This window comes from Synechococcus sp. BS55D, assembly GCF_004332415.1.
Lineage (GTDB): Bacteria > Cyanobacteriota > Cyanobacteriia > PCC-6307 > Cyanobiaceae > Synechococcus_C.
Map to the genome: position 1 here is coordinate 1 of NZ_PHQT01000001.1, position 55,552 is coordinate 55,552.

General features: G+C 60.2%; 60 protein-coding genes and 1 tRNA gene (1 of these 61 cut by a window edge). 30 read left to right on the plus strand and 31 right to left on the minus strand.

All coding sequences use genetic code 11. The features are described 5' to 3' along the window. Positions 1-208: 208 nt before the first annotated feature. From CWE16_RS00005 to CWE16_RS00020, 4 genes are all read left to right on the plus strand, one after another. A complete protein-coding gene (locus tag CWE16_RS00005) occupies positions 209-472 on the plus strand; it encodes a hypothetical protein (protein ID WP_131454871.1) in 264 nt (87 codons plus the stop codon). Then, complete coding sequence (locus tag CWE16_RS00010; RefSeq protein ID WP_131591981.1) at positions 465-1,148, plus strand: ABC transporter ATP-binding protein; 684 nt, start codon at positions 465-467, stop codon at positions 1,146-1,148. The genes CWE16_RS00005 and CWE16_RS00010 overlap by 8 nt, the downstream gene beginning before the upstream one ends. Positions 1,149-1,171: 23 nt before the next feature. Beyond that, positions 1,172-1,243, plus strand: a tRNA-Asn gene (locus CWE16_RS00015). A 297-nt stretch (positions 1,244-1,540) separates the two neighbouring features. Further along, on the plus strand, positions 1,541-2,335 hold the full coding sequence (locus CWE16_RS00020) for a response regulator transcription factor (RefSeq protein ID WP_131454873.1): 795 nt from the start codon (positions 1,541-1,543) through the stop codon (positions 2,333-2,335). Between the two features lie 5 nt (positions 2,336-2,340). Here the strand turns inward: CWE16_RS00020 and CWE16_RS00025 are convergent, their stop codons facing one another. Genes CWE16_RS00025 through CWE16_RS00035 form a run of 3 tightly spaced genes read right to left on the minus strand, consistent with a single transcriptional unit; the run spans position 2,341 to position 6,304 of the window. Then, entirely contained in the window at positions 2,341-3,324 is a 984-nt protein-coding gene (locus CWE16_RS00025; protein ID WP_131592914.1) for a DNA polymerase III subunit delta', read from the minus strand. After that, positions 3,324-3,971: a dTMP kinase gene (gene tmk, locus CWE16_RS00030; protein ID WP_131591983.1), complete on the minus strand. Its 648-nt coding sequence runs from the start codon at positions 3,969-3,971 to the stop codon at positions 3,324-3,326. Before tmk ends, CWE16_RS00025 begins: the two co-directional genes overlap by 1 nt. Beyond that, positions 3,968-6,304, minus strand: coding sequence for a heavy metal translocating P-type ATPase (locus CWE16_RS00035; protein ID WP_269088325.1), 2,337 nt, complete (start codon positions 6,302-6,304; stop codon positions 3,968-3,970). The genes tmk and CWE16_RS00035 overlap by 4 nt, the downstream gene beginning before the upstream one ends. Positions 6,305-6,376: 72 nt before the next feature. Here CWE16_RS00035 and CWE16_RS00040 point away from each other — a divergent pair, with 72 nt between their 5' ends. Next, positions 6,377-6,898, plus strand: a complete 522-nt coding sequence (locus CWE16_RS00040) for a photosystem I assembly protein Ycf3 (RefSeq protein WP_131454875.1) — start codon at positions 6,377-6,379, stop codon at positions 6,896-6,898. A 23-nt stretch (positions 6,899-6,921) separates the two neighbouring features. On the opposite strand, the gene radA is transcribed toward CWE16_RS00040, so the two are convergent. Next, positions 6,922-8,349 (minus strand): DNA repair protein RadA, encoded by a 1,428-nt coding sequence (gene radA / locus CWE16_RS00045; protein WP_131591985.1) that lies wholly within the window; start codon positions 8,347-8,349, stop codon positions 6,922-6,924. 90 nt (positions 8,350-8,439) lie between these two features. Between radA and rpaB the strand changes: the two genes are divergently transcribed. Genes rpaB through CWE16_RS00070 form a run of 5 tightly spaced genes read left to right on the plus strand, consistent with a single transcriptional unit; the run spans position 8,440 to position 13,192 of the window. Continuing rightward, positions 8,440-9,186: a response regulator transcription factor RpaB gene (gene rpaB, locus CWE16_RS00050; RefSeq protein ID WP_131591987.1), complete on the plus strand. Its 747-nt coding sequence runs from the start codon at positions 8,440-8,442 to the stop codon at positions 9,184-9,186. Next, complete coding sequence (gene plsX, locus CWE16_RS00055) at positions 9,167-10,492, plus strand: phosphate acyltransferase PlsX (protein WP_131591989.1); 1,326 nt, start codon at positions 9,167-9,169, stop codon at positions 10,490-10,492. Before rpaB ends, plsX begins: the two co-directional genes overlap by 20 nt. 47 nt (positions 10,493-10,539) lie before the next feature. Then, the gene (locus CWE16_RS00060) at positions 10,540-11,568 is read left to right on the plus strand and encodes a beta-ketoacyl-ACP synthase III (RefSeq protein ID WP_131591991.1); all 1,029 of its coding nucleotides are present in this window, start codon (positions 10,540-10,542) and stop codon (positions 11,566-11,568) included. A gap of 26 nt (positions 11,569-11,594) precedes the next feature. Then, on the plus strand, positions 11,595-12,491 hold the full coding sequence (fabD, locus tag CWE16_RS00065) for an ACP S-malonyltransferase (RefSeq protein WP_131591993.1): 897 nt from the start codon (positions 11,595-11,597) through the stop codon (positions 12,489-12,491). Positions 12,492-12,520: 29 nt separating this feature from the next. After that, complete coding sequence (locus CWE16_RS00070; RefSeq protein WP_131591995.1) at positions 12,521-13,192, plus strand: lysophospholipid acyltransferase family protein; 672 nt, start codon at positions 12,521-12,523, stop codon at positions 13,190-13,192. Here CWE16_RS00070 and CWE16_RS00075 read toward each other — a convergent pair. The 3 genes from CWE16_RS00075 to CWE16_RS00085 are packed head-to-tail and all read right to left on the minus strand — an operon-like array spanning position 13,164 to position 14,637. Beyond that, complete coding sequence (locus tag CWE16_RS00075) at positions 13,164-13,721, minus strand: YdcF family protein (protein ID WP_131592918.1); 558 nt, start codon at positions 13,719-13,721, stop codon at positions 13,164-13,166. The genes CWE16_RS00070 and CWE16_RS00075 overlap by 29 nt on opposite strands. A 44-nt stretch (positions 13,722-13,765) precedes the next feature. Further along, a complete protein-coding gene (gene tsaB, locus CWE16_RS00080) occupies positions 13,766-14,389 on the minus strand; it encodes a tRNA (adenosine(37)-N6)-threonylcarbamoyltransferase complex dimerization subunit type 1 TsaB (RefSeq protein ID WP_131591997.1) in 624 nt (207 codons plus the stop codon). Continuing rightward, positions 14,386-14,637 (minus strand): Ycf34 family protein, encoded by a 252-nt coding sequence (locus CWE16_RS00085; protein WP_131591999.1) that lies wholly within the window; start codon positions 14,635-14,637, stop codon positions 14,386-14,388. The genes tsaB and CWE16_RS00085 overlap by 4 nt, the downstream gene beginning before the upstream one ends. On the opposite strand from CWE16_RS00085, the gene CWE16_RS00090 reads away from it, so the two are divergent. Then, positions 14,636-15,880, plus strand: a complete 1,245-nt coding sequence (locus tag CWE16_RS00090; protein WP_131592000.1) for a CCA tRNA nucleotidyltransferase — start codon at positions 14,636-14,638, stop codon at positions 15,878-15,880. The genes CWE16_RS00085 and CWE16_RS00090 overlap by 2 nt on opposite strands. A gap of 61 nt (positions 15,881-15,941) precedes the next feature. Continuing rightward, a complete protein-coding gene (locus CWE16_RS00095) occupies positions 15,942-16,379 on the plus strand; it encodes an RNA recognition motif domain-containing protein (protein WP_131592002.1) in 438 nt (145 codons plus the stop codon). A gap of 71 nt (positions 16,380-16,450) precedes the next feature. Here CWE16_RS00095 and CWE16_RS12065 read toward each other — a convergent pair whose 3' ends face one another. Together CWE16_RS12065 and CWE16_RS00100 are read right to left on the minus strand one after the other, a co-directional pair. Next, positions 16,451-16,627 carry a hypothetical protein gene (locus CWE16_RS12065; protein ID WP_164498737.1) on the minus strand — a complete coding sequence of 59 codons (177 nt, stop codon included), beginning with the start codon at positions 16,625-16,627 and terminating at the stop codon, positions 16,451-16,453. Positions 16,628-16,648: 21 nt separating this feature from the next. Further along, positions 16,649-17,167 carry a cyclic nucleotide-binding domain-containing protein gene (locus tag CWE16_RS00100; RefSeq protein ID WP_131454886.1) on the minus strand — a complete coding sequence of 173 codons (519 nt, stop codon included), beginning with the start codon at positions 17,165-17,167 and terminating at the stop codon, positions 16,649-16,651. An 85-nt stretch (positions 17,168-17,252) separates the two neighbouring features. Here CWE16_RS00100 and CWE16_RS00105 point away from each other — a divergent pair, with 85 nt between their 5' ends. The 5 genes from CWE16_RS00105 to CWE16_RS00125 are packed head-to-tail and all read left to right on the plus strand — an operon-like array spanning position 17,253 to position 22,272. Beyond that, positions 17,253-18,155 carry an HlyD family efflux transporter periplasmic adaptor subunit gene (locus CWE16_RS00105; RefSeq protein ID WP_131592004.1) on the plus strand — a complete coding sequence of 301 codons (903 nt, stop codon included), beginning with the start codon at positions 17,253-17,255 and terminating at the stop codon, positions 18,153-18,155. A gap of 56 nt (positions 18,156-18,211) precedes the next feature. Next, positions 18,212-19,351, plus strand: coding sequence for an ABC transporter permease DevC (gene devC / locus CWE16_RS00110; protein WP_236629480.1), 1,140 nt, complete (start codon positions 18,212-18,214; stop codon positions 19,349-19,351). A gap of 10 nt (positions 19,352-19,361) precedes the next feature. Then, the gene (locus tag CWE16_RS00115) at positions 19,362-20,084 is read left to right on the plus strand and encodes an ATP-binding cassette domain-containing protein (RefSeq protein WP_131454889.1); all 723 of its coding nucleotides are present in this window, start codon (positions 19,362-19,364) and stop codon (positions 20,082-20,084) included. Positions 20,085-20,089: 5 nt separating this feature from the next. Further along, complete coding sequence (locus CWE16_RS00120; protein ID WP_131592008.1) at positions 20,090-21,076, plus strand: alpha/beta fold hydrolase; 987 nt, start codon at positions 20,090-20,092, stop codon at positions 21,074-21,076. Further along, a complete protein-coding gene (locus CWE16_RS00125; protein WP_131592010.1) occupies positions 21,073-22,272 on the plus strand; it encodes an MFS transporter in 1,200 nt (399 codons plus the stop codon). Before CWE16_RS00120 ends, CWE16_RS00125 begins: the two co-directional genes overlap by 4 nt. On the opposite strand, the gene CWE16_RS00130 is transcribed toward CWE16_RS00125, so the two are convergent. From CWE16_RS00130 to pds, 9 genes are all read right to left on the minus strand, one after another. Further along, positions 22,245-22,673: a VOC family protein gene (locus CWE16_RS00130; RefSeq protein WP_131592012.1), complete on the minus strand. Its 429-nt coding sequence runs from the start codon at positions 22,671-22,673 to the stop codon at positions 22,245-22,247. The two genes, CWE16_RS00125 and CWE16_RS00130, sit on opposite strands and share 28 nt — an antisense overlap. Positions 22,674-22,704: 31 nt before the next feature. Next, positions 22,705-23,757, minus strand: coding sequence for an aromatic ring-hydroxylating oxygenase subunit alpha (locus CWE16_RS00135; RefSeq protein ID WP_131592014.1), 1,053 nt, complete (start codon positions 23,755-23,757; stop codon positions 22,705-22,707). Between the two features lie 292 nt (positions 23,758-24,049). Then, positions 24,050-24,817, minus strand: a complete 768-nt coding sequence (locus tag CWE16_RS00140) for a MinD/ParA family ATP-binding protein (protein WP_131592016.1) — start codon at positions 24,815-24,817, stop codon at positions 24,050-24,052. Between the two features lie 43 nt (positions 24,818-24,860). Next, complete coding sequence (locus CWE16_RS00145; RefSeq protein ID WP_161567547.1) at positions 24,861-26,480, minus strand: TolC family protein; 1,620 nt, start codon at positions 26,478-26,480, stop codon at positions 24,861-24,863. Further along, a complete protein-coding gene (locus CWE16_RS00150) occupies positions 26,480-27,427 on the minus strand; it encodes a phytoene synthase (RefSeq protein ID WP_236629481.1) in 948 nt (315 codons plus the stop codon). The genes CWE16_RS00145 and CWE16_RS00150 overlap by 1 nt, the downstream gene beginning before the upstream one ends. Beyond that, positions 27,427-28,464 carry a response regulator gene (locus CWE16_RS00155; protein ID WP_161567548.1) on the minus strand — a complete coding sequence of 346 codons (1,038 nt, stop codon included), beginning with the start codon at positions 28,462-28,464 and terminating at the stop codon, positions 27,427-27,429. Before CWE16_RS00155 ends, CWE16_RS00150 begins: the two co-directional genes overlap by 1 nt. 1 nt (position 28,465) lies before the next feature. After that, on the minus strand, positions 28,466-28,837 hold the full coding sequence (locus tag CWE16_RS00160) for a response regulator (RefSeq protein ID WP_131592022.1): 372 nt from the start codon (positions 28,835-28,837) through the stop codon (positions 28,466-28,468). After that, the gene (locus CWE16_RS00165) at positions 28,834-31,476 is read right to left on the minus strand and encodes a Cache 3/Cache 2 fusion domain-containing protein (protein ID WP_131592024.1); all 2,643 of its coding nucleotides are present in this window, start codon (positions 31,474-31,476) and stop codon (positions 28,834-28,836) included. The genes CWE16_RS00160 and CWE16_RS00165 overlap by 4 nt, the downstream gene beginning before the upstream one ends. Beyond that, positions 31,476-32,843: a 15-cis-phytoene desaturase gene (pds, locus tag CWE16_RS00170; protein WP_131592026.1), complete on the minus strand. Its 1,368-nt coding sequence runs from the start codon at positions 32,841-32,843 to the stop codon at positions 31,476-31,478. Before pds ends, CWE16_RS00165 begins: the two co-directional genes overlap by 1 nt. Before the next feature lie 106 nt (positions 32,844-32,949). On the opposite strand from pds, the gene CWE16_RS00175 reads away from it, so the two are divergent. Further along, positions 32,950-33,297, plus strand: coding sequence for an NAD(P)H-quinone oxidoreductase subunit M (locus tag CWE16_RS00175; RefSeq protein ID WP_131592920.1), 348 nt, complete (start codon positions 32,950-32,952; stop codon positions 33,295-33,297). Beyond that, a complete protein-coding gene (locus CWE16_RS00180) occupies positions 33,294-33,902 on the plus strand; it encodes a DUF3172 domain-containing protein (RefSeq protein ID WP_131592028.1) in 609 nt (202 codons plus the stop codon). The genes CWE16_RS00175 and CWE16_RS00180 overlap by 4 nt, the downstream gene beginning before the upstream one ends. A gap of 10 nt (positions 33,903-33,912) precedes the next feature. Here CWE16_RS00180 and CWE16_RS00185 read toward each other — a convergent pair whose 3' ends face one another. Continuing rightward, positions 33,913-34,941: a LysR family transcriptional regulator gene (locus CWE16_RS00185; protein WP_236629482.1), complete on the minus strand. Its 1,029-nt coding sequence runs from the start codon at positions 34,939-34,941 to the stop codon at positions 33,913-33,915. Positions 34,942-35,072: 131 nt separating this feature from the next. Between CWE16_RS00185 and CWE16_RS00190 the strand changes: the two genes are divergently transcribed. The 6 genes from CWE16_RS00190 to CWE16_RS00215 all read left to right on the plus strand — a co-directional run bounded on the left by CWE16_RS00190 (position 35,073) and on the right by CWE16_RS00215 (position 42,233). Beyond that, a complete protein-coding gene (locus CWE16_RS00190) occupies positions 35,073-35,774 on the plus strand; it encodes an NnrU family protein (RefSeq protein ID WP_131592922.1) in 702 nt (233 codons plus the stop codon). A gap of 35 nt (positions 35,775-35,809) precedes the next feature. Then, a complete protein-coding gene (locus tag CWE16_RS00195; protein WP_131592030.1) occupies positions 35,810-37,822 on the plus strand; it encodes an NAD(P)H-quinone oxidoreductase subunit 5 in 2,013 nt (670 codons plus the stop codon). A 99-nt stretch (positions 37,823-37,921) separates the two neighbouring features. After that, positions 37,922-39,583, plus strand: a complete 1,662-nt coding sequence (locus CWE16_RS00200; protein ID WP_131592032.1) for an NAD(P)H-quinone oxidoreductase subunit 4 — start codon at positions 37,922-37,924, stop codon at positions 39,581-39,583. A 78-nt stretch (positions 39,584-39,661) separates the two neighbouring features. Beyond that, positions 39,662-40,051 (plus strand): LapA family protein, encoded by a 390-nt coding sequence (locus CWE16_RS00205; RefSeq protein ID WP_131454906.1) that lies wholly within the window; start codon positions 39,662-39,664, stop codon positions 40,049-40,051. A 54-nt stretch (positions 40,052-40,105) separates the two neighbouring features. Continuing rightward, a complete protein-coding gene (locus CWE16_RS00210; RefSeq protein ID WP_131592034.1) occupies positions 40,106-41,008 on the plus strand; it encodes a segregation/condensation protein A in 903 nt (300 codons plus the stop codon). Between the two features lie 46 nt (positions 41,009-41,054). Further along, positions 41,055-42,233, plus strand: coding sequence for a nucleotidyltransferase family protein (locus CWE16_RS00215; protein ID WP_131592036.1), 1,179 nt, complete (start codon positions 41,055-41,057; stop codon positions 42,231-42,233). Here the strand turns inward: CWE16_RS00215 and CWE16_RS00220 are convergent. Continuing rightward, complete coding sequence (locus tag CWE16_RS00220) at positions 42,214-43,110, minus strand: methylenetetrahydrofolate reductase (RefSeq protein WP_131592038.1); 897 nt, start codon at positions 43,108-43,110, stop codon at positions 42,214-42,216. The two genes, CWE16_RS00215 and CWE16_RS00220, sit on opposite strands and share 20 nt — an antisense overlap. Before the next feature lie 88 nt (positions 43,111-43,198). On the opposite strand from CWE16_RS00220, the gene CWE16_RS00225 reads away from it, so the two are divergent. Continuing rightward, positions 43,199-43,477 (plus strand): helix-turn-helix domain-containing protein, encoded by a 279-nt coding sequence (locus tag CWE16_RS00225; RefSeq protein ID WP_131592040.1) that lies wholly within the window; start codon positions 43,199-43,201, stop codon positions 43,475-43,477. A 206-nt stretch (positions 43,478-43,683) separates the two neighbouring features. On the opposite strand, the gene CWE16_RS00235 is transcribed toward CWE16_RS00225, so the two are convergent. From CWE16_RS00235 to CWE16_RS00275, 9 genes are all read right to left on the minus strand, one after another. Further along, positions 43,684-44,199 carry a CYTH domain-containing protein gene (locus CWE16_RS00235; RefSeq protein ID WP_131592044.1) on the minus strand — a complete coding sequence of 172 codons (516 nt, stop codon included), beginning with the start codon at positions 44,197-44,199 and terminating at the stop codon, positions 43,684-43,686. 24 nt (positions 44,200-44,223) lie between these two features. Continuing rightward, entirely contained in the window at positions 44,224-45,177 is a 954-nt protein-coding gene (locus tag CWE16_RS00240) for an NAD(+) kinase (protein ID WP_131592046.1), read from the minus strand. A gap of 18 nt (positions 45,178-45,195) precedes the next feature. Then, entirely contained in the window at positions 45,196-45,525 is a 330-nt protein-coding gene (gene nuoK / locus CWE16_RS00245) for an NADH-quinone oxidoreductase subunit NuoK (protein WP_131454914.1), read from the minus strand. A gap of 48 nt (positions 45,526-45,573) precedes the next feature. Beyond that, the gene (locus tag CWE16_RS00250) at positions 45,574-46,176 is read right to left on the minus strand and encodes an NADH-quinone oxidoreductase subunit J (RefSeq protein ID WP_131454915.1); all 603 of its coding nucleotides are present in this window, start codon (positions 46,174-46,176) and stop codon (positions 45,574-45,576) included. Continuing rightward, positions 46,173-46,829: an NAD(P)H-quinone oxidoreductase subunit I gene (gene ndhI, locus CWE16_RS00255; protein ID WP_131592048.1), complete on the minus strand. Its 657-nt coding sequence runs from the start codon at positions 46,827-46,829 to the stop codon at positions 46,173-46,175. Before ndhI ends, CWE16_RS00250 begins: the two co-directional genes overlap by 4 nt. 68 nt (positions 46,830-46,897) lie before the next feature. Then, a complete protein-coding gene (gene nuoH, locus CWE16_RS00260; protein ID WP_201737950.1) occupies positions 46,898-48,016 on the minus strand; it encodes an NADH-quinone oxidoreductase subunit NuoH in 1,119 nt (372 codons plus the stop codon). A gap of 60 nt (positions 48,017-48,076) precedes the next feature. Continuing rightward, positions 48,077-49,267: a citrate synthase gene (locus tag CWE16_RS00265; protein WP_131592052.1), complete on the minus strand. Its 1,191-nt coding sequence runs from the start codon at positions 49,265-49,267 to the stop codon at positions 48,077-48,079. A gap of 24 nt (positions 49,268-49,291) precedes the next feature. After that, positions 49,292-49,792, minus strand: a complete 501-nt coding sequence (locus CWE16_RS00270) for a SixA phosphatase family protein (RefSeq protein WP_131592054.1) — start codon at positions 49,790-49,792, stop codon at positions 49,292-49,294. Further along, positions 49,770-51,461 carry a DUF3352 domain-containing protein gene (locus CWE16_RS00275; RefSeq protein WP_131592056.1) on the minus strand — a complete coding sequence of 564 codons (1,692 nt, stop codon included), beginning with the start codon at positions 51,459-51,461 and terminating at the stop codon, positions 49,770-49,772. The genes CWE16_RS00270 and CWE16_RS00275 overlap by 23 nt, the downstream gene beginning before the upstream one ends. A 74-nt stretch (positions 51,462-51,535) precedes the next feature. Between CWE16_RS00275 and CWE16_RS00280 the strand changes: the two genes are divergently transcribed. Both CWE16_RS00280 and CWE16_RS00285 read left to right on the plus strand, forming a co-directional pair. Then, the gene (locus CWE16_RS00280; protein ID WP_131454921.1) at positions 51,536-51,898 is read left to right on the plus strand and encodes a rhodanese-like domain-containing protein; all 363 of its coding nucleotides are present in this window, start codon (positions 51,536-51,538) and stop codon (positions 51,896-51,898) included. A gap of 96 nt (positions 51,899-51,994) precedes the next feature. After that, positions 51,995-52,993 (plus strand): HrcA family transcriptional regulator, encoded by a 999-nt coding sequence (locus CWE16_RS00285; RefSeq protein ID WP_131592058.1) that lies wholly within the window; start codon positions 51,995-51,997, stop codon positions 52,991-52,993. 11 nt (positions 52,994-53,004) lie between these two features. On the opposite strand, the gene trpB is transcribed toward CWE16_RS00285, so the two are convergent. Continuing rightward, entirely contained in the window at positions 53,005-54,261 is a 1,257-nt protein-coding gene (gene trpB, locus CWE16_RS00290; protein WP_131454923.1) for a tryptophan synthase subunit beta, read from the minus strand. Between the two features lie 149 nt (positions 54,262-54,410). Here trpB and CWE16_RS00295 point away from each other — a divergent pair, with 149 nt between their 5' ends. After that, a complete protein-coding gene (locus CWE16_RS00295) occupies positions 54,411-54,737 on the plus strand; it encodes a translation initiation factor (protein ID WP_131592060.1) in 327 nt (108 codons plus the stop codon). A 65-nt stretch (positions 54,738-54,802) separates the two neighbouring features. Beyond that, complete coding sequence (cysC, locus tag CWE16_RS00300; RefSeq protein ID WP_131592062.1) at positions 54,803-55,450, plus strand: adenylyl-sulfate kinase; 648 nt, start codon at positions 54,803-54,805, stop codon at positions 55,448-55,450. Here cysC and CWE16_RS00305 read toward each other — a convergent pair. Then, positions 55,419-55,552 carry the end of an AI-2E family transporter gene (locus CWE16_RS00305; protein WP_131592064.1) on the minus strand. Its footprint extends 928 nt past the window's final position, so the window shows 134 of its 1,062 coding nt (coding positions 929-1,062); its start codon lies off the right edge, out of view; its stop codon occupies positions 55,419-55,421. The two genes, cysC and CWE16_RS00305, sit on opposite strands and share 32 nt — an antisense overlap.

A 55,552-nucleotide genomic window follows, 5' to 3' on the forward strand; every position in this document is an offset into this window, starting at 1 on the left:
GAGGACGTCGAACCATCCCCGCTGTGGCGCGCGTCCTACAGCGATCGTCATGAGGAGAGCTTCATGAAGCTTTACGAAGCGAGCCTAGGGGGCGCAGCGGTTTTTGTGGGCCGAACCCAGAGGACGTCGTTCACAGATGAGTAGAAATGCCCACGCGTCCGGACGAGCGCCTGATTCGCAAGAATGCGATCACTAAGTTTCTGCCGCCGTGTACGTCGTTGAACTGGCCCTCCGAATGAGCCCGATGCCGGTCTCGGTGCAGCGCAAGGAGCACGGCGACGCCGAAACCCTCTATCAACAGATCCGACAAAGCCTGGAGCAGGGGCAACCGAGAATGCTCGAACTGACCTGCGAGAAAGTGGAAGGCAAGCGCATCAGCGTGCTGATCAGCGACGTCCTGGCGGTGCAGATCTACGAGAAGGCTGCTGCCACCGGTGGCAGCAAGCGTCCAGGCTTCGCCTTTGATGGCTGAGCCCGGAGGGCTGAGACTGGAGAGGGTCAGTTTCGGCTGGCCCTGCGGTAGCAAGGCTCTGGATCACTGCAATCTCAACCTGCCAGGCTCAGGCCTTTGGATGCTTGTGGGCAGCAATGGCAGCGGCAAGAGCACGCTGTTCCGACTGATTGCAGGCCTCATCCATCCCCAGCAGGGCACGCTGGTCAACCGGCTGCGCCCGGCCCTGGTTTTCCAGAATCCAGACCATCAGCTGTTACTTCCCAGCTGCGGCAGCGAACTGCGCCTCAGCCTCCCCGAGGCCCTTGCCCCTGAGCAGCGCCAGCAGCGCGTCAACCAAGTGCTCGAGCAAGTCGGGCTGGCCGGGATGGCCTCGAGGCCGATCCACACCCTCAGCGGCGGCCAGAAGCAACGGCTAGCGATCGCGGGTGCCCTGGCCAGCGAAGCCAGCCTTTTGCTGCTTGATGAGCCCACGGCCCTCCTGGATCCGGCCAGCCAGCAAACGGTGTTGGCGACTGTGCAGCAGCTGTGCCATCGCTCCACCAACCCCCTGACCGCCCTCTGGGTGACGCATCGCCTCGACGAACTGGACCACGCCGATGGCGCCGCACGGATGGAGAAAGGCCGAATCGGAGCCTGGTGCCCGGGGCCGCAACTACGCCGCAAACTTCAACCTCTTGCCGGCCGGCGGGGCTGAGAGGTAGGTTCTTCGGGTCCCATTCCTCGGTAGCTCAGCGGTAGAGCGGTCGACTGTTAATCGATTGGTCGCAGGTTCGAATCCCGCCCGGGGAGCTTCAATTCACAAAACCGCAGTTTCACGCTGCGGTTTTTTTATGGCCGCCGCCGCGGCCGATTTTCCTCTCAAACCGGAAAATCCCGTTACAAACGCCGTGCAATTTGGAAGACTTCCTGAAGAGGGAAGGGGATTGTCGCCCAGGCAACCGCGAAAAAACCTTGACCGCACTGGATATCTAGCCATTTCACACCGATAGGGAGGTTCAACGACAGGGCCTGCAACCCCCTACAAATCTTGGGAGAATCCGTACAGAGATTGTTTCAACTCCTGCTATTCCCTTCGCCTGCGTACCGATGAAGCCCTGCATCCTGCTGATCGAAGACGACAGGGACATGCGCGAGCTGGTGGGTGGCCACCTGGAGCACAGCGGCTTTGACGTGCAACGCGCCGAGGACGGCATCAAAGGCCAGGCCCTCGCCCTGCAGTACACCCCCGACCTGATCCTCCTGGATCTGATGCTGCCGAAGGTGGATGGCCTTACCCTCTGCCAAAGGCTGCGCCGAGATGAGCGCACAGCTGGCATCCCGATCCTGATGCTCACCGCCCTAGGCGGCACCAAGGACAAGGTCAGCGGTTTCAATTCCGGTGCAGACGACTACCTGACCAAGCCCTTTGACCTCGAAGAACTGCAGGTGCGAATCAAAGCGCTGCTGCGTCGAAGCGACCGGGCACCCGTGGGCACCGGATCCCATCAAGAGATTCTTAGTTACGGTCCGCTCACCTTGGTGCCGGAACGTTTCGAAGCGATTTGGTTCGACACTCCGGTGCGTCTCACCCACCTCGAATTCGAGCTTCTGCACTGCCTGCTTCAGCGCCATGGCCAAACCGTGGCCCCCTCGCTGATTCTCAAAGAAGTCTGGGGCTACGAGCCCGATGACGACATCGAGACGATCCGGGTGCACGTGCGTCACCTGCGCACGAAACTCGAACCCGATCCCCGCAAGCCCCGCTTCATCAAAACCGTCTACGGCGCTGGTTACTGCCTCGAACTACCGACTGGGGCCCAGCTCGACGACCTCGGCGACGTGCTCTCCCAGGCGCGGCAAGAGCGCGACCAACTCGATCAGTCCAAACGCGCCAGCGCCTGATCGCTTCAGGCCTCGTCCACCAAAAGATCCAACAGCGCCACCTCCCAGGCCAACCGGGGTTGCACAAAAGCGAGCAGATGCTGGCGCAGTCGCTGCAACCGCTGCAGCTCCCTTTCGCAGTGCTGCTGGCGCCAGCGATGTTGCTCCCACCAGCTCAACAGCCACAGTTGCTGCTCTCCACTCAACGACTCGCTGAGATCCCGGGCGAGGGCGAGGGCTTCCGCTGGAGTTTGAGGAGGCTGCGCCAAGCGGTTACGCAGTTCTTCAGGCAGGGCCTGCCATTGGCTCTCATGCTGAAGTAAGGCTCCAGGTGATCCTGCTGCGAGCGCCAACAGATCTGGTTCCTGCATCGCAGCGCTGCCCCGATCCGGCCTATCCCCTTCCAGCCCTTGCAAGACCGTTCGCATGTCGTCACTGCCCAGACGGATGAAACGGATCTGCTGGCAACGGGAGCGGATCGTGCTCAAGAGGCGCTCGGGAGCCGACGACAGCAGGATGAGCAGTCCATGCCCCGGTTCCTCCAGGGTTTTGAGCAGAGCATTCGCCGCCGACTCCGCCATGGCCTCCGGCTCCTCGATCACCACCAGCCCGCGACGGGCTTCCAGAGGCTGGCGGGCCAGAAAGCGACTGACCGCACGAATCTGCTCCAGGCGTAACTGGGGCGGCGTGCGCCGACTCACACCCGCCTCTTCCGCCTCGGAACGGGGAACCAAACGACCCTGGTGGGAGTAGGTCGGCTCAACCCAGAGCAGATCGGGATGATTGCGGGCTTCCAGCCGACGACGCTGGCGCTGATCGCTCCGGCCACCAGCCAGGACCCCCTCTAAAAAACGCAGAGCCGCCAGTTTCCGGCCGACCCCTTCCGGTCCACTAAAGAGATAAGCCGGAGCCACGCGATCACGGTCGAGAGCGGCCTGGAGCAGGGCCACGGCTAAGGGCTGCCCCACCAGGTCGCTGAATAGCGATGGCGACTGCTGGAGCGCGACCATCAGAGCCAAGCCCTCGCCTGATCGCGGAGGGTCGATTCCAAATCAAGGCTGACCTGAGCTGCAGGTTGGCTGGCATCGATCGTGACCCATCCCTGCGCGACCGCCTCAGCAGCAAATCCGGCGGCCACCCGTTCCAAAAAAGCGCCTCCAGCGGCCTCGATGCGATCGTCCTGACGCTCGCCACGGCGCTGCAAGCTGATCGCTACCGGCAGTGACAACCAGAGGGTGAGATCGGCGGTCAGCCCACCGGTGGCGATGGTGGCCAGCTGACGGATCAGGTCCTGATCCAACTGCCTGCCATACCCCTGATAAGCCAGGGTTGAGCCGGTGAATCGATCGCTGAGCACCCAGTCGCCCCGATCCAACGCCGGTTGGATGCACTCGGCCACATGCTGAGCCCGATCAGCGGCATAAAGAAGCAGTTCGGCCAGCGGCTGTGGCTCACACACCTCCGGCGGATGCAACAACAGTTCGCGCAGGGCTCGCCCCAAGGCTGTTCCCCCTGGCTCCCGGGTCTGCACAAGCTGGGCACTAGGGGGCATCAGTCCACTGGTGGGAAGCCAGGCGGCAAGGTGCTGCCACTGGGTCGTTTTGCCGCATCCATCGATGCCCTCGAGCACAAGCAGTCGCCCAGGGGTGCTGGTCATGGCAAACGAAGGCTTAGGGCATTCAGCACCACAGTGATCGAACTCAAGGCCATCAGCAGAGCCGCGAGGGGGGGAGAGAGCAGGATGCCGAAACCCGGCAGCAAGACCCCAGCGGCCACGGGCAACACGATCAGGTTGTAACCAAAGGCCCAGCCCAGGTTCTGACGGATTTTGGTCATGGTGCGACGCGCCAAAGCCAGTGCCTCGGGAATCGCTTCGAGCCGATCACCCAGCAGCACGAGATCAGCCGTGTCCTGAGCGATCTGAGTTCCCGTACCAATGGCAATGCCCAGATCTGCCGCAGCCAGCGCCGGGGCGTCATTGATGCCATCGCCGACCATCGCCACCGCCCCCTGGGCACGCAGCTGCTCAAGGTGCTGCAGTTTCTGCTCAGGCAGCAGCTGCCAACCGAGCTGATCGGATTGGAAGCCAAGCTGATGCCCAAGCCGTTCCACCGCTCCGCGGCGATCGCCGCTGAGCATCGCCAGCTTGAGCCCCTGATCCCGCAGGCGCCCCAGGGCGAGCAGCGCATCCTGGCGGGGCCGATCATCGATCCCAACCAAGCCCAGGGGTTCTTGATCCAGAGCCACCGCGACCACCGACTGGCCCGCCTGCATCGCCTGATCCAGAGCCCCCTGCATCCGCTCCGACCAGCCAACCCCTTCAGCCTGCAGCCATTCCGGCGCACCCACCCGCAGCACACCACTGACCCCTTCGAGTTCCCCCAAGACCCCCGCACCGGAGATGGTGCGACTGGAGTTCGCCGACAGTAAGGGCAGCTGACGACGCTGGGCCTCCTGGAGCAGGGCATGGGCGAGAGGATGACGGCTGGACTGCTCAAGGCTTGCGGCGAGCTGGAGCGTCCGGGATGGATCCTCACAGGCGAGCACCGATGCCACCAACGGGCGGCCGAGGGTGAGCGTGCCGGTCTTGTCAAACACCAGCTGCTGGAGAGAGGCCGCGAGCTCGATCACATCCCCTCCCCGAAACAGCCAGCCCTGCCGCGCGGCCAAGCCTGAGGAGACGGTGATCACCGTGGGGGTGGCGAGACCGAGGGCGCAGGGGCAAGCGACGACAAGCACGGCGATGGTGAGCTGAAGCGCCAGACCCAAGGCCGTTTCAGCGCCCGCCCCCAGGGGTGCATGGGCGCCATGACTATGCACAGCACTGGCCTCGGTCATCAAGGCCATCGGCATGGCGAGCACCTGGGGCCAGAGGCGTGTTCCCAGCTGCCACCAGAACAGAAAGGTCAGAAGAGCCAGGGCGACAACGCCGTAGCAGAACCAGCCCGCCACCCGATCCGCCAGACCCTGGATCGGGGCTTTGCGCGCCTGTGCCTGTTCCACCAGCGCAATGATCCGAGCGAGGGCCGTTTCGGCGCCAACCCGACGGACCTCCAGCACCAACGTGGCCTCCAGGTTGAGGCATCCGGAAGCGAGCTCACAACCAGGGGTCGCCTCAAGGGGCAGAGGCTCACCGGTGAGGCTGGAGACATCCACGGCCGAGTGACCCTCCAGCACGACACCATCGACAGGGATGCGATCCCCCGCGAGCAGCTGCACCCGCTCACCCGGACGCAGGGCAGCAACGGGAACCTCCCGAACGGCACCGTCCTCCATCAGCAGGCGGGCCCCTGCGGGCTGCAGAGCCGCCAGTTGCCTCAGAGCCCGTCCGGTCCGCAGGCGTGCTCTCTCCTCGAGGAAGCGTCCCAACAAGACGAATCCCAGGAGCATCACCGGCTCGTTAAAGAAACAGGGCCAGCCAACCTGAGGCCAAACCAGTGCCACGGCACTGGCGAGATAGGCACTGCCCACCCCAAGACCCACCAGCGTGTCCATGCTGGGGGCGCCGGCACGGGCAGCAGCCCAACCGCTCACAAGGATCGAGCGTCCGGGACCGAACACAGCCACCGTGGCTAGTGCGGCATGAAAAGGCAGGGCACCGAGCAGGGGCAAGGGCAACTGTCCGCCCTCGGCCAGATGCCCCAGCACTGACAGCAGCAACAAAATCAACGCCACCATCAGCTGGCGCCACTGGCGCCACCAACCCCAAGTCCGTTCAGGGTCCTGCTCCGCAGGGCCTGGAAGGGTCTGAGATCGGGAGCGCGCCGGAAAACCACGGGTCTCCAGGGCGGCCAGCACCGACTCGAGCCCCCCTTCATCCTCCCTGAGGCGCACCCAGGCACTGCGGGTCACCAGGTTGACACTGGCCTCCTCCACGGCGGGCTGGTCAAGCAGGGTGCGCTCCACAGCTCGCACACAGCCACCGCATTTCATGCCCTCCACGTCCAGGACCAGCGCAGTCGTCACAGCAGAAGGGCGGGACGGATTCACGGCGACTCTTGGCTTCGTTGCAGGCTAGGCAGGACCGATTCCGGTCAGGATGGTGACACTTTCCTGCCCGCCGTGCCCCGCAGCAACCGCAACGACAACTTCATCGACAAGAGTTTCACGGTCATGGCTGATCTGATCGTGAAGCTGTTGCCGATCAATGCTCGGGCCAAAGAGGCCTACGTGTATTACCGCGATGGGCTTTCCGCTCAAAACGATGGGGATTACGCCGAAGCTCTGGAGAACTACGAGGAGAGTCTGAAGCTTGAGGAGAACCCGATCGACCGGGGGGAAACCCTCAAGAACATGGCGATCATCTACATGAGCAACGGCGAGGAGGATCGGGCGCTGGAGACCTACCAGAAGGCTCTGGATGAAAACCCCAAACAACCCTCCTGCCTCAAGAACATGGGGTTGATCTACGAAAAACGTGGACGCATGGCGGAGGAAGAGGGCCGGCGCGATGAAGCCGATGGCTGGTTTGACCGCGCCGCGGACGTATGGACCCAGGCGGTTCGCCTCAATCCCGGTGGCTATCTCGACATCGAAAACTGGCTGAAATCGAGTGGCCGAAGCAACGTCGACGTGTATTTCTGATCCAGTTCCTCAGGCGTTCACGTTCAAGCCCGATCGTCTGCCGGATCGACACCGAGGGCCATGACGAGGGCCTCGGTGATCCGTGCTGCCTCGAGCAGCTCCAGATCAAGCGCTGAGGCCAAGCGCCCGAGGCCACTGCCCCTTGGCACAACAGCCCGGCGGAATCCAAGGCGGACCGCTTCTTGGAGGCGTAGTTCCAGCTGGCTCACGGGTCGCAATTGCCCTCCCAACCCCAGCTCGCCCAGCAGCACAGTGCCGTCCGGCAGGGTTAAATCGCGATAGCTGGCGACCACCGCTGCAGCCACCCCCAGATCCGCCGCCGGCTCTTCCACCTCGAGCCCGCCTGCCACAGCGAGATAGCAGTCGTAGCGCGAGAGAGGCAGGCCCATGTGCTTCTCAAGAACCGCCAGGATCTGATGCAGTCGATTCACGGCAATGCCCGTGGCGGTCCGCCTTGGACTCGAATAGCTGGTCGTGCTCACGAGGGCCTGCAAATCGACCACGAGCGGGCGCGTGCCTTCACAGGCCACGATCGTGGACACACCACTGGCTTGATCCCCACTCAAAAATAGAGCGCTGGGATTGCCCACCTCCGCCAGGCCCTGGCCACGCATCTCGAAGACACCAAGTTCATGGGTGGCCCCGAAGCGATTCTTCACGGCCCGCAGCAAGCGATGGCTCGCAAAACGATCCCCTTCAAAGGTGAGCACGGCGTCCACCAAGTGCTCAAGCACCTTGGGACCAGCAAGCACCCCTTCCTTGGTGACGTGACCCACCAGCAACAGCGCAGTGTTCTGGCGTTTGGCAAGCCGTTGCAGGGCAGCGGCGCACTCCCGCACCTGGGCCACCGACCCAGGGGCGCTGGACAGGTCAGCGTCATGGAGGGCCTGGATGCTGTCAATGATCGCCACCTCCGGCCGCAGAGCCTCCAGCTCCTCCAGCACCAGTTCCAGGTCCGTCTCCGCGAGCAGCTGAAGCTCAGCACTCTTGTCCCGACTTTCTCCCTCCTGGCTTGATGCCTCCTGAAGGCGCTGCCAGCGCAACCTCACTTGAGCCGCAGACTCCTCGGCACTGACATAAAGCACCGAGCGCTGAGCCGCCATCCAGGCCGCGCTCTGAAGCAGCAGGGTGCTTTTGCCAATGCCGGGATCTCCACCCACCAGCACCAACGATCCCGGCACAAGCCCCCCGCCAAGCACGCGGTCCAGCTCCCCATAACCGCTAGCGAGGCGCTGAAGCGGTTGATCGCCCAGCTCTGCAATCGCTTTAGAGCGGCGGGCCGACGGAACGGTGGACGGATCGGCACCGGCCCGACGACGTCGACCATCCTCCCGGGGGGACGCCTGCTCGACCAACGAATTCCAGCTGCCGCAGCTGTTGCAACGGCCAAAGAACTGACGAGTCTGGGCGCCACAGCTCTGGCAAACGAAGAGGGAAACCGGCCTAGGCACGTCGAATGATGAAGAAACTTGGCGCTGAGTGAATGATGGGCACCCTCATCCACTTATGTGTGACGAAATCTTGTAAAGGCTGATGGCCTTATGACTGCCACCGGTTCTGGGAAGGAAACCATCCTCGTAGTCGATGACGAGGCAAGCATCCGGCGGATCCTCGAGACCCGCCTCTCAATGATCGGCTACAACGTCGTAACGGCCTGCGATGGCAACGAGGCACTGGAGTGCTTCCGCAATTGCGAGCCAGATCTGGTGGTACTCGACGTGATGATGCCGAAGCTGGATGGCTATGGCGTCTGCCAGGAGCTGCGCAAGGAATCCGACGTTCCGATCGTGATGCTCACGGCCCTGGGAGATGTGGCCGACCGGATCACAGGCCTTGAGCTCGGTGCTGACGACTACGTGGTCAAGCCGTTCAGCCCCAAGGAACTGGAGGCTCGGATCCGCTGCGTTCTGCGCCGGGTTGACAAGGACCAGGTGGCCGGCATCCCCAACTCCGGCGTCATTCAGGTGGCTGATCTGCGCATCGACACCAACAAGCGACAGGTGTTTCGCGCTGATGAGCGGATCCGCCTCACGGGGATGGAATTCAGCCTTCTGGAGCTCCTGGTGAGTCGCTCCGGCGAACCCTTCAGCCGAGGAGAAATTCTCAAGGACGTGTGGGGCTACACCCCTGAGCGACATGTCGATACTCGGGTGGTGGATGTTCATATCTCCCGGCTTCGCTCCAAACTGGAAGACGATCCGGCAAATCCCGAGCTGATCCTTACGGCCCGGGGAACCGGCTATCTGTTCCAGCGCATCGTCGATTCCGTTGCCTCCGAAGGACCCTGACTCCGCCGCGACCCCGTCGCCCCGGACCAAACCACGCCGTTCTCGTGCCGTTCGTCGGCTCGTGATCTGGTATCGACGCAACGCAGCGGTGACCAGTCTCGTGGACACCGCTACCACCTCGGCCAGCGCCGCCGGTACCGCCGCGGGCAATGTGGCTGGATCCGTTGGATCCATGGCCGGCAGCATGCTGCAGCCTTTGGTCTTCGATCCTCTGCGCCGGCTGCAAGGTGGTGGTGAGGGTTCCGATCACACGATTGACGACCGCGATCGGCTCTGGGTGGCCGTTGACGGCATGGGTGGTGACCACGCTCCAGGCCCGATCCTCGAAGGATGCCTCGAGGCGATCGAGCGGCTGCCCCTCCGCATTCGTTTCGTCGGAGAAACCGATCGGGTGCTGCAAGCTGCTGCAGCCATGGAGCTCAGCAGCGCCCTGGAGAGGGCCATCGCGGCAGGCACGCTCGAACTGGTGCCCAGCGGAGCCTCCATCGGCATGGATGACGAGGCCACGGCCGTGCGTCGTAAACGCGACGCCAGCATCAACGTGGCCATGGATCTGGTGAAAAAAGGTGAGGCCCTAGCCGTGTACTCGGCAGGAAATTCAGGCGCGGTGATGGCCTCCGCGATCTTCAGACTGGGTCGCCTCTCCGGCATCGACCGACCCGCGATCGGAGCCCTGTTCCCCACCAAGGATCCCGGCCAGCCGGTGCTGGTGCTGGATGTGGGGGCGAACATGGATTGCAAGCCTGCCTATCTGCATCAATTCGCCCTCTTGGGCAACATTTACAGCCGCGATGTACTGCAAGTGAGCAGCCCTCGCATTGGACTTCTGAACATCGGCGAAGAGGAGTGCAAGGGAAACGAGCTCTCCCTGCGCACCCATGAACTGCTGAGCAAGGAAACCCGCCTCAACTTCGCCGGCAACTGCGAAGGCCGCGATGTGCTGTCCGGAGACTTTGATGTGGTGGTCTGCGATGGCTTTACGGGCAACGTGCTGCTCAAGTTCCTGGAATCGGTCGGCAGCGTGCTTTTGGATGTCTTGCGAGCCGAGCTGCCGCGAGGACGCCGGGGCAAGGTGGGGTCAGCCTTCCTGCGCAGCAACCTCAGGCGCATCAAGAAACGACTCGACCATGCCGAGCACGGGGGCGCCCTGCTCCTTGGGGTCAATGGCATCTGTGTCATCGGTCATGGCAGCAGCCGTGCCCTCTCAGTGCTCAGCGCCCTACGCCTCGCGCACTCGGCGGCCAGTCACGGCGTCATGGACGATCTGAACGCACTGGGCGAGAGTCAGGCCATGGTCGAGGCCTGAAACACCTGGACTGTGGTTGACTGACGCCGAATCTGCGGCCGACCGTCTTGACTGGATCACCTCCACTCTCCGGTGCAACCGGTGGCGTGGCCCTGGTGGCCAGCGGCAGTGCCCGTGGCACCCAACAGATCAGCAACTCCCAGCTGGGCCAACGGGTTGACACCAGCGACGAATGGATTCGCACCCGCACTGGGATTGGCAACCGCTGCATTTGCGGCCCCGATCAGAGCCTTGCTGACCTGAGCCATCAGGCCGGCACGCAGGCCCTCTCGATGGCGGGATGGGACGCCGACAGCCTCGACCTGGTGCTGCTGGCCACATCCACCCCCGATGACCTGTTCGGCACAGCACCGAAGGTGCAGGCCCTGCTCGGAGCCCGCAACGCTGTTGCCTTCGATCTCACAGCTGCCTGCAGCGGCTTTCTGTTCGCCTTGGTCACGGCTGCACAATTTCTGCGCACAGGTGCCATGCGCAGGGTCCTGGTCATCGGCGCTGACCAGCTCAGCCGCTGGGTCGACTGGGACGACCGGCGCACCTGCGTTTTATTTGGAGACGGGGCCGGTGCGGTCGCGCTTGAGGCCACGAGCGCCGACCGGGATGGACTGGTGGGTTTCGCGCTTCGCAGCGATGGTGCCAGGGGAAATTGCCTGAATCTCGCCCAGCACAACGAGCGTCAGACGCTGGTGGACAGCGCGTCGCACCAGGTCGGTGGGTATCAGCCGATCAGCATGAACGGCCAGGAGGTCTACAAATTCGCGGTCCGCGAAGTGCCAGCCATCCTCAAGCAGCTCCTCGAGGCGACTGACACCGCTCCAGAGTCCCTCGACTGGCTGCTCCTTCACCAGGCCAACCAGCGGATCCTCGATGCCGTTGCCGATCGTTTCAACCTTCCCCACGCGAAGGTGCTCAGCAACCTGGCCCACTACGGCAACACCTCCGCCGCCACGATCCCACTGATGCTGGATGAGGCCGTCCGTGACGGCCGAATACAGCCTGGCCACCGCATTGCAAGCAGCGGATTCGGAGCCGGTCTCAGCTGGGGGGCTGCGCTGTTCCACTGGCAAGGCCCCTCGTAGGCTCGCCGCACTGCTGCTCGCGAGTGATGTCGATCGCCTGGGTGTTTCCTGGTCAAGGGTCTCAGAAACTAGGCATGGCCGATCCGGTGCTCGCTCTTCCCGGAGCGGAGGAACGTTTCGCGCTGGCCGAAAAGATCCTGGGCAGGAATCTGCTGGCCATCTGCCAGGGGGACACAGACATTGCCGGTGATCCAAGCGACCTGAATGACACTCGCAACACCCAGCCAGCTCTCTTTGTCGTGGAGACGCTGCTCATCGATGAGCTGCGGCGGCAGGGTCGGGAACCGGCGCTGGTGGCCGGCCATAGCCTCGGAGAACTGGTAGCGCTCTATGCCGCAGACGTCTTTGATGCCGCGACCGGCCTGGAGCTGATGCAACGCCGCTCCACCCTGATGGCCGCAGCAGGTGGTGGCGCAATGACGGCCGTGATCGGCTTCGATCGCAGTCAGCTGGACGAACTGGTGGCAGCCCATGAGGCCGTGGTCATTGCCAATGACAACAGCGCTGCCCAGGTCGTGATCTCAGGGACGCCCGATGCTGTGAAAAGCGTCAGCGAACATCTCACCTGCAAACGGGCGATTCCGCTGCCGGTTTCAGGAGCCTTCCACTCCCCGTTCATGGCCGAGGCCGCCGAAGCCTTCGCCACCCATCTCGATGCCATCGCTTTTGAGGATGCGCGCTTCCCGGTCTTGAGCAACACCGACCCAAGCCCCAGTTGTGATGCAGCCGTCCTGAAGCAGCGCCTCCGGAACCAGATGACCCATGGGGTTCGTTGGCGAGAAACGATGGACGCGATGGTGTCAGCCGGCGTTGACACCATCGTGGAGATCGGACCAGGCAATGTTCTGGGTGGTCTGGCGAAGCGCTCCATGGAGGGCATCAGCATCAGCCAGCTGGCCAGCGCCGCTGACCTTGGACTCTGAGCGCAGATCCAGCACCAGGATTCAAAACCTTGACCTCCTCTCTCACCCCTTCTGACGCTGGCGCCCTCCCGGTGCTGCTGAGCCCCAAGCCCAGCCTCACCTACAGATTGGTGAGCAATCTTCTGGTGTTTCCCGTCTTCCGGGGCTTGTTCCGCGGACGCACGGAGGGGAACCATCACGTTCCGATGCAGGGTCCCGTTGTGGTGGTCGCCAACCATGGCTCCCATCTCGACCCCCCTCTGCTCGGGCACGCGCTTGGACGCCCCGTGGCCTTCATGGCCAAGGCGGAGCTCTTTGCGATTCCGCTGCTGGGAACCATCATTCGAGCCTGTGGCGCCTACCCCGTCAAACGAGGTGCCAGTGACCGCGAAGCGATCCGCACTGCCACGGCTCGCCTCGACGAGGGATGGGCCACAGGCGTGTTCCTCGATGGCACACGCCAGCGAGACGGCCGAGTCAACCAGCCGATGCCAGGGGCGGCCTTGCTGGCGGCCCGCAGCGGCGCCCCCTTGCTACCCGTCGCCATCATCAACAGTCACAGGGCCCTGGGCCCTGGACAGAACCGCTTCAGGCCGGTCCCGATCGTGCTGCGCATCGGAGCTCCGATCCCCGCACCGGCCAGCCGGCGCAAACCGGATCTGGAGGCCACCACCCTCGAGCTGCAGCGCCGGATCAACGCACTCCTTGATCAGGGTTGCTGAGCAGCCGCCCGAGATGATCACGGGCCCAGGGCTTGAGGTCTTGTCCCGTGAGCACCCAGGCCAGGGCTCTGAGACCATCCCCAAACGTTTTGCTGAAGCCCTCCTGCTGACAGTGGGGAGAGCAGGCCACCGGCACTCCCGTGAGACGAATGCCCCGGCTACCCGCCACCAGGGCACCCACGGCCATGGCCCGAGGCAAATGGTCCTCACTTGTGACCAAAAGGAGATGCTGCACCCCCTCTCGCTTCAACTCATCCACCAGCGACGTGAAATTGCCGAGAGTGTCTTCCGCCCGATAGTCGAGGCGTACACGCCCCTCCGAGAGTCCCTCCCGGTGCATGAGCCAATGGGCATACTCCGGATTACTACCGCCGCTCACGAGCAGGGGCAGCTGCAACCTCCTGGCGAGCTGCAAGCCCGCCCTCTCACGATCGACATCTCCTCCCAGCACAAGGATTCGCTGGGGGGGAGTGCGGGTGAACCAGGCCTGCCGGAAAGGCCGCAGTGGCCAGGCGGCGGCGGCACCCATCAGTGCCGCGAGCAGAAGCGTGACCCCACGACGACCGTTCACCGTCAGACCACCCCCACCGGTGACGTGGGATAAACAGGCAGGACCGTGCTCCAGGCAGCGGGACGTTGCAGACCATGGGCGTGGTGGCAGAGATCGAGCAGATGCCCCACGTCCGCTTCCACCTGCTCCTCCATCACGAGGGCCGGAGTTGGTTGCAGCTCATCAGCCAAGAGTGCTGGAGGCTCCAGCTCCTCAGCCCCGAGTTGACCTGGGTTGAGGCGATAGCAACCAGCGACCCGGCCGCGGCGGGGCAGGGTCTGCACGATCCAGAACGGAGAGGTCGGGTCCAGAGAAGGCGCAGCGGCGGCGAGCCGGGGTGCCATCAAGGCAAAACTGCTGACACCGTCAAGGGCGCAATCCAGCTGCTGGGCCAGGGTGCGGGCCATCACCACGGTGAGTCGCGTGCCAGTGAAGCCACCAGGGCCTGTGGCCACAGCCAACCTGGCAATGTCACCCCACTGATCGCTTGGCAAAAGATGCTGCACAGCCTCGATCAGCTCATTGGTCAGGCCCCGTCCACAGGGGAGAACCAACTGCTGCCTGGAGTGTTGGGGATCCTCGAGATCTAGAACCGCCACACCCAGGGCAGGGGTAGAGCTGTGCAGTGCCAGGAGCCAGCGGGTCATGAGGGGAGCTTCGCACCCGGCCTCAGGCGCTGCCAACGGCCTGGATCCGCATCAAAACTGTCGCAGGCGCGCACATCCCACTCCACACCGACCTCACCACCCTCGAGTTCCAAAACACTCACATGAATGCGAGGGGCATCCGGCTTCCAATCTGGAGCAGCAGTCAGATGTGGAACACCATGCTGGCGTTCCACCGCGTGATAGGCCTGACAGCGATCCACCCAGCGGCAATCCACACAGATGCACATGGCTCACGACGCCGCTGAGGCCTCCATTCTGGAGCTAGAGCCCGAGCAGCAGGCCCGTGAGGTTTGGCGCCGACTCACCCCAGAACGCTGGCCTGTATCCCCAAAGGATCTCCCTGCGGGTTCAGCCCTTGTCGGGGGCTCGATCCGAGATGCCCTGATCGGACGCCAACGTCGAGCGCCGGATCTTGATCTGGTGGTCCCGGAGGGGGCCCTCAAGCTGACGCAACGACTGGCTCGCGACTATGGAGGGGCCTGTGTCGTGCTGGATGAAGCGCGGGACATGGCCCGCCTGGTGCTGGGCGGCTGGACCCTCGATCTGGCCCGTCGAGATGGCGATGACCTGGAAACGGACCTCGGGCGCCGCGATTTCCGCCTGAATGCCATCGCACTGGTGTTGGGGGATGCACCGATGCTTCTCGATCCCACCGACGGCATCGCCGACCTTCGCTGCTCGCGGCTTCAGGCCGTGCAGGAGCAAAACCTGATCGCCGACCCCCTGCGCCTTCTTCGGGCCCTGCGCCTGATTGCAGAGCTGCCCCTGACGATCGAAGCGGAAACACGCGTGATGCTGCATCGGCATCGACATCGGTTGCCCCTCGCAGCTCCTGAACGCATCCAGGCCGAGCTCACGCGTCTCGTGGAAAGCCCGGGTGCTGCTCTGGCCCTGCAGGAGCTGAAGGCCCTGGACCTGCTGGCCCCCTGGCAGGAACTCCCTGCACCGGGGTTCGGAGGTGTTCTTGCGGGAGCCGATCCGGAGACCACAGCGAGCTGCCTAACCACCCAGGAACGAGACCAGGCCCTACCCCTTCTACGGCTGACGACCTGCCTGAGCGACCAAGGCCTGCAAGCTCTGCGCTTCAGCCGTCGCCAGCAGCAACGCTGCGCAAGGCTGCGCCAGTGGCTGAACCGCGATGACGGGAAAGCCTTCGGTTCACTGCCAGAAGCGGAGCGCCTGACACTGCATCGCACGCTCGAGGACGACCTCCCTGCCTTGATCCTGACGCTTCCGCTCCCTGAGCGAGAGGAATGGCTGCAACGCTGGCGGAACGACGACGATCCGCTCTTTCACCCCCGCCCCCCCGTGGATGGACGCACCCTTCAAGAGAGCCTCTCCATCCCCCAGGGACCCAGGCTGGGGGAGCTGCTGCAGCACCTCAGCCAGGAGAGGGCCTTCGGACGGCTCCATCACCGTGAGGAGGCTCTGGAGGCAGCACGGCTCTGGCTCTCTGGGCGCTGTGGTTGACTGGCCCTGCAACGATGAGCCCGATCGGACTGACCGGATCTTCAGCTTTTTCCCTCCCTTCATGAGCGTTCGCCTTTACGTCGGCAACCTGCCGCAGGACTTTGACACCAAGGAGCTGGAATCCCAGCTCACCAGCGTGGGGGAGGGGATTCGCTTCAAGGCGGTGCTTGACCGTGAAACTGGCGCCTGCCGTGGCTTCGGCTTTGCCAATGTCAACGATGACAAGGTCGCCGATGCACTGATCGAACAGTTCAACGGCAAGGAATTCGGCGGCAACGCCCTGCGGGTGGAGCGCTCAGAGCGCCGTGATAACAACGCTGGCGCAGCCGGTGGTCGTCGTGGTGGCCGCGACCAGGGTCATGCCCCCGGTTCGGCCCGCAAAGCGGTGAACAAGGTGGTCCACAGCGATGCCAAGGCCGAGGAAGCTCCGGATCCCCGCTGGGCGGGTGAACTGTCCAAGTTGAAGGACCTGCTCGCCAATCAAAAAACGGCCGTCTGAGGCGATTGACATCTTGCCCTGAGGTCCAAATCAATGGACTCTCAGGGCCACAACTCACAGCAACCAGCCGATCAAGGCAGCAAGGCAGCGATAGCGATCACGCCAATAAAGATGCCTAGAAACATGAATCCCATCTTCGTCATATTGGATTCATGGTCATCGATGCCATCGGCGACAGCATCATCAAGATCCGAGCGGAACTGATCGAATGCTTGCTGCTTTTCTGATTCTGAGACGTTTTTAGTCATCGCACTTCCTTAGTGGTGGTATCAGGCGCGGTGGAAGAACCAATACGAGGCCCCAGCCAATACAAACAGAAGAATAATCGGAACAGCAATCGCCATCATGCCGTTATGACTCTTAAGGACACGGCCTTCATGGGCGACCACAGCGTCGCGAATGCTTTCCCTCATTTCCTCGCGCAGCCGGGCAAGGTCAGAATCCAGCGTTGAGTCGTCGAATAGTTTTTTCAAACGCTCGTAAGAGCCCTTCCCAAGCACAAGGCTTTTTTCTGGCTTGACGTAAAGGATTTCAAGCAATTCTTCCTTCGGAATTCTGATCAGCTGCACAGAAGTAGCAGCACGGGCATTCGACGTCCGCGTTCGACCGTCAATGACCTCCACTTCACCAAACACGTGGCCTGGACCATGGGTCTCATCGACACCTTCTCCTGTCTCTGGGTAGAGCGTCGTCAGCTCAACACGTCCTGACTTGACCACATAAACAGAATCGCCAGGCTCATCCTGTCTGTAAACGTAGTCACCTTCCTGAGCACTAAGCCGATCCACAACTCTGAATCAACAGATTGGAGCGATCGTATCGCGGCTTCGTTTAATCTGCTGCAACAATGACTGCGTCCTGACAGCACTCAGTATGCCCAGCCCGTCAGGACCGAAGAGTCGCATCAAACCCATCGCCCTTGCGGCACTTGTTGCGGGACTGGGAGTTCTCGGCTGGACCGCACTGAAGCCCAAGCCAGCACCCGAGGTGCAGCGCCCGCTCAAGCGTGAGGTCACGGCCCTTGGACGGCTCATGCCAGACGGTGGGCTCGTGCCCCTCTCCCCTCCATCGGGAACCGCCGGTGGCAACGAAGTGGTTGAACGATGGTTTGTCGGGGAGGGGGATCCAATCCTCAAGGGGCAGACCCTGGCGCGCCTGAGCAGCTACGACGAACTGGCTGCCGCCGTGACCCGTGCCCAATCAAAACTCAGTGCCACCAGCGCCCTGCTCCCCTTCCTGGAGATCAGCCAGACCCGGGGAAAAGAACTCTTTGCTGGGGGCGCCATCTCCGAGGAGGAGCTAGCCAAGACCACCGCCAGCATTCTCGAGAAACGTGCTGACATTCAGGCCGCTAGCGCCGACCTTTCGCAAGCCCGTAGTCAACTCAGAAGCGCCGAGATCACCTCACCCCTCGACGGTCGACTGATCAGGATCTACAGCTGGCCGGGGATGAAATCCACCGACGAAGGCCTTGCTTTGATCGGTCGCACAGAAACGATGCAGGTCTGGGCTCAGGTCTTTCAGACCGACATCAACCGTCTGCGCATCGGCCAAGGAGCCACGATCCAGGCAGAGACCGGCGGCTTCCAAGGCAACCTGCGCGCCAAGCTCAGCGCCATCATCGGCAAGGTCTCCGACCGTGACCTCTTCGCGATCGCGTCCAACAACGATGTCAATGCTCGCGTGGTGTTGGTGAAACTCGACCTTGAACCTGCGCGGCAAACGGAACTGGAACGACTCAGCGGACTGAATGTCACCGTCCGCTTTGATCCATGAGTCGCTGGAATCGCCTCTGGGGTCGACTCAGCCTCAACGACCTGCCCCTGGCCTGGTTGCAGCTCAAGCGTCAGCCGGTTCGCTACTTGGTGGCGGTCACCGGAATTGGCTTCGCAGCGCTGCTGATGTACATGCAGCTGGGTTTTCAATCAGGTCTGCTGACCAGCGCCACCACCTTCTACGAGGCCCTAGAAACTGATCTTGTGCTGATTAGCCCCGCAACAGTAGACAGCGGCAACTTCCAGCAATTTCCCCAGTCACTGCTCTATCAAGCACTGGGAGTCAAAGGAATCGAGAAAACGATCCCTCTTTATGTAGCCAATATCAGCGCCCAGAAACTTGGCGGCGTGAAGCCCACCAGCTTGCGCGTGATCGGTTACGACCCAGACGAGCGTGTGCTCAATGTACCGGCCATCAATGCCCAGAGCGATTTGCTCAAGACACCCAATTTCGTTTTGTTTGACACGTTGGGGAATCCAGCCAAGACAGGCCCCGTGCCGCAAACCTTTGACAAGGATGGTCCACTGGATCTGATCCTCTCCGATTTCACAAAATCCTTCCGGATCATGGGCCTGTTTCGACTTGGCTCCACCTTTGCCGCTGACAGCAACTTGATCAGCAGTGATGCGACTGCAATCCAGTTGGCATTTCGACAGATCAACCTCGGCGAGATCTCACTCGGCTTAATACGACTGGATGGCACGGTTGACTCTCTTCGCGTGCAGCAAGACCTTCAGAGAATGTATGGCGCACAGGTCCAGGTGCTGACCAAACCTCAGCTCATTCAGCAGGAGCGGGATTACTGGAACAACGTGTCTTCTTTTGGGGTCATTTTTGGCTTTGGCACAATCATGGGTCTTTTGGTTGGCGGCGTGGTGGTTTACCAGGTTCTCTACACCGATGTGAGCGATCACCTCCATGAATATGCAACCTTGAAAGCGATGGGTTTTTCCAACAGTTTCATCCTCGTGATCGTCATTCAAGAAGCACTATTGCTTGGGGTTTCCGCATTCATCCCCGCCACCCTCATCAGTGCAGGTATGTACGCATTCCTGACAGCCGTCTCTGGGATCCGGATTGATATGACGACTGACAAAACTGTGCTGGTAGGCACGCTCACACTCTCGGTCTGCGCCGCCGCTTCGGCGATTGCCATCCGGAGACTGCGCGATGCTGACCCAGCCTCAGTCTTCTGAGCGGCCCTCGATGACTCGCTCCCCATCCACCGATGTGATTGTGGCCCGCTCGCTTTGCCACAGCTATGGCAGCGGTGAGCTGCGCACCCAAATCCTCCACGGACTGGATTTCCAAGTCCGCTCTGGTGAAGTCACCTTGCTTGTTGGCCCATCTGGAAGCGGCAAAAGCACCCTGCTGACCTTGATCGGAGCCCTTCGCTCGGTGGAGGAGGGATCGCTGGAGGTGCTCGGTCGCCAGCTGCACGGCGCCAGTGAACGGGAGCTCATGCAAGTACGCCGCCGCATCGGGTTCATCTTCCAGAGCCACAATCTGGTGGCGTCTCTCACCGTTCTGCAGAACGTGCAGTTGCTCCTGCAGCTGGCAGAGCCAGACCCAGCGCGCCGCCTTCAACGCGCTGAGGCCCTGCTGGATGCAGTGGGCCTCAGCGAACGCCTCCACCATTACCCGGACGAACTCTCAGGTGGCCAGCGTCAACGCGTCGCGATTGCCCGGGCGCTCGCTCCTGAACCGGACCTCGTGCTGGCAGACGAACCGACCGCCTCCCTCGACAGCCGATCTGGACAGGACGTGGTGGAGCTTCTCGGAGACCTCTGCCGACGCCGAGGTAGCGCTGTGCTGCTGGTCACCCATGACCTGCGCCTGCTCAAGGATGCTGATCGGATCTGGGGCATCGAGGATGGGCGCATCCAGCCCTGGGAAGAGGCGGAAGCCAACCAGAAACTCACCCATTGATTGCGATGCAAGCTGCCCCTCTCCCCGCCGCCAGCTTCCCTGAGGCCTGGGTCCACACATGGACCTGGAATTCGCAGAACATCAGTTTTGCATCACCGAGTTTGCACACCGGCAAGGACGTGGTTCTGCTGATCCACGGTTTCGGAGCCTGCAAAGAACACTGGCGCTTCAACTTGGGTGTGCTGAACGAACGCTTCGAGGCGATCGCGATTGATCTGATCGGATTCGGAATGAGCGCGAAACCGAACTCCCGACTGGCGGACGAGCCAGCTAGCGAAGGCTCTCTCCTCTACTGCATTGACACCTGGGCCAGCCAGATCTGTGACTTCATCGCCGCCACGATCGACGCCCCTGTGCACCTGGTTGGGAATTCGATCGGGGGGGTGGTGGCCTTGGCCGCAGCCAGGCGCCTGGAACAAAACGGACATCCAGCCCGCAGTGTGGTGCTGATCGACTGTGCGCAGCGAGCGATCGACGACAAGCGGGTGGCCGAACAGCCCCTCACCCGACGCTTCGGACGCCCCCTGCTGAAAACACTGGTGAAGCAACGCTGGCTGACCACAGCCTTGTTTCGCTCCCTGGCCCGCCCTGGTGTCATCAAGGCCGTTCTGCGACAGGCTTATCCCAGCGGCGCCAACGTCGACGACTCGTTGGTGCAGCGCCTGCAGGCCGGAGCAGACGCCTCAGGGGCCACAGAATCGTTTCGGGGATTCATCAATCTCTTCAACGATCGATTAGCACCGGAGCTTCTGGCGGAGCTCAGCACTCCAGTGCGATTGATCTGGGGACAGGCGGATCCCTGGGAGCCGGTCGCTGAGGCACGCCGTTGGAGCCAGATGGACTGCGTTCAAGAGCTGGTAGAGCTGGAGTCGCTTGGACACTGCCCCCATGACGAAGCTCCAGAGCAGGTCAATCCTTTACTTCTGAAGATGCTGACGGCAGCGGCTGATGACTCGGCACCTGCAGTTAATGGTGGTGGCAGCGCGTCATGAAGAAGCAATCGCTGATCGTTCTTTGTTTGGTGGTTGCAGTGGATGCCGCCAGCTTTGGCTTGCTGCTTCCGGTGGTGCCCTTTTTCGTGCATCAGCTGACCGGGACCTTCAATCCCGTGGCGGTCACCAGCGTGACGGCCACCTATTCCGGCCTGCAATTTCTTGGTGCGCCTCTGATCGGTCGCCTCTCAGACCGTTACGGCCGTCGGCAGGTGCTCACGATCACTGTGGCAGTCAGTGCCCTGGCCCTGCTCGGTTCAGCCCTCGCCAAGTCGCTGGTTGTTCTGCTGCTGTTCCAGGCCCTGAACGGGGCCTCCTCTGGCGTGTTTGCGATTGCCCAGGCCGTCGTAGCTGACTCCGTGGATGATCCTGATCAACGCACGATTCACTTTGGTGCAATCGGCGCGGCTCTGGGTCTGGGATTCATCTTCGGCCCTGGGATCGGCGGGGCTCTCGGGTCCATCGATCCCCGCCTCCCCTTCGCCGTCGCTGCGGCGTTCTGCATGCTCAATGTGCTGCTCATCCGGCTGAGACTTCCCGACTCAAGGCCCTCCCAGTCGAGTGCGGCAGCGGTGCCAGCCAAGGCCGAAGGTTCTTTGCTGTGGAACCCCGGGCAAGGAGAGCTGCGACGCCTGCTTTCCGTGTATTTCCTCTTCTATCTGGGCTTCAGTGCTTTCACAGGCATTTTCGTTCTTGCCGCCAAGGATCGCTTCGATTGGGGCCCCCAACCGGCCTCCTGGATCCTGATGTATGTCGGCGTGGTGGCCGCCGTGGTGCAGGGCGGCCTGCTGCCACGTCTGCTGAAAAAATTTCGCGCCGATCGCCTCTCCCTCGCAGGTCTCACCATGGTTGCTGCCGCGATGTTGGCGGTCTCCGCCATCGAACGGGGCGGTGAGCTCTACCTGACCCAGCTGCTGTTCGCCTCCGGGGTTGGGCTCAGCACCCCAGGGCTGCGTTCAGCGATGTCACAGTGCGTTCCCGACGATCAGCAGGGTGTGCTTGGAGGGTTGACCCAGTCCGTGGTGAGCCTGACATCCTTGCTAGGACCGCTGCTTGCAGGCCAAACCTATGCACTGACCGGTTACGCCCTGAGCTTCCAGATTCAGGCCATCCTGGTGTTCGCTGCAGTAGCCCTTCTCGGCCTCAGCCCGCTACGCCGGCAGCCGATTCAGGCGGTGAACACCCCATCGGCGTAACCGATGAGTTCGAGCTGATGACCATCAGGATCACTGATGAAGAGGGCCCGGCAGCGGGGGCCGTAGTCGAAACCGGTCACCACTTCGCCAAGGTTGCGCAAATAGCTCTCCACTTCAGCAAGCGCTCCATAGCTCACTCGAAAAGCCACATGGCGCATGGCAATTGAATTGTGGTCTGGAACGCCTGAGGGATCAGCACTGTCAGCAGGGAAAAGATTCAGATAGTTGCCAGGAGAGACCCGAAGCAGAAACGGTGGTCCCTGCTGGAGGCCTTCCATGCGGGCCTCAGCAAAGCCGAGAACGCGCTGATACCAGGCCATGGAAAGCTCTGGATCACGCACGGTAAGAGCCACGTGATCGAGGGCCTCAATCGGGAGAGACGGTCGCTGCAGGTCAGCCATCACAACACTGAACAAACGTTGATGGGAAGTCTCACACCAACAGGCCCTCGCTGCGTTTGCTTCGAAGGATCTTGCGCAGGCTGAGGGTGGAAACGTCACTACCAAGCAACAGATCAGCCCGTCCGTCGAGATCGGGAACTAGGGGCGTAAGGGTTTCAACCATGCGCTGATCTTCAGCCATGAAACGATCAACACGGCCCCGGGCATTGGAATCGGCCAGGGGTGTGCGCAGGAACGAACGGTAATGACGCCAAAGATTGAGCGTTACCCCTGGCGAGACGGGAACGTGGGCTGTCATCAGTGAAATGCGGAAATCACCGAACACCACACGCACCAATGAAACGTTGGCCAGCCAGAGCTGGATGTGCTGCACACCGGCATCGGAAGCCTGATCGGCCTCACCGTCCTGGCCAAGGTTGAACCATGCCCGAAGGCCACGGCCCTGATCAGCCCGGTAATGACGATCGCGCGGGGCGAGCACACGTTCATAGACGGAGTCATCACGAGCCCACTGCTCTTCTGGCATCAACTGATCGGGAGCCATCGCCCCGAAACTGCCGCTATGGACAAAAGGCGCATGGGTGAGATCCATGAACGCCTCCAGCACCCGCAGCCAGTTGGCCTGCCAATGAACGGAGCCCTCGAGGATCCGCCAGCCGGAATCATCGTTTGACGGGAGGGGGCCTACATCCGGCAACGACGGCAAAGCATCCAGCTCCCTAGGGGCTTCAGGGTTGCGGTCCCACCAGACCCAGACCAGTCCGCAGGACTCGCGGCAGGGCAGCGTGCGGACGCGTGCACGATGGGGAATCGTTCCATCCGCTGCATTGGCCGGAATCGCAACACAAGCCCCATCAGCGCCAAAACACCATCCGTGATATCCGCAAGCGAGTCCCTTTGGAGTGACCTTCCCCGCGCTCAGGGATGCGCCCTTATGAGGACAACGGTCATGCGCGGCAACAACGGAGCCGTCATCCAGTCGCCAGAGAGCCAACCGCACACCATGAAGCTGAACCGCATGAGGCGTATCCGAGCTCACCGCTGATGTCAGAGCTACGGCGTACCAACTGTTCAACAACTGCATGATTTCAGATGGCGTAGGGATGTTCAGGAGCCAAGGTGGGTTTTCCAGTGGTCCCCGGAGGAGGAGCTACGGAACCAGCCACGCTCATCGAGAACATGGAGAAGAGTAAGCGCGTCTTGAGAGTCAAGTTGCAACCCCCATTCCTCAGCAAGAAAACAGCAAAGCTGATCGTCACTCAGACCACGACGCAAACCCAACTTCAGCAATCGCCGCAATGATGGTGGCTCGAGAGCCACCATCAGCGACATTGTGAGGGGTTTCTGAGGTAAGGACTGGGGATCAAAACCAAGCATCAACCCATCAGGTCATCAATCAGGGACTGAGTCAAGGATCTGACCTGTTCCGTCCAGGGATGGTTAGGAAAGCTGAGCACTGCCAAGCCAGAACTGGCCAGCGTGAGCAGATCTTCACTAAGCGGTAACAAAGCAGCCAGAGGCACTCCATAGGTCGATGAAACCTTCTCTCGCGTAGAGGCAGGATCAAAATGATCGGGGAACTTATTCATGACGAGACGTATGTCCGCAGCGTCCAGACGCTGAGCCACTTCAATTGCAACAGCAGTACCCAAATAATCCTGCGTATCGGGACGCATGACCATCAGCAAGGAATCAGCAATCGCAGTCGAAAGAAGCGTTTCTTCATTGATACCCGGATGGGTATCAACAATCACACAATCCAGCTTCAATTCATCAGCCAGTGAAAACATCGCATCATTAAGCTTCTCGACTTCATACCCTTCACGAAGCAAGCGTGCAATGCGATCACTTTGCATCGATCCGGGCAGAAGATAGATCGCGCCTTTGGCATGACGAACAGGATCAGGCGTCACTTCATGGGAACAACGACGAATCGGTGCATCCGCCTGAAGGAAATCATTGAGGACGAGATCGTCTGCTGCAGCCTCATAGCCAAACAGAACATGGACCCCGGGAGAGGCAAGATCAGTGTCGAACACTGCAACCCGCTTACCAGCTAAACCAAGACAAGTCGCCAGATTCGCCGAGAGATTGGACTTGCCAGTACCACCTCGGAATGAATGGACAGCAATGATGTGACTCATAACAAGCTCCAGCGTCAGCGGTATTCAAATGCAGGCACGACACTCATCTGAAAACAGATGAGATATTGACTTGAGAGAGGGGATTACCGACCTGTTGCATGAGATCAGGATCAGCAGCGAAGCTGAGCCCGCTGGAACGCGAGAGGTTGACCAAAGCAAGGTTGTAATCAGAGAGCTGGGTGATGTAGGAGCCAACAGCCTGGGTGAGGTCCTGCTGAGACTGAACCACATCAGTAATCGTGCCGTATCCAGCGCGAAAACGCATCGACTGCAATTTAAGCGAGTCAGAAGCAGCCCGCACCCGTTTTGAAGCCGCCAACACAGCCTCTCGTCCTTGCTGAGCGCGAGAAAAATATTCACGAACTTCGGCAATCACTGAATTAATCGTCTGATTAACCTTGGCAGCAGCGGCGCGCGCCCGACTCTTAGAGGCTTCGGCCTCCATGCGGGCCCGACCACCATCAAAACCGGTGAAGGTGACCTGCAAGAGAGACTGGGCGTTCCAAAGATCACTGCGAGCAGACTCAATGATCCATGGTGGGCCAAGGTTGTTGTATCCCAGCCCCTTTGTCCAATACAGCGAGTTAACCAACTCAATGGTTGGACGATAAATGGCAAGGTCAATCTGAACCTGCGACTCATTTTGCTGGACAATCGCCAGCTGCTTCTCAATTACCTTGCGGTAACCAAGAGCTGACTGAACCGTTGCGTCAAGAGAAGCACTCCAAGCTCCCAGTGGCTTCAGAGGAGTTGACGGAGAAACACCCTTCTGCAACGGCGCATTCAATAATTCAACTAATTTCGCCTCATCAATCAGAGCATCTTGCTTTGCATTAACAAGATTCACTTGATCAGAACGCAGCACAGTCAACTGCTTTGCAATATCAAGATCTGAAGCAACACCCAAACGCTTACGCGCTTGCGCAAGGCTCAGAAGGAACTGATCATTATCCACTAACTGCTGGCTTGTTTTGATCCCCGCGATCGACGCTTGGAGACGAACAAACGCCTCCTGGGTCCTGAGAGCATTATCACGACGGGATATAATGTAATCGCTCGAAGACTCGCGAACTATATATTTATTTTTCCAGATCTGAGGGCCACGCTCAGGGTCATAAAGCTTCCAATTGATGTCGAGGGTTGAAACCCCCTGCCAATAACTACTCGTAAAGGAGCGATCAAATAGGTAGGAGGGCAATACGGCCGCTGAGTCACCGCCCCCATAAATCGATTGGTCAATACCTGATGTAGCTCCCGCGTAATTGTAAAAAGCATTCTCGCCATACCAGCCAAAATTCAAGTTGGCATCGACAGTCGGCCACCAGGTGGCATAAGCACTCCCGAGCTGATTCTGAGTTGCAATAAGCCTCTGATAGTTCTCGCGGATTGTCGGATTACGCTCCTCGGCCAGCCGAACAGCTGTCTCCATATCGAGGTTGGCAAGCACCGACTCGGGCAAATCGGGAAAAGACTCAATCGGCAGAGGCATCCCCGCCGGCCAACCTGCTCCAAGTGCTTGAACCTTCTCAGCAGGGGGGAGGGTTTCGGGAGCCAGAGCGGAGTTTGCCTCATCAGCCAAAACCCCACGATCAACAAAGACACACTCGGCTATCAGCGATATCAGCAGCGGCAGATAGAAGCAACGCCTGAACACAAATGTCATCATCGTGACTGCGCCAGAAGGAAGGAAAAAGGCAGATCCATCAACTTTTTCATTCGTGGCACATACGCCCGATTGCGAAAGACATCATATCGATTACGCTCAATTGAATTCAGAATCCCTCGATACAAACGCAAGGATGTCCAAACGGGCCAACGCGCGTCAGCGGATAGAAAGCGAACACCCTCTTCCGAACGCCGAAACCAATCACGCGCACGTTGAATCTGGAAACGCATAAGAGCCACCCAGTTTTCATTCACAACTCCAGACATCAAGTCAGATTCACTGTAAGCGAATCGATGAAGATCTTCCTGGGGAAGGTAGATACGACCACGCTGCCGGTCTTCGCCGACATCTCGCAAAATATTCGTCAGTTGATTCGCTATACCCAGGGCCACTGCCGACTCGGTGGTATCACAGTCTTGCGTCCATGGAGCCGACGTATAGCTGGGGTCAATTCCCATGACACGCTGAGACATAACGCCAACCGTGCCAGCCACTCGATAACAATAAAGCTTGAGGTCTGAGAAATCCTTATATCGGGTCTGATTAAGATCCATACGCATGCCCTCAATCATGTCTAAATAAGGCTGCATGGGTTGGTCAAAGCGATGAATCGTGTCGTTCATGACAAGATCCAGATCGCTTTGAACAGAACCAGAAAATAAGGCACGGGTCTTCTCTTCCCAAAGATCAAGCTCTTCGTTCAATTCCTCGCGAGGGCGCTTCAAAGCGTCCGGGCTATCCATGATTTCATCCGTGCGTCGACACCACACGTAGATCGCCCAAATTGCGCGACGCTTCTCTGGTGGCATCAAAAGAGTGCCCAGATAAAAGGTTTTCGCCCACTCTGCCGTTTCGGCGCGGCAAGCCTCATAGGCCGCTTCCAGGTTGTCCTGCACCGATACGGCCCCAATGGCGCAACCATCGTCGCAGATCATCGCACGCATCAGCCTCCTCCTTGCTTCAGAGATCGCCGTCGCCTCATCGCGGCAGCACGCTCAGATAGTGAGGTGAAACTGGGGTCCGAGGTAATTGACTTCACTTGAGCACCAACAACCTTCTTATTAAGCTCAAGTTCAAGGTCCTGAAGAGTTTCACCGATAGCGCGACGCTGCTGAACCAACGCCAAAGTCATACGTTCCATTGCCTGAACAAGAGAGTTCCTCTCATCATCACTGGCATCATTGACCTGAATCCCCTCAAGCCTGCTCCGAGCCTCTGCCAGTTCACGATCCAAGGTGCGCTGGCTAGCCTGAAAGCGATCAATCAGCTTGAGATTCTGATCAATCCAACTCTTTCTCTCCAGGCTGATACCAATCCGTGCACGCAACATCGTCAAATTGCAAGGCTTGGGCAAGTAATCAATCGCCCCATTCTCTATGCAAACAATGACAGTCTCAAGATCTTCAACGCCAGAAACCATAATCACGGGGATTAAGGACAGACTCTGATCCTGATTGATATGCCAAAGCGTGGTCGGTCCATCCATAACAGGCATCTGCACATCAAGGAGCACAAGGTCATAGCGGCTTTCACGCAACAGCCTCAATGCCTCCTCACCATCTGAAGCCGACAAGGCAATATGACCATCACGAATCAAAACAGAAACAAGAAGATCGCGATTATTAGCATCATCATCAACAACAAGAATGCGTCCGTGTTGCCGAGTTGATGCCGGATGACTGCGCTTCGGGATCTCCGGTCGAACGCCTTTAAGTGGAGAGGGCAGAGATCGCGGAGAGCCTTTCTGATCCGTAGCTTGCTGCTCATTCAGCGGCGATTGATCAGCAAGTCTGGAGCGGATCATGTCGAGCAGCTGTGAGGCAGCAGCACGAATTTTCAGAAGATCATCTCCATCAATGGATTCCCCTTCGAGAAGCTCTTCGCTTAAAAGCTCGCTGTAGCCAATAATCTGGTTGATCGGATTATATAAATCATGGCGCAATGACTTGAGTTCCTGCGATCCGTCGTCAAGAGAAGACATCTCAACCATGATCTCCAATTAAACCGCTAATTGCTTTCAACAATTGGGGGAAATCAATTGGTTTGGTCTGGTAGTCGTTACAGCCAGCGGCAAGGCAGCGTTCTCTGTCACTATCCATTGCATGTGCAGTCAACGCGATCACGGGGATCGAAAGCGTCTGTTCATCCTGGCGAATCAAACGAGTCGCTTCTAAGCCATCCATACCAGGTAGGCTGACATCCATCAAAATCAGATCGGGATTTTGTTCCTTCGCCTGAGATACAGCCTCTTCTCCATCGACGGCAAATACAAGCTCATAGCCCTTACGCAGAAGCCGTCTCGACAACATATCGCGATTCATCTCGTTGTCTTCGACAAGAAGAATCTTGCTCATGCGTTTTTCTTCTGATTGGTTGGCAGCAATTCCTTTATTTTCTCATAAAAATCCAAGCTTGTCGACTCAGTCGCGGACACTACAGTCGTAAAGCGGCCCGCCAATCGAGAGTGGTGGTCGGGCGAAAGTGGCTCCGATGCAATCACGAGAATAGGAATCTGACTGGCCAAGGGATTACGGTGCAATTGTTCAACAAATTCAATCCCATCCATACATTTAATCGACAAATCAAGAATAATCACCGCCGGCCGCTTAACTTCTAACGTGGAGAAAACCGTTGGCTGATTATGCAAGTGCAAAACATCTAAGCCAGTAGGTGCGAGCGCATCGTCAACCATCTTGGCGATATCAGGTGAATCCTCAACAACAAAGATGCTTTGTTGTTGAGCAACAGATCCATCAAGTGCTCGCTCAAGCAGAGACGACAGGAGCGACCAATCAATTGGCTTGACAAGACAGAATGAAACTTTTTCAGACAATGTGAGCTGACAGCCATCCTCTTCCTTACTGATCAGGATGACAGGAATGCGAGACAATAAAGGGTCATTCTGGATCTCAATCAATACCTGAAGATCCTGCTCACCCGACATATCTAAGTCAAGGGCAATAATGTCTGGGGCCCAGATACGCGCGCTCTGCAAACCTTCGGAGATGGTCTTTGCAGCAATAACAGCATAACCAGAGCGACTGAGATGCCTCTCTAGCAAATCACGGTAACCAGCATCATCATCAATAACAAGAATGCGGCCAAGTGGTGCGATTGAGGGGTAAACATTGTGATGGTCATGCTTGGCTTCGCTCTTATCGGCAGGATCATCACCAACCTCACTTGAGGGCTTAACGTATCGAGGAACTTTAATCGTAAAAATACTGCCAATACCTTCAGCACTATTGACGACAATATCGCCACCCATCAGACGGCAGAACTTACGGCTAATCGCCAAACCCAAGCCTGTACCGCCATATTTTCTGGATGTGCCAACGTCGGCCTGAGAAAACTCCTGAAAGAGCTTTGCGATCTGAGAATTATTCATACCAATACCCGAGTCACGCACTCGCACAATCAAATATTCGACATCATTGACAACCTGCATCGCACAATGCACACTCACAACACCCTGATCAGTAAATTTGCAAGCATTGCTAATTAAGTTGAGGAGAACTTGCTTCAGCTTTTGGACATCAACCTCGGCTTCCGCATCATTCGCTGCCTCGGAAAAACTAAACTTGATTTTATTTTGATTGACAGCAGCAAGGGGCTCGGCGGTTCCGATTACATCAGAGACCAGGCCTTTGAAATTAACTTTCTCGCAATACACACTCATCTTGCCGGCCTCAATCTTGGACAGGTCGAGAAGGCTGTTGATCAAGCCAAGAAGATGCTTGCTGGAAGATAGGATTTTCTTGAGATCCTCAACTGACTCATCCTGACCAAGGTCTTCATGTTCCTCGATTAGCATTTCGCTGTAGCCAATGATTGCATTCATCGGCGTTCTTAATTCATGGCTCATATTGGCCAGGAATTCACTCTTAGCACGATTAGCATCTTCTGCTTGTTCCCTCGCCAGATCACCCTCAGCAAGGGCACGGGCCAAACGCTGACTGAAATACCAAGACAACAGAACAACAGCAAAACCCGTCAGCAATTGAAGGCTCAGCACTCCGATCGACAAGCGCATCGCCAAGGCATAGGCCGCTGCAGGAGAGCTAATTGAGGCAACTTTCATCCCCCATGGTTTATAGGGAACAGTATTCACAACAAACCCAGGAACGATCTGAGAAGAAGTTTGTTGCTCAGAATTAAGCATTCGCCTCTTGAGGCCATTTATGACATCAGCACTCAGACGCGTTGGCAAATCCTTTGACGAATAAATGAGCCCTCCTCTTTCACCAAGAACCATGAGGTAAGAACCTACCGGCAAATTAGCTTCTTGAACTGATTCGCGAATCGTTTCGGCAACAGAATTGATATCGTAGCCAGCGTAAAAAGCGCCGACAACTTCTCCCGACTCAGAAACAATCGGAACGTAATAGGCATAATAAATCTTCCCCAAGATGTCTGTTGGCCCCTCATATTGCTTGCCGGACAGCAAGGCTGGAAGTACCAGCCCCTTGGGATCGAGCTCTGTGCCAACAGCCCTGTCTCCCTGCTCCGTTCGAATGCTTGTGGCAATCCGCACGAGGCGATTGCCATCCCGCACAAAGATTGTGATCGATGCATCCCAGGATCGCGAGATGTGGTCAACCACCGGCTGCATCGAAGCAGCTGCCGTCTGACCGAAGCGCAGGACCGGGACGGTGGTGGAGCTCATACTGCTTGCCACTCGCACGCGAGCTGATTGATCAAGACTGACTTGACCCTTGCCAAGGGTGTCGCTGCGCAACAAGTCCAAGGCCTTGCTTAACCATCCACTCAGCAAGCCATCAACAATCCCGAACTTCTCGAGCACCTGCTCCACTTCATTTTCGAGCTGCGCCTTTGAAAAGGTCTCAATGACCGATCGCAGGCGCCAAGTCGTGAAGGCACTGGCACCCAGCAACAGAGCAGCAATCAACGACAGCCACGGCACAATCGTCCAGGAACGAGGCAGCTCTGGTCGGCTGCCGTTGGAACGAAGCCAGGGCAGTCGGAGCTTCATCAGCGACAGACCGCCTCAGCGCAGAGCTTGCCACTGAGAACAGCACCCTCCATCGAAGCAAGGTAGCGCTGCATCGTGTAATCACCTGCCAAAAAGAAGTTTTTGATCGGGGTGCTCTGGTCAGGGCGAAGCTGCTGACAACCTGGAGTGGTCTTGTAAACCGAAAGCGGGGTTTTCACCACTTTGTACTTGCGCAACTGAGCAGGGTGATCACCACCAAAGTGCATTGGGAAAAGTTTTTTCAGTTCACCCATCGTGGCCTCGATGATCTCTTCATCAGGCCTGCCGATCCAGTCTTTTGCTGGAGCGAACACCAGCTCAAGCATTGATTGATCTGGGTCCTCATATTCGCGACAGGTGATGCTCATATCGGCATACACACTGAGCAGAGGGGAGCGGCTAAACAGCAAATGGTCAATATCGGTCAGCTTGCGATCGAACCACAGATGCAGGTTGATCACAGGAACCCCACGCAAGCCATCCAGCTTGCGAAACACCTCCATCTGTTTCCAGGGCTCAGGCAGCAGCAGCTTGAAGGGATCCACCGGCAAAGCACTCACATAGGCGTCCGCCTTGATCTCGCGTCCCTCCTGGCCATTGATGCCACCGATCCGAAAACCGGCCACATGTCCGTCTGGCTCGAGCTGGATCTCTCTCAGTGGACTGTTGAGATGCACCTCTCCGCCACAAGCTTCGATGTGATCAACGATCGGCTGGCAGAGACGCTCCGGAGGCGCCCCATCAAGAAACGCCATTTGAGAACCGTTCTTCTCCTGCAGAAAACGATTCAGGGCCGTGAGCACCACGGTGGCAGAGATTTCGTCGGGATCAATGAAGTTCAACGCCTTGCTCATGGCGATGAACACCTCGTCGTTCACCCGCTCTGGAATGTTGTGCAGTCGCAGCCACTCAGTCCAGGAATATTTGTCACACTCTTCGACGTAGCCCTGACCCCGCAACATCGCTGGCACCAGACCCAGCCCGAAGCTGATCTTCTCGGGCCAGGTGAGCATGTCGTTGTTGCCAAGAATCGCCGCTACACCATTGATCGGGGCCGGCAGATCCGGGAAGTCAAAGCGGCTGTAGGTGCCAGGCTCCTCCGGCTGATTGAAGATCATTGAGTGACTCTTCCACTGCAGACGGTCTTCAATCCCGAGCTCTTTGAAGAGCTGAAGCATGTTCGGGTAAGCGCCGAAAAAGATGTGGAGGCCGGTCTCGTACCAGTCACCGTCCTCGTCCTTCCAGGCCGCGACCTTGCCGCCGAGCACGTCCCTGGCCTCGAGCACGACGGGGGTATGCCCGGCGTCGGCCAGATACTTGGCACAGGACAGACCGGCAAGACCAGCTCCTGCAATGGCGACGCGCATGACGTGTTCCAAATCGTGAAACCAACCTTAAAAGGCCTGCTTCCCCAGGCGCTTCCTAAAGTCGATGTCACAAGCCCCCGGAGTTCTTGAGGACTCCTCCCACGTCATGGCCGAGACCCTGCTGAAGTGCACCACCCGCCACGTGCGGCTGTTCACCGCCCGGGTGGAAAACAACAACCTTGTTCCGACTGACGACCAGCTCACCCTCGACCTTGATCCCGACAACGAATTTCTCTGGAATGAGGCTGCCGTGACGACCGTGCAGCAGCGCTTCCGTGCGCTCGTGGATCACCAGGCTGGCCAGGAGCTGAGTGATTACAACCTGCGCCGCATCGGCACCGAGCTTGAGGGCTGCATCCGTGAATTACTTCAGGCTGGATCCTTGAGCTACAACCCGGACTGCCGAGTCCTGAACTACTCCATGGGGCTACCCAGAACCCCTGAGCTTCTGTGAGTCGCTCCCCCTACGACCGGCGGTATGACGACCGCCGTTACGACGACCGCCGCTACGAGCAGCGACGAGCAGGAGGGCCTGCGGGTCCTGGTTCCAGTGGTGGTCCTGGTGGTGGAGGTTTGAAATTCAACGGTGCCTCCGCCGCCGTGCTCGCTGGTGTGCTCGTGATCGGCATCGGCATCGGCAGCGCCGTGACCAGCACGACCCAGGGAGACCAAGGCAATATCGCCAGCAGCCAACAGCTCGACATGGCTGTTCCTGACCCGGAATTCTGCCGGCAGTGGGGAGCGAGTGCCTACGTCATGGATGTGGAGATGTACACAACCATGAACCCTGTGAGCAGCTTCGTGACCCAGCCATCACTCCAGGCGGGTTGCGTGATTCGGCGAGAAAACTGGGCCGTGCTTCGCAAGGAGGGGGCGATCACCCCAGCCCAGGAACGGGACTGCAAACAGCGCATGAACACCTTTGCCTACATCGGATCGGTTCGCGACAAACCCGTTGTGCGTTGCGTCTATCAAACCGACGTGAGCGAAAACAAATTCATCACCAAGGGGGTCGCCGATGACACCGTTGGCATCACTCCTGAAGCAGGTCAGTTCTGAGCCGCTGCGATCAACCCTGGGAAGGGAGCTGGGGACCTTCGTCGATCAGGGGTTCCACCTTGGCAGCTCCCTGGGTGGCAGCTCCCTGGGGTGATCTCGACTGGCGTAATGGGCTGTCAGGGCTGGCGAACACAGGCAGGACGTCGCGACGGAAGGCCTCTGAGGCCCTTGAGCAGTAACGGGCGGGATGACTGATCAGCTTGAGCTGTCTGCGCACCTGGAGATCAACCACCGAAGGCCGATGCAGGGTGCCGGCATTCAGCTCCCTCTCGATCGAGACCACCGGTAGGAATGCAGCGCCAAGACCAGACTGCACGGCGTTCTTGATGGCTTCGAGGGAATTGAGCTCCATCTCAATCCGCAGTCTCTGGACATCAAGACCGGAGCGAGCGAGCAACTGATCCACCATCTTCCGCGTGGTGGACTGAGCATCTAAACAAACAAAGCCCAGCCTGTAGAGATCCTCCTTGCTGAGCTCCAGCAAACGGGCAAGGGGGTGCTTGACAGGCAAAACAAGGGCCAGCTCGTCGTTGGCATAAGGCACCACCTGGAGCAGATCGTTGAGCTCGGCTGGAAGTTCACCGCCGATGATCGCCAGATCGATCTGGCCATTGGCCACACTCCAGCCGGTGCGTCGAGTGCTGTGAACATGCAACTGCACCGCCACATCCGGATACTTCTGCCGAAACAGCCCGATCATGCGGGGCATCAGATAGGTGCCAGTGGTCTGACTAGCTCCAACCACCAGTGATCCCCCCTTGAGGTTGTGGAGGTCATCGAGGGCACGACACGCCTCATGGCACTGGCTCAGGATCCGATCGCAGTAGCCAAGCAGCAGATGTCCGGCTTCAGTGAGCTGGGCCTTGCGACCCCCACGATCGAAAAGCGAGACCTCGAGCTGCTTTTCAAGGTTCTGAATCTGAAGGCTGACAGCAGGCTGGGTGACAAACAGGCTGTCGGCCGCCTTCTTAAAACTGCCCTCGCTGACGATGGCTCGCAGGATCCGCAGCTGGTCGAGGGTGAACGGGAGATCAGCCATGGGGGCCTGCCAGCTGGGCAGGAACGATCAAAAAACTGTAGTGGGGCCGGCAGCCGCCAGAATCGCGCTTCGCCGCAATCGCCAGCGTGCTCCCCAGTGACCCGAGCAGTCCCCATCACACCAGCCTGGTGATGCTGATGCTGCTGTTGCTCTTCGCTGTTATTCACAGCGGCGGAGCTGCCCTGCGCAGCCGCGCAGAGGCCCGGATCGGCGCCCGGGCCTGGCGGCTGATCTTCGCGGCGCTGAGCATTCCCTCAGCAGTGGTGGTGATCGGGTATTTCCTGGCGCATCGCTACGACGGAGTCCGCCTCTGGAATCTCCAAGGGGTGCCTGGTCTGGTGCCCTTGATCTGGGGCCTCACGGCAATCAGCTTTCTGTTTCTCTACCCAGCCACCTACAACCTGCTGGAAATCCCGGCGGTGCTGAAGCCCCAAGTGCGCCTCTACGCAACAGGGATTATCCGGATCAGCCGCCACCCTCAGGCCGTGGGGCAGATCCTCTGGTGCTTCAGTCATGCCCTCTGGATCGGCAGCAGCTTCATGTTGGTGACCTGCGCCGGCCTGATCGGTCATCACCTCTTTGCCGTGTGGCACGGCGATCGCCGTCTGCAGGAACGCTTCGGCGCCGCCTTTGACACCTTGCGGGACAGCACATCGGTCATTCCCTTCGTGGCGATCGTTGATGGACGCCAACAGCTGGCATGGCGGGAGCTTCTACGCCCGGCTCAGCTGGGGATCGTCATCGCCGTGGGCCTGTTCTGGTGGGCCCACCACTGGATCCCGGTCGGCACCACCGTCTTTCTTCACTCACGGCTGGAGAGTCTGCTGAGCTGAGCTGCCTACACTCACCAGCAGCCTGACTCGCGCGGATGCATTCGGCAGCTGATTACGCCTGGTTGATCCCAGTGCTCCCTCTGCTCGGCGCAGTCCTCACAGGCTTAGGCCTGATCAGTTTCAACCGCACGATCAATCGGCTGCGAAAGCCAGTGGCCATCCTGCTGCTGAGCTGTGTGGGTGCTGCAGCCGCCATCAGTTACGCGGTGCTCTTCGAGCAACTTGCAGGAGCACCGGCAGTCGAACATCTGTTCGTCTGGGCCAGCGCCGGAAGCTTCAATCTGCCGATGGGCTATGTGGTCGACCCCCTCGGGGCCGTGATGCTGGCCCTGGTCACCACGATCGCCCTTCTGGTGCTGATCTACTCCCATGGCTATATGGCCCACGACAAGGGCTATGTGCGCTTTTTCACGTATCTCGCCCTGTTCAGCAGCTCCATGCTTGGCCTGGTGCTGAGCCCCAATCTTCTCGAGATCTACGTGTTCTGGGAGCTGGTGGGCATGTGTTCCTACCTACTCGTGGGCTTCTGGTACGACCGGGATGGTGCCGCCCATGCAGCCCAGAAGGCCTTTGTCGTGAACAGGGTTGGTGATTTCGGATTGCTCCTTGGAATCCTTGGTTTGTTCTGGGCCACGGGAAGCTTTGATTTCCAGGGGATTGCTGATGGCCTCAGTGCTGCGATCAGTAATGGCACGGTTCCAGGCTGGGCTGCCTTGGCTCTCTGTCTGTTCGTGTTCATGGGCCCAATGGCCAAGTCGGCCCAGTTCCCCCTCCACGTTTGGCTCCCCGATGCCATGGAGGGTCCAACACCGATCTCCGCCCTGATTCACGCCGCAACGATGGTGGCGGCAGGCGTGTTTCTGGTCGCCCGACTGGAGCCTCTCTATGCCCAGTTCCCAAGCGTTGGTTTGGTGATCGCCGTGGTGGGAACCATCACCTGTTTCCTTGGCGCCTCCATCGCCCTCACCCAGATGGACCTCAAGAAAGGGCTCGCTTACAGCACCGTGTCTCAGCTGGGATACATGATGCTGGCCATGGGTTGTGGGGCCCCGGTGGCTGGCATGTTCCACCTGGTGACCCATGCCTTCTTCAAGGCGATGTTGTTCCTGGGGTCAGGCTCCGTCATCCATGCCATGGAGGATGTGGTGGGCCATGAGCCCGTGCTGGCGCAGGACATGCGCCTGATGGGAGGACTGCGCAAAAAGATGCCGATCACAGCCATCACCTTCTTGATTGGCTGCATTGCCATCAGCGGTATTCCGCCGTTGGCCGGCTTCTGGAGCAAGGACGAAATCCTCGGCCAGGCGTTCAACAGCTATCCGGTTCTTTGGGCCGTCGGCTTTCTGACCGCCGGCATGACCGCCTTCTACATGTTCAGGCTTTATTTCCTGACCTTCGAAGGCGACTTCAGGGGCCATGACAAGAGCCTCCAGCACGCGTTGATGGCGGCTGCCGGCAAATCCGCCGATGAAGATCATGACCATCACGCCGGCAGCCTCCATGAGTCCCCCTGGTCCATGACCCTGCCTCTGGCCGTGCTCGCCGTGCCTTCTGTGCTCATCGGTCTCTTGGGCACCCCCTGGAACAGTCGCTTTGCCGGTCTGCTCAACCCTCAAGAAGCTGCTGAGATGGCCGAGCACTTCAGCTGGTCAGAGTTTTTACCCCTCGCCGGAGCCTCCGTCGCGATCTCCCTCACAGGCATCACCATTGCCGTGCTGGCCTATGCCCTGCATCGCCTCGATCTAGGTCAGCTGGTGGCGGCTCGCTTCCCGGCCATCAATGCCTTCCTCGCCAACAAGTGGTATCTCGATGTGATCAACGAGAAACTGTTTGTGCGTGGCAGCCGCAAACTTGCCCGCGAAGTGCTGGAGGTGGATGCCAAGGTTGTCGACGGTGTGGTCAACCTCACGGGCTTGCTGACTCTGGGAAGCGGTGAGGGGCTCAAATACTTTGAGACGGGCCGAGCCCAGTTCTATGCCCTGATTGTGTTCGGGGGCGTGATTGGCCTGGTGGTGCTCTTCGGAGTGCTGGGGGGCCCGATCGGCTAGGGCTGCCTGAGCGGCTCTGTGTGTGTCAACGCCTATCGAGTGGCTGCGCTTCTGCTCAGGATTTCTACACTCCAGCCAATGCTGTGAAAAGGCCGGGCCGTGTTGGAGTTTGCCGTCAGTCCCCCTTTTGACCCCACCTCACCCCTCACGCCTGAACTGATCGAGGCAGGGGTGCCCTGGCTGAGTCTCTCGATCTTGTTCCCAATCGTTGGAGCTCTGATCGTGCCCTTCATCCCTGACCAGGGTGAAGGGAAACAGGTGCGCTGGTTTGCGCTCGGCGTCGCCCTGATCACGTTTTTGATCACGGGAGCTGCCTACCTGAATGGCTACGACCCCAGCGTTAGTGGCCTGCAGCTCTCTGAACGGGTGAGCTGGCTACCTGATCTGGGCCTGACCTGGGCCGTAGGAGCCGACGGGCTTTCGATGCCCCTGATCCTGCTCACCAGCTTCATCACAGCGCTGGCCGTTCTCGCAGCCTGGCCTGTGACCTTCAAGCCGAAGCTCTTCTTTTTCCTGATCCTGGCCATGGACGGCGGACAGATCGCTGTCTTCGCCGTCCAAGACATGCTGCTCTTCTTCCTGGCTTGGGAACTGGAGCTGATTCCCGTTTACCTGTTGCTGGCGATCTGGGGAGGCAAGAAGCGTCAATATGCAGCCACCAAATTCATCCTCTACACAGCGGGAAGCTCTCTGTTCATCCTGCTGGCTGCCCTGGCGATGGGTTTTTTCGGCGGAGGCACCCCCAACTTTGAATACAGCGTGCTGGCTCAGAAGGGCTTCGGGACAGGCTTTCAGCTGCTCTGCTACGCGGGTTTGCTGATCGCCTTCGGCGTGAAGCTCCCGATCGTGCCACTCCACACCTGGCTGCCGGATGCCCATGGCGAAGCCACAGCCCCTGTGCACATGCTGCTGGCAGGGATTCTTCTCAAGATGGGCGGCTATGCCCTCATGCGCTTCAACGCTGAGATGCTGCCCGAAGCCCATGCCCAATTCGCACCCCTTCTGGTGGTGCTCGGCGTCGTGAACATCATCTACGCCGCCTTGACCTCCTTTGCCCAGAGGAATCTCAAGCGCAAGATCGCCTACAGCTCAATCAGCCACATGGGTTTCGTGCTGATTGGCATTGGCAGCTTCAGTGCTTTAGGCACGAGCGGAGCCATGCTGCAGATGATCAGCCATGGACTGATCGGAGCCAGCCTCTTCTTCTTGGTGGGAGCCACCTATGACCGCACCCACACGCTCCAGCTCGATGAAATGGGAGGCGTCGGCCAGAAGATGCGCATCATGTTTGCGCTCTGGACCGTCTGCTCCCTCGCCTCTCTCGCCCTACCTGGCATGAGTGGTTTCGTGAGCGAACTGATGGTCTTCGCAGGATTCGCCACCGATGAGGCTTACAGCCTGACCTTCAGGATCGTGATTGATGGACTGGCCGCTGTGGGCGTGATCCTCACCCCCATCTACCTGCTCTCCATGCTCCGCGAAATCTTTTTCGGCAAGGAGAACACTCAACTGGCCGCCAACACGAATCTGGTCGATGCCGAACCGCGGGAGGTTTACATCATTGGCTGCCTGCTGGTGCCGATCATCGGAATCGGCCTCTATCCACGGCTGATGACGGACAGCTACCGCAGTTCGATTGAAGCCCTGGTCAACAGAGACGTGGTGGCCATGGAGCGGATCAAACAACCCACCGCCTCGATGCTGCGCAGCGTGTCCCTGGCCCCGGCGCTCCTTCGAGCACCCACCCTGCCCGAGGCGTAACAATCTTCGTCCGTTCGCCAGGCGAGTGAAACGGCCGCCTCCATCACCCGTAATTTTCTGGGGTCTACCCAGCGAGCCATGCGCCAGGTCAATTTCACCCTGATCTTTGCTTTTGGCTTGGCCATGGTGTTCTTCACCCTGGAGAACACAGCGGCCACCACCGTGCATCTGCTGCCCGGACTCCAGTACACACTGCCCCTGGCAGCCCTGCTGCTGGTGTTCGCGGGCATCGGGGCCGTGTCCGCGTGGTTCTTCGCCGCCTGGAGCGGGATGCTCAACAACGTGGAGCAGTTCAGCCGGGAGGGAGAGCTAGAGGCACAACAGGTCCGGATCAAGGATCTGGAAAGTGACCTCAATCGCTACCGAGCCACCGTGGAAACCCAGCTGGGCCTGCTTCCCGCGGCCGGAGGAACCGGGCCCGATCACAGCGCGGAGCCCAGTGATCATGTGGACGTGCAGGCCAGCTGAGGCCTGGCGTCTTGAACACCCACTCGATACGTTGTGGGCAGCGATGCAACATCCTTGTCGGAGGCCGGGCTAGTCCGCAATCGAGAGGGTGGAGCTCGCCTGGCGATCCGCCTTCTCCAGGATGCAGCCCAACGGGGTGATCTAGACCCCTGGGATGTTGATGTGATCGCCGTGGTCGACGGCTTTCTTGACCAGCTCCGCCAACGGATCAGCGTTCCCAGGCAGGTGGCCGAAACGCTGCGACAGCGAGGTGGAAGTTACGAACAGGACCTAGCGGATAGCAGCGAGGCCTTCCTGGCGGCAGCGGTCCTCGTGGGGCTGAAAGCCGAAGTGCTTGAAGCCCAGACCTTTCCCCCTGAACCTGTACTCGAGGACTGCTGCGACCCTGAATTCGGTGATCAGGGGTGGCTCAACCCTGACTTTGATCTACCGCGGCGCCCTGAGCGGCATCTGGAGCGACGGCCTGTTGCCCCACCGCCGCTGCGCCGGCCGGTGACCTTAGGGGAGCTGATCGAGCAACTGGAGGCGATCGCCGAGCAGCTTGAATCCGATGAGCTGGAACTCAAGCGGCGTCAGCGCCAGAAGCGCTTCAGCCGAAGGGAAGCGATTGCCCAGGTGGCCGCCCTGGCCCATCGGGAAAAACTGCCGGAAACCACCGCAGCCCTGGGTGTGTTTCTGAACAGTTGGGACGCCGCTCTCCACTGGACCGACTTTGATGCGCTGGTCAGCCGATGGGGTCAAGTAGCTGCCCAGGACCTGGATACCGATCGAGTCGGTGTCTTCTGGGCTTTGCTGTTCCTCTCCTCCCAGGGCCAGGTGGAGCTGGAACAGGAGGGCCATCTCCATGCTCCGCTCAAGCTGAAACGCCTGTTGGCACCAGGGACGATGGCCCAGCTCCCCCTCACCAGCCTCGAGGTGCCAGCTGTCGTGCCGGCTGGAGCATCGTTGGTGGCCTGAGCGGCCCCTTATGTTGACCTATCCAAACTGAGGCCTTGAGACGTCGATGAAGGCGATGATCCTGGCGGCCGGCAAGGGGACGCGGGTCCAGCCGATCACGCACGTGATCCCCAAGCCGATGATTCCGATCCTGCAGAAACCGGTCATGGAGTTTCTGCTGGAGCTTCTCAAGGAGCATGGCTTCAATGAGGTGATGGTGAATGTCTCCCACCTCGCTGAGGAGATCGAAAACTATTTCCGTGACGGCCAGCGCTTCGGTGTCGAGATCGCCTACAGCTTCGAGGGTCGAATCGAAGACGGTGAGCTGATCGGTGATGCCCTCGGATCAGCCGGCGGACTCAAGAAGATCCAGGACTTTCAGACCTTTTTCGATGACACCTTTGTGGTGCTCTGCGGCGATGCCCTGATCGATCTCGATCTCAGTGAGGCCGTGCGTCGTCACCGGGAGAAGGGTGCGATCGCCAGCCTGGTCACCAAACGGGTTCCACGGGATCAGGTGAGCAGCTACGGCGTCGTGGTGACCGACGAGCAAGACCGCATCCGTGCCTTCCAGGAGAAGCCTCGCGTCGAGGAGGCCCTCAGCGACACCATCAATACCGGCATCTACATCTTCGAACCGGCCATCTTCGAACACATCCCTTCCGGGCAACCCTTCGATATCGGCTCGGATCTCTTCCCGAAGCTGGTGGAACTTGGTTCACCCTTCTACGCCTTGCCCATGGACTTCGAATGGGTCGACATCGGCAAGGTGCCCGATTACTGGCAAGCCATTCGCAGTGTTCTCCAGGGCGACGTGCGCCAAGTGGGTATTCCAGGCAAGGAAGTTCGCCCCGGCGTCTATGCCGGCCTCAACGTGGCTGCCAACTGGGAGAAGATCAATGTGCAAGGTCCTGTCTATGTGGGTGGCATGACCAAGATCGAAGACGGCGCCACGATTCTCGGGCCCTCGATGATCGGTCCCAGCTGTCACATCTGCGAAGGGGCCGTGATCGACAACTCGATCATCTTTGATTATTCCCGGATCGGACAGGGGGTTCAGCTGGTCGAGAAGCTCGTGTTCGGCCGCTACTGCGTTGGCAAAAACGGCGACCACTTCGACCTGCAGGAAGCAGCCCTTGACTGGTTAATCACCGATGCCAGACGGCAGGACCTGGTGGAACCTTCTCCGCAGCAGAAGGCCATGGCAGAGCTCTTGGGCACGGATCTCACCCCGGCAGCGAGCTAATCCCAGCGCACTCAAGAATCTCCGGGATTCGCTGCTCTGCCTTGACGGCCATCAGATGGACTCCCTGGGCGATGCCCAGATAGCGATGCACCTGCTCTGCCGCAATCTTGACCCCCTCAGCCGCGGGATCCGGGGCCTGAGCAAGCCGTCCGATCAAGGACTCGGGGATGCAGGCCCCAGGCACCATGCGATTGATGAATTGGGCATTCCGGGCGGATTTGAGCAGGAAGACACCGGCAAGAACCGGCAACTCCAGGGGATCGGCCAGCTCACGGCAAAAGCGTTCCAGCACCTCTGGATCCATAACCATCTGGGTCTGAACAAATGCTGCGCCTGCCATCCGCTTCCGTTCCAGGCGACGGGCGAGACCACTCCAACTGGCTGAATGGGGATCAGCCGCGGCTCCTGCAAACAAGGCGGTTGGGCCATCGGCAAGGGCACCCTCGACAGGATCTTCACCGCGGTTGAACGCTGAAACCTGCTGCAACAAGCGCACCGCTTCCCACTCATTCACAGGGCGGGCCGCGGACTGATCCCCGGCCCGAACGGGATCCCCCGTCAGGCAGAGAATATTGCGGATCCCCAGGGCATGGGCACCGAGAAGATCCGCCTGCAGAGCGATGCGATTGCGATCGCGACAGGCGATCTGCAGCACTGGCTCATGCCCCGCATCCAACAGCAAGCGACAGAGCGCCAGGCTGCTCATCCGCATCACGGCCCGACTGCCATCCGTGACGTTGATGGCATGGACACGATCACGGAGCCACTCGGCCATGGCCAGGGCATGGCTGGGATCCCCACCTCGAGGAGGCATCACCTCCGCCGTGAGAGCTGGACCACCTCCTTGAGCCAGGATGCGCTGCAGCGCGCTCGTCAAATCCGATCACCATTCACCGGGCCACTATGGGGGATCAAGCACCCTGCCCGCACCTAGGATGGAATGAACGGCGTGGGAAACGGTCACCATGGCCAACGGCAGCGTTCCCGATCCCCTGACGATCGATCTATCGACCAGGGAAGTCGAAATCGTGGAGCTTGTCGCTGAGGGACTGACCAATCAAGAGATCGCAGAGCGACTCACGATCAGCAAGCGCACCGTGGACAATCACGTCAGCAATGTCTTCACCAAGACCGGCGCCAAGAACAGAGTGGCCCTCCTGAACTGGGCGATGGATCATGGCAAGATCTGCCGCGATGGCTTCAACTGCTGCTCCCTGTCGGACGGCGAGCCCGGCGCGTCCTGAGCGGAGATCCGATCGCCCTGGGAATCGACAGCAAGGAACAGCTGGCCAAAGAGAGCTCAAACAGGGCCGCATAGTCCTCGCAGGCCTCCCTGCTCACGCCCATGAAACGGAGGATGCCATCGCTGTCGTAAAGGCCATACATGGCGACCGCCCAGAAGATCCCGTTGCTGAGTGAACCGACGGAGCCGGAGACCCATCAGCAGAATCTAAAGCAAATCGAAAGACTCTTTCCACTCCCGGGGCCAACGGGACAAAGGGCAATGGGCTAAGGCGGCATTGCTCCAGCGGTCATCACCAGTAATTTCGCGCCCGCACCACTCCGGCACCCGGATCGGCACATCGGCTGCGGGAAGCTCCACCTCAGCCAGCACTAAAGGAGCGTTATCAGCCTCAAACACATCCACCACCCAGTCACCGCCTGGACAATCGAGGCTGAAGCGGGTCTTGGTGAGCCGCTGGGGGGCGAGCTGCCAGAGCGCCTCTCCGTCCTCCACGGGAATGTCGTATTCGAATTCATGACGGGCGAAACCTGCCGCCGGTGCCTTCAGGGTCAGCCAGGCCCTGTCGGCAGGCCCTGGGTGCTCCCCCCTGAGCCGCAGGCGAACGGTGAAACCCTCCCGGGAACCAGCGAGATAGCCCTGTCGCAGGGGCTGAGGCGCACCAGCGAGGGTCCGCCAGCCCTCAGCAGTCACCAAAAAACGCCGTTCAATCTCCAGAGCCATGACCGTGAATCGATGGGGGCCTCGTCAGTTGGGGGACGGAGCGCTGTCCACCAGACTGCCGGCCCAGTGAAGCTTGTAGGCCAGGGTGCGGTAATAGGAGGGGCGCTGCTCCAGCTGCACCATCAAGGCATGGTGGGGAGCCCGCTGAATCACGCAGCACTCGCCAGGTTCCAGCACCGTGCCACTGGCACCGTCCTTCCAGAGCTTCACCTGACGGCTTCCATCACCCAGGGGCCAGATCACAAGCCTGGAACGCGGTGGCACCACAACAGGGCGACTCGAAAGGCTCATGGGGCAAATCGGGCTGACGATGATGGCATCGATGCCGGGATGAAGGATTGGCCCTCCCGTCGCCATCGCGTAGCCAGTGGAGCCGGTCGGGGTGGCCAGGATCAGACCATCGCCGCGGATCTGATCGACCACCTCCCCATCGATCTCCAGTTCGAGGGTGCAGGTGGGAGCGATTTCATCGCGATAGGGGCGGAGATACAGATCGTTCAGCGCCCAGTGAACCTCTGGCGAATCACCACCATTGGACTGATCACGCCCGGATGACGTGCCCACGGGGCAATTGAGATCAGGGCGACGATTGATCATGGCCTGCAGCATCATGCGACGCTCCATGGCGAAACGATCGTCCAGAAGCCTCTGCCAGAGCTCCTGACCACCCAGCAGGCTGGCCTCGTGGGTGAGGAAGCCGAGATGACCGCCCACGTTGAAGCAGAGGATCGGCACATTCAGCACCGCCAGGTGCCGGGCTGCACCCAAAACAGTGCCGTCACCACCAAGCACCACGGCTAAATCCGGCAGCTCAGGCTCGGACGCGAGCAAACCCGGAAATGGATCGGCACTCAGTCCACTCATGGCCAGGCTGACCTTGGCCCCCAGTGACTCCAGGTCAGCGGCACACTTGCGTGCTTCACGCAAGGCGATGGGGCTGTCAGCCCGATAGATCAACCAGACCCGATCGAGGCGCATGAAACAGTGGCGCCGGGGTCACCAGCGCAGCAGGTTGAAACGTTCCATATCCACTGTGACCCTGTTCCGATAAAGCGACAGCAAGATCGCCAGACCGACGGCAGCTTCCGCCGCTGCCACCGTGATCACAAACACCGCAAACACCTGACCGCGAATCAGATCGCCATCCACATAGGACGAGAAGGCCATCAGGTTGATGTTGACTGCGTTGAGCATCAGCTCAATGCTCATCAGCACCCGAACGGCATTGCGGCTATTGATCAGGCCCCAAACACCCGTGCAGAACAGAACAGCTGCCAGCAGCAGAAAGGCCTCGAGGGGAACGGAACCGCTGAGCAGATCAGACATGGGAGGGAGTAAGAAAAAACGGTGCGACCGGAACGGTGATCAACGCAATCAGGAGGGGCCCTGATCGACCAGAAGTGGTGTCCGCGCCTTTTCGATCAGGCCTTGATCGGCCTCTTCGCCCGTGCCGAGATCCGTGGCCTGAACATCCCGACGTGCGAGCACAATCGCTCCAATCATCGCCATCAGGAGGAGAACGGAGGCGAGCTCAAAGGGCAGTAGATAGTCGGTGAAGAGATGCTCGCCGATCCGCTCAGTGGCTGCTTCGCCAATGGCCGCCGGGCCAGGAGTTGCCCATGGGGTGGTGACCACCACACGAACCAGCAAGGCAAAAAGGCCGGCACAGACCCCACCTGAGAGCAGACGCCGCGTTGACAACCCTGGAACTGGAGCGAGGTCTTCCCGTTTGTTCACGAGCATGATCGCGAACAGGATCAGCACGTTCACAGCACCCACGTAAACAAGCACCTGGGCTGCCGCCACAAAGCTTGCATTGAGAAGGAGATAGAGGCCGGCGACCGCCAGAAACACCCCGCCGAGCAGAAACGCGGAGTACACGATGTTGCTCAGCAGCACCACACCGAGGGCGCCAAGCACCACCACGGCCCCAAGAACAACAAAGCAAATCAGCTGGGTGGATGCCGCGATCGTCATTCGGCGCTCTCCTCCTTCGCGGGGGCAGACCCTGAGGATTCTCCCCCATCCCCTGCTCCTGAACCAGGATTGCTGGAGAGAGAAGCCAGGATCTGCTCAGGGAGCCGACCGGCTCGGGGTTGATCGGCAGGCACTCCGTGGGGATCCATGGCACCGGCAGGGAGATACCCCAGTTCTCGCAGGGGCTGAACGGAAGGATCGGTGGTGACGCTGGTGGGCAGGCGTCCGAGGGCCACGTTGTCGAAATTCAGGCTGTGACGATCAAAAGCCGCGAGCTCGTACTCCTCCGTCATCGACAGGCAATTGGTGGGGCAGTACTCCACGCAGTTGCCACAGAAAATACAAACCCCGAAATCGATCGAGTAGTTGCGCAGCTCTTTCTTCTTGGTCTCCTTGTTCATCACCCAGTCAACAACTGGGAGATTGATCGGACAGACCCGCACACACACCTCACAGGCGATGCACTTATCGAACTCGTAATGGATGCGGCCGCGGTACCGCTCCGACGGGATCAATTTCTCGTAGGGGTACTGGACCGTGACCGGTCTCCGCTTCATGTGGTCAAAAGTGACCGCCAAGCCCTGGGTGAGATTGCGGGCTGCATCCACCGCATCCCGGGTGTACTCGCCAACCTGCTTGAGAAATCCGAACATGGCCAGGGTGCCGTCAGAAGGTCATGATGCCGCGTCCAGCGGCGTGTTGTCTGGGGTGAGGCAACGGCTCAACCACCGAAAGCGACGGGGAACGCCAGCTTGAGAGCAGCCGTGACCAGGAGATTCACCAGGGAAAGGGGAAGCAGGAACTTCCAGCCGAGGTCGAGCAACTGGTCAATGCGCACCCGCGGAGTGGTCCAGCGCAGGAGAATGGCCAGGAACACAAGCAGATAGGCCTTGAGCACGGTCATGACGATGCCCACCGTGCCGGTGATCACTTGGACCAAAGGAGCATCAACCGACTGGCCGAGCCAGCCAGCCAGCCATTCGACCGGAATCGGGAAACCCCAACCACCCAGGTAGAGCACCGAAACCAACAGCGCCGAGAGCACGAGATTGATGTAGCTGCCCAGATAGAAGAGGGCAAATTTCATGCCCGCATATTCGGTCTGGTAGCCGGCCACCAGCTCCTCTTCCGCCTCCGGAAGGTCGAAGGGAAGACGCTCGCATTCCGCCAGGGCACAGATCCAGAAGATCAGAAAGCCAACGGGCTGACGCCAAACATTCCAGCTCAGAAGACCAGCTCCTGTCTGCTGGTCAACAATGTCGATGGTGCTGAGTGAGTTGCTCATCATCACCACCGCCAACACCGCCAGGGCGAGGGGAATCTCATAGCTGATCGACTGAGCAGCGGCCCTCAGACCGCCAAGAAGGGAATATTTGTTGTTGGACGCGTAGCCGCTCATCAGCAAACCGATCGGCTGCACGCTGCTCAAGGAGATCCAGAGAAAGATGCCGATGCCCACATTGCTGATCAGCAGGTTCTGACCGAAGGGCACGATCAGCCAGGAGAGAATGACCGGAACCACCACCAGCACAGGGCCAAGGGTGAAAAGCAGCCCATCGGCTCGGGAGGGAATGATGTCTTCCTTGACGAGAAGCTTCAGGCCATCAGCAAGGGGCTGAAGCACGCCGAGGGCTCCGGCGTACTCAGGACCGATCCGTTGCTGGACGGCGGCGGAGATCTTGCGCTCGAGCCACACGGTCACCAGCACGCCCACCACTGCAGCCACCAACACCAGCAGCATCGGCAGCGGCAACCAGAGCAGATGGGCGGCCTGCGGAGACAGGCCCAGACCCTGGAGTGTCTGACTGAAGCTGACCTCCAGATCCAGGCCCGGGCTCACCAGGGCCGGCGCAGTGGTGGCGAGAGGGATCACCATGTTCATGGGTGAGATGCCAGCAACTTAGGCGCCCGCAGCCGGAACACGACCTTCAGCGGGAAGCCACTGGCGCAGCGGCTGGCCGGTATAGATCTGCGAGGGACGGAAAATCCTGTTGGCGCCAAGCTGCTCGCGCCAGTGAGCGAGCCAACCGGCCACGCGGGCGATCGCAAAGACCGGCGTGAACAGATCGCGAGGAATCCCAAGCTTGCGGTAGACGAGCCCTGAATAGAAATCGACATTCGGATAAATCCCCTTGGGGCCGAGACGGCTCTCTGCAGCCGCCTCTAGCGCACGCGCCACGTTGTAGAGCTCATCGTGGCCGAATCGCGCAAACATCTCCTCTGCCAGGCCTTGAAGGATCACAGCGCGGGGATCCTTGACCCGGTATTCGCGGTGTCCAAATCCCATCACCTTGCGCTTCTTGGCAATGGCCGCGTCGAGATAGGTCGCCGCCTGGTCGGGCGTTCCGATCTCCTCGAGCATGGCGAGAACATCTTCATTCGCTCCCCCGTGGAGGGGACCGGCCAGCGTGCCGACGGCCGAGGCCACCACGGCATAGGGGTCAGTGAGAGTGCTGGCCGTCACCCGAGCGCTGAAGGTGCTGGCGTTGAGGCTGTGCTCGGCGTGGAGCATCAGGCAGCGGTCAAAGATCCGTGCTGCAAGCGGGTCCGGCTCCCGTTCAGTGAGCATGTAGAGGAAATTCGCCGAGTAGGCGAGGTCATCCCGGGGCTGGATCGGATCCTGGCCCTTCCGGATGAGCTGGAAGGCGGCCACCATCGTGGGAATCTTGGCGATCAGCCGCACCACCGCGTCGTAGATGTATTGCGGGTCATCGATGGCCCGACGTGAATAAAACAACCCCAGAGAGGCGGCACTGCTCTGCAGCGCATCCATCGGGTGGCCACTGGCGGGGAAGCACTTCATCATGTCGCGCACACGGAAGCTGACGCGCCGGTGCATCTGCACCTCTTCCTCGAAGTCGCGCAACTGCTGACTGGTGGGCAACTCTCCCCAGATCAGGAGATAGGTGGTTTCCAAGAACGTGCTCTTCACCGCCAACTCCTCGAGGGCGTATCCCCGGTAAGAGAGGCGACCGCGCTGACCATCGATATCGCAGATGGCCGACTGGGTGGCAGGCACACCCTCCAGACCTGGACGGAACACGATGCCCGTCTTGTCGTGACGGATCTCCTCAGCCTGGTTGTGTGCCACCTCCACTCCGCTGCTGAGGGCAACCTAAACCGAGCGGGGGAGAAGAAACCGTGGCCTCAGTAACGCCTCCAGCTGGGCTCCGGACCTGGCCTCAGCCGGCCCTGCCGGGATATGGAGATGGCAGAACCCGGCCTTGCGCAAGCGAATGCTTTGGTCTGGAGCACCGAGAAGCCTTGCTGCAAAGGCACTGAGATCAGGCTCATGACCAACGAGGAGGCAGCGGCCCTCCAGGCTTGGCAGCAGGGCATCGCAATCACCTCCAGGCATCAACCTCGACTCCAGCTGCAGCTCTGAAGCGAGACCAACCTGAAGAGCCAGCTCCGCTGTCTCCCGGGCCCGTCGAAAAGGGCTGCTGAGCAGGCGATCGGCGTTGAAACCCAGACTGCGCAGTCTGCGCAGCACCGCCAGGGTGCGCTGACGCCCTGGCGGGGTCAGGGCCCGTTCAGGATCATCCCGACCCGCAACGCGCTCCTCGGCAATGCCGTGACGGAGGAGGAACAGATCAAGCGAAGCTGAGCCGGGCACGGAAGCGCAGGGTGTCGCTGGCTTCAGCCTGATCACTGGCCGCTGGAATGTCAGCGGAAACAGCCTCTCCCGCGGAAACAGCCTCTCCTGCGGAAACAGCCTCTCCTGCGGAAACAGCCTCTCCTGCGGAAACAGCCATGGCCATGCCATGAACAGCCGGCAACAGGGAGCGACCGGCCACGGCCTGAAGAAGCGTCCAGGGGCGCCACTGCTGCAGTTGATCCCGAGCCCCCTGCTCAGCAAGGGCAAGCTGCTGCAACGAGGCCCCGTCGGCGGCAAGCGCCTCCAACTGATCGAGGCGTGGTTCAAGGGCTTTCTGATCCCTCCGCTGATGCAGCGCCTCGAGAGCGTTGCTCCACCAAGCGACTCCCGATTCCGACTCCAGGGCGACGGCGAGCTGGGCCTCGAGTGCCTCTTTGCCATGGCTGCGCTGCCGCTGCAGTTGCGTCCAGACGTTCAGGGATGCGGACTCACCAGGCAGGTTTGAGCGAACCAGTCCCTTCTGTTTCAGCTGCCCATCCACGGCCTGATCGTCGGGGCGACCATCGCGACTGGCTAGAAGCCAGCCATCGCTCAGATGCTCCCAGAGCAATGGGCCCTCATCGAGTTCGGCAATCACCTCCAGTGCGGGGGAACCGATCCGCTCCAGACGGCTGCGAAGGATCGGGCCCAGCCATTGGTCCAGAGGATCACTGACGTCGCTTTTGAGTAACTGGGCTGGTTTCTCCAGCAACGCCAAGGCATCCGCAGGCCCCCCTGAGGCCCGCAGCAGGGGAGCCGAAAGCTCCGCTGCCCCGAAACGCCGGATGACTGGCGAGCGGAAACGCAAACGGCCCTCCAACTGCAAATCGGCACGCTCGGGAACCAAGGCCGCCACCAGGCCCTCAAGATCCTTTCGCTGGGACAGTGCCGCAGGGAAACCAAGCCAGGTTTCCATGGCCGCCGGACTGGCCGTCAACAAGGCGACACCATGGCCCAGCTGCCGCAGCTGTCGGCTGAGCTCCTGATCACCGAGCTGATGGAGTTCATCAAGCTGAGATCCATCAAGGGCCTGCTCCAGCACCCCACGACCTGAGGCCAGAAGGAGCAGGTCATCGTCAATCAGTGCCGTGGCCAGGGGCTGTGGATCGCGTCCCAGCAAGGCCCCGCGACCGCTGATCACGCCAATACCTCGGTAACGGCTGATCTGGAGATCCGTGCCGGCCAGGCTGCGGGTCTGCCAAAAGCGCTGCAGAAAGCGCCGGGCACCATCGTCATCGCGGCTGGCCAGGGCCAACACCCATCCCATCGCACCCTCAGCACCAGCCGGTTCCAGCAGAGCCAGGCTCACCTGAGGGCCGAGCCAATCCGCCAATTCAGAGGTGTAATCAAGTCCTGCCAAGGCGAAAGCGCCATCACGAAGCTGCTCCATCCCCTCCCGAGCGGAGCGCCGCTGGCGAGTAGGGGCCACCGCTTGGGCATAGGCCGGAAGCCGCCCCGGATCCACCAACCAATGCAGGCTCAGGGTCGACTGCCTGGGCACAAAGCGTGCCGCTCGAGGCAGCTCAAGGGGCTGCTCGGCCAAGCGCAGCGGACTCTGCTGAACCATCGACCACCACAAGCCTGCAGCGGCTCCCAACAGGAGCACAACCGCAAGGACAACAGCGAGCAGGAAAGAGCGGGCCTTCATGGGCCGGCAACGGGGCACCTCCCGTCATCTTTATCCATCCAGCGTCCGATGCCAGGGGCTTGCAGAATCAAACAATGAGCAACGACATCGAAACCGGGGCTCCGAAGCCCCTCACGGCCAGCGATCTCCATCACTGGCTCCAGGAGGCCTCACCCCCCCTGCTGGTGGATGTGCGGGAACACAGCGAACTGGCCATCGCCCCCTTCCCAAGTCCGGTGCTCCATCTGCCCCTGAGCGAATCAGAGCAATGGATGGCGGAGCTCGAGACCAAGCTCGCAGGAGTGGAGGCCCTGGTGGTGATCTGCCATGCCGGCGTCCGCAGCTGGCACTTCGGCTGCTGGCTTCTGTCCAGAGATCCCCACCGCTCCGTCTGGAACCTGAGCGGTGGCATCGATGCCTGGAGTGTGACCGTGGACCCGAGGGTCCCTCGATACTGATCACCCCTGGCTGCTCCCTCCTGCTGAGGGGTTCATGACAGAACCGGCGGGGTGACCGCTCAGCCCCCGTACGATCGCATCGTTGAGCAAGAACCCTTGGAGACCCTCCCCAACCGACAACAGGAGGTTCTCCGGGCGACGGTCCATCACTACGTCGATACGATCGAGCCGGTCGGCAGCAGGACGCTCGTTCAGCGCTTCGGACTCAAAGCCAGCTCAGCCACGGTTCGCTCAGCGATGGGAGCACTGGAGCAGCGCGGGCTCCTGACACAGCCGCACACCTCTGCGGGCCGCGTGCCCAGCCCCAGCGGCTATCGCCATTACGTGAACTGCTTACTGCCGAAACCCGGTGTCGCGGCGCAGCATCTCGAACAGGAGCTCACCCAGCTGAGCCTCCGCTGGGCAGCCCTCGATGATCTGCTTCTTCAGATGGCACGTCGGCTGACCGACTTCACCGGCCTGATGAGCCTGATCACCAGACCGACGCGAGCGGAGCCAACCCTTCAGGCGGTGCGACTGGTGCGCAGCGGAGACAGGTTGCTGGTGATGCTGGTGGAAAACAGCAATCAAGCGAGCCACCTCAACCTGCGTCTCCCCCATAGAGCAGCCGATCAACTGGAGGCGATGGAGCACTGGACCAGCCATCAGCTGGAACAGCACGGTGACGGCAGCCTGGATTGGAGCAGCTTGCCGCTTCAACTCCAACCCTGCGGACGAGCCCTGCAGGACGCCATCAACAGCCATCAACGCCTGCAACGCCCTGCAGAAAGTGGCGCCCTTGTGCATGGGGTCTCTCGTCTGATCGCCCAACCGGAATTCAACGACAGCAGCCTGGTGCGCCCGCTGCTCGAATTAATCGACCAACGACCCGCAGCCGTCGTGCCTGGCGATCATCAAGCTCCTCAGGGGGTCTGGATCGGGCACGAACATCCGGAGGCGGCCCTCCAGTCTTTCTCGGTGGTCCAAGCCAGCTATCGGACTGGAGCCGACGGGATAGGCCAGGTGGCGCTAGTGGGCCCGATGCGTATGGCCTATGCCACCGCCAGAGCTGCAGCCCGTTCGGTCGCCAGAGCCTTAGAACGCTTGCTTAGCTGAGGGCACAGGCCTCAGCCTCCCAGGGCTTTGCCCAGCTTTTCGGCCACCGTATTCACATCCTTATCGCCGCGGCCGCTGCAGTTGAGCACCACTTCCGTTCCATCCGGCAAGGTCGGGCAGAGCTGTTCCAACCAGGCGAAGGCATGGGCGGTTTCCAGCGCAGGGATGATGCCCTCCAGCTGACTGACCAGCTGAAGCGCCGTCAGGGCCTCCGCATCGGTGACAGCACCGTATTCCGCCCGGCCGATCTCGCGCAGGTAGCTGTGCTCGGGGCCCACACCGGGATAATCGAGACCGGCGCTGATGGAGTGCGCTTCCTGCACCTGCCCCTCGCTGTCCTGCAGCAGCAGGCTCATGGCCCCGTGCAGCACACCCACCCGGCCTTCGGTGATGGTGGCCGCATGCCGCCCTGTGGCCACGCCATCACCAGCAGCCTCCACACCAACCAAGCGCACGCCTTTGTCCTGAACAAAGGGATGAAACAGCCCCATGGCATTGGAGCCGCCACCCACACAAGCCACCAGAACATCTGGCAAGCGACCGAAGGCCTCATGACATTGACGCTTGGCTTCCTCGCCAATCACGGCGTGGAAATCGCGCACCAACATTGGGTAAGGGTGGGGTCCGGCCACCGAACCGAGGATGTAATGGGTGCTCTCCACGTTGGTGACCCAATCTCGAATGGCTTCGCTGGTCGCGTCCTTAAGCGTTGCGGTACCAGCCGTCACCGGTTGCACGGTTGCGCCGAGGAGCCGCATGCGGAAGACATTGAGCGCCTGACGTCGCATGTCTTCAGCACCCATGTAGACAACGCACTCCAGGCCGAAACGGGCACAAACCGTTGCCGTTGCCACCCCGTGCTGCCCGGCACCCGTCTCTGCGATCACCCGTTTTTTGCCCATACGCAGCGCAAGCAGGGCCTGGCCCAAAGCGTTGTTGATCTTGTGAGCGCCGGTGTGATTCAGGTCTTCCCGCTTGAGCCAAATCCTGGGACCACCATCGGCGCGGCGGTAATGGGCCGTCAGCCGTTCGGCCTCATACAACGGGGTCGCCCGCCCCACGTAATTGCGTAGCAGCCGGTCTAATTCGGCAGTGAACGCCGGATCCCTCCAGGCCTCAGCAGCGGCGGCCTCCAGTTCCGCCAGAGCCGGCATCAACGTTTCAGGCACATACTGGCCGCCATACCGCCCGAAGCGTCCGCGATCGGTGGGCCTAGCGCTGACGGCCAGATCCGCATCGGTGGGCTGAGAAGGCAGAGTGCTGGTCACAGAGCAACCGACCGCGTCTGCGGCCGCTGAAGCGTGGGATCAGCGTAAGCAGGCGGACACACGATGCCGCGAGTCGCCGAAAGACGGCTCTCTCGACGGCTCGCTGTCAGGCGCGGAAACGGCAGGATGGATGAGATCGCGGAATCGCAATGCCGAAGGGTGGCTGGCAGGAATTCAGCAGCGCCGAGAGCCTTCAACGCCCCACCGGCCCAACGGCCGCACCGACCCCGAAGGCTCAGCAGATGGTGCGGGTGCAGCCCACCCGCGGCGGTCGGGGCGGCAAAACCGTCACGGTGATTCGTGGTCTTGAACTGGATGCCGCCGGCTTCAAGACTCTGCTCAAAAAACTCAAGGGCCGGATCGGCAGTGGCGGCACAGCGAAAGATGGCTTGGTGGAACTACAGGGGGATCAGGTGGACGTGGTCCTCGAGCTGCTCAGCCAAGAGGGTTACCGGCCGAAACGCGCCGGCGGCTGACGCCGCTGAGGGAGCTCTAACGGGCTGATGGAGAATGGCGAGCCAACCGGATCTGCCTGCCGCCCATGTCTGCCTCGCCTACCTATGGCCAGCTCACCAACCAGGGCGCATCCACCAACATCGCTTGGCACCACGCCTCCGTGGATCGAGCAGCCCGTGCCGAACAGCGCGGACATCGCAGTGCAATCCTCTGGTTCACCGGTCTGAGCGGTGCCGGGAAGAGCACCTTGGCCAATGCGGTGAATCAGGCCCTGTTCGAACGGGGGCTGGCCACCTACGTGCTGGATGGTGACAACATCCGCCATGGCCTCTGCAAGGACCTCGGCTTTTCTGATGCGGACCGAGAGGAGAACATCCGCCGCATTGGCGAAGTGGCCAAGTTGTTCCTCGATGCGGGTGTGGTGGTGCTCACCGCCTTCGTTTCACCCTTCCGGGCCGATCGCGACAAGGCCCGCGCCCTGGTGGAGGACGGCGACTTCATTGAAATCTTCTGCGCCGCCGATCTGACAGTCTGCGAGCAGCGGGACACCAAGGGGTTGTATGCCAAAGCCCGTGCTGGAGAAATCAAGGAATTCACCGGCATTTCCAGCCCCTATGAAGCACCCGAAAAGCCAGAGCTGAAGGTCGACACCGGCAGCAGCGACCTGGAGGCCTGCGTCGATCAGGTGGTAACTCATCTGATCAGCCTGGGCGTGATTCCGGCGAAGTCCTGAGCTCCACCCAGGCATCGAGAAGAGTCTTGGAGCAGCTGGCCACGGGAACGGCCAGCAGCAGCCCCAGCAATTCACCCAGCCCCAGCAGATCGCCAGCTCTGG

What these genes read in the sequence shown, in the direction of transcription:
- CWE16_RS00025 (WP_131592914.1), bottom strand. Translation starts at nt 3,324, where the DNA reads ATGGTCGCGCTCCAGCAGTCGCCATCGCTATTCAGCGACCTGGTGGGG.
- ndhI (WP_131592048.1), bottom strand. Translation starts at nt 46,829, where the DNA reads ATGTTCGGATTTCTCAAGCAGGTTGGCGAGTACACCCGGGATGCGGTG.
- nuoK (WP_131454914.1), bottom strand. Translation starts at nt 45,525, where the DNA reads ATGTCTGATCTGCTCAGCGGTTCCGTTCCCCTCGAGGCCTTTCTGCTG.
- pds (WP_131592026.1), bottom strand. Translation starts at nt 32,843, where the DNA reads ATGCGCGTCGCCATTGCAGGAGCTGGTCTTGCCGGTCTGTCCTGTGCC.
- CWE16_RS00225 (WP_131592040.1), top strand. Translation starts at nt 43,199, where the DNA reads ATGGCCAACGGCAGCGTTCCCGATCCCCTGACGATCGATCTATCGACC.
- CWE16_RS00275 (WP_131592056.1), bottom strand. Translation starts at nt 51,461, where the DNA reads ATGAAGGCCCGCTCTTTCCTGCTCGCTGTTGTCCTTGCGGTTGTGCTC.
- CWE16_RS00135 (WP_131592014.1), bottom strand. Translation starts at nt 23,757, where the DNA reads ATGCAGTTGTTGAACAGTTGGTACGCCGTAGCTCTGACATCAGCGGTG.
- CWE16_RS00090 (WP_131592000.1), top strand. Translation starts at nt 14,636, where the DNA reads ATGGCTCACGACGCCGCTGAGGCCTCCATTCTGGAGCTAGAGCCCGAG.
- CWE16_RS12065 (WP_164498737.1), bottom strand. Translation starts at nt 16,627, where the DNA reads ATGACTAAAAACGTCTCAGAATCAGAAAAGCAGCAAGCATTCGATCAG.
- tmk (WP_131591983.1), bottom strand. Translation starts at nt 3,971, where the DNA reads ATGACCAGCACCCCTGGGCGACTGCTTGTGCTCGAGGGCATCGATGGA.
- CWE16_RS00240 (WP_131592046.1), bottom strand. Translation starts at nt 45,177, where the DNA reads ATGCGCCTCGATCGGGTCTGGTTGATCTATCGGGCTGACAGCCCCATC.
- CWE16_RS00105 (WP_131592004.1), top strand. Translation starts at nt 17,253, where the DNA reads ATGCCCAGCCCGTCAGGACCGAAGAGTCGCATCAAACCCATCGCCCTT.
- CWE16_RS00120 (WP_131592008.1), top strand. Translation starts at nt 20,090, where the DNA reads ATGCAAGCTGCCCCTCTCCCCGCCGCCAGCTTCCCTGAGGCCTGGGTC.
- CWE16_RS00295 (WP_131592060.1), top strand. Translation starts at nt 54,411, where the DNA reads ATGCCGAAGGGTGGCTGGCAGGAATTCAGCAGCGCCGAGAGCCTTCAA.
- CWE16_RS00085 (WP_131591999.1), bottom strand. Translation starts at nt 14,637, where the DNA reads ATGTGCATCTGTGTGGATTGCCGCTGGGTGGATCGCTGTCAGGCCTAT.
- CWE16_RS00075 (WP_131592918.1), bottom strand. Translation starts at nt 13,721, where the DNA reads ATGGGTGCCGCCGCCGCCTGGCCACTGCGGCCTTTCCGGCAGGCCTGG.
- CWE16_RS00235 (WP_131592044.1), bottom strand. Translation starts at nt 44,199, where the DNA reads ATGGCTCTGGAGATTGAACGGCGTTTTTTGGTGACTGCTGAGGGCTGG.
- CWE16_RS00020 (WP_131454873.1), top strand. Translation starts at nt 1,541, where the DNA reads ATGAAGCCCTGCATCCTGCTGATCGAAGACGACAGGGACATGCGCGAG.
- CWE16_RS00145 (WP_161567547.1), bottom strand. Translation starts at nt 26,480, where the DNA reads ATGACATTTGTGTTCAGGCGTTGCTTCTATCTGCCGCTGCTGATATCG.
- CWE16_RS00215 (WP_131592036.1), top strand. Translation starts at nt 41,055, where the DNA reads ATGAAGGCGATGATCCTGGCGGCCGGCAAGGGGACGCGGGTCCAGCCG.
- fabD (WP_131591993.1), top strand. Translation starts at nt 11,595, where the DNA reads ATGTCGATCGCCTGGGTGTTTCCTGGTCAAGGGTCTCAGAAACTAGGC.
- CWE16_RS00095 (WP_131592002.1), top strand. Translation starts at nt 15,942, where the DNA reads ATGAGCGTTCGCCTTTACGTCGGCAACCTGCCGCAGGACTTTGACACC.
- rpaB (WP_131591987.1), top strand. Translation starts at nt 8,440, where the DNA reads ATGACTGCCACCGGTTCTGGGAAGGAAACCATCCTCGTAGTCGATGAC.
- tsaB (WP_131591997.1), bottom strand. Translation starts at nt 14,389, where the DNA reads ATGACCCGCTGGCTCCTGGCACTGCACAGCTCTACCCCTGCCCTGGGT.
- CWE16_RS00195 (WP_131592030.1), top strand. Translation starts at nt 35,810, where the DNA reads ATGCATTCGGCAGCTGATTACGCCTGGTTGATCCCAGTGCTCCCTCTG.
- CWE16_RS00185 (WP_236629482.1), bottom strand. Translation starts at nt 34,941, where the DNA reads ATGGCTGATCTCCCGTTCACCCTCGACCAGCTGCGGATCCTGCGAGCC.
- CWE16_RS00150 (WP_236629481.1), bottom strand. Translation starts at nt 27,427, where the DNA reads ATGCGTGCGATGATCTGCGACGATGGTTGCGCCATTGGGGCCGTATCG.
- CWE16_RS00155 (WP_161567548.1), bottom strand. Translation starts at nt 28,464, where the DNA reads ATGTCTTCTCTTGACGACGGATCGCAGGAACTCAAGTCATTGCGCCAT.
- CWE16_RS00010 (WP_131591981.1), top strand. Translation starts at nt 465, where the DNA reads ATGGCTGAGCCCGGAGGGCTGAGACTGGAGAGGGTCAGTTTCGGCTGG.
- CWE16_RS00190 (WP_131592922.1), top strand. Translation starts at nt 35,073, where the DNA reads ATGCTGATGCTGCTGTTGCTCTTCGCTGTTATTCACAGCGGCGGAGCT.
- CWE16_RS00125 (WP_131592010.1), top strand. Translation starts at nt 21,073, where the DNA reads ATGAAGAAGCAATCGCTGATCGTTCTTTGTTTGGTGGTTGCAGTGGAT.
- CWE16_RS00175 (WP_131592920.1), top strand. Translation starts at nt 32,950, where the DNA reads ATGGCCGAGACCCTGCTGAAGTGCACCACCCGCCACGTGCGGCTGTTC.
- CWE16_RS00115 (WP_131454889.1), top strand. Translation starts at nt 19,362, where the DNA reads ATGACTCGCTCCCCATCCACCGATGTGATTGTGGCCCGCTCGCTTTGC.
- CWE16_RS00205 (WP_131454906.1), top strand. Translation starts at nt 39,662, where the DNA reads ATGCGCCAGGTCAATTTCACCCTGATCTTTGCTTTTGGCTTGGCCATG.
- CWE16_RS00140 (WP_131592016.1), bottom strand. Translation starts at nt 24,817, where the DNA reads ATGAGTCACATCATTGCTGTCCATTCATTCCGAGGTGGTACTGGCAAG.
- CWE16_RS00280 (WP_131454921.1), top strand. Translation starts at nt 51,536, where the DNA reads ATGAGCAACGACATCGAAACCGGGGCTCCGAAGCCCCTCACGGCCAGC.
- CWE16_RS00160 (WP_131592022.1), bottom strand. Translation starts at nt 28,837, where the DNA reads ATGAGCAAGATTCTTCTTGTCGAAGACAACGAGATGAATCGCGATATG.
- CWE16_RS00130 (WP_131592012.1), bottom strand. Translation starts at nt 22,673, where the DNA reads ATGGCTGACCTGCAGCGACCGTCTCTCCCGATTGAGGCCCTCGATCAC.
- cysC (WP_131592062.1), top strand. Translation starts at nt 54,803, where the DNA reads ATGTCTGCCTCGCCTACCTATGGCCAGCTCACCAACCAGGGCGCATCC.
- CWE16_RS00250 (WP_131454915.1), bottom strand. Translation starts at nt 46,176, where the DNA reads ATGACGATCGCGGCATCCACCCAGCTGATTTGCTTTGTTGTTCTTGGG.
- CWE16_RS00165 (WP_131592024.1), bottom strand. Translation starts at nt 31,476, where the DNA reads ATGAAGCTCCGACTGCCCTGGCTTCGTTCCAACGGCAGCCGACCAGAG.